Annotated in this window: 35 protein-coding genes; 29 read left to right on the top strand and 6 right to left on the bottom strand. The window is 58.6% G+C overall.

Features of this window, described 5'->3' with window-relative positions; translation table 11 throughout:
• Window positions 1–526, top strand: a 526-nt coding sequence (locus Q1A59_RS14755) for a hypothetical protein (protein ID WP_299645183.1), incomplete at its 5' end; no start/stop codon positions are given.
• 23 nt (window positions 527–549) lie between these two features.
• On the opposite strand, the gene aroB is transcribed toward Q1A59_RS14755, so the two are convergent.
• The 4 genes from aroB to Q1A59_RS14735 all read right to left on the bottom strand — a co-directional run bounded on the left by aroB (window position 550) and on the right by Q1A59_RS14735 (window position 5,721).
• On the bottom strand, window positions 550–1,677 hold the full coding sequence (aroB, locus tag Q1A59_RS14750; protein ID WP_298404336.1) for a 3-dehydroquinate synthase: 1,128 nt from the start codon (window positions 1,675–1,677) through the stop codon (window positions 550–552).
• A 191-nt stretch (window positions 1,678–1,868) separates the two neighbouring features.
• On the bottom strand, window positions 1,869–2,003 hold the full coding sequence (locus Q1A59_RS14745) for a hypothetical protein (RefSeq protein ID WP_298404333.1): 135 nt from the start codon (window positions 2,001–2,003) through the stop codon (window positions 1,869–1,871).
• A 3-nt stretch (window positions 2,004–2,006) separates the two neighbouring features.
• Window positions 2,007–3,233, bottom strand: a complete 1,227-nt coding sequence (gene glp / locus Q1A59_RS14740) for a gephyrin-like molybdotransferase Glp (protein WP_298404663.1) — start codon at window positions 3,231–3,233, stop codon at window positions 2,007–2,009.
• A 175-nt stretch (window positions 3,234–3,408) separates the two neighbouring features.
• Complete coding sequence (locus Q1A59_RS14735) at window positions 3,409–5,721, bottom strand: xanthine dehydrogenase family protein molybdopterin-binding subunit (RefSeq protein WP_299645182.1); 2,313 nt, start codon at window positions 5,719–5,721, stop codon at window positions 3,409–3,411.
• A gap of 305 nt (window positions 5,722–6,026) precedes the next feature.
• On the opposite strand from Q1A59_RS14735, the gene Q1A59_RS14730 reads away from it, so the two are divergent.
• The 18 genes from Q1A59_RS14730 (at window position 6,027) to Q1A59_RS14645 (ending at window position 24,977) form a co-directional block, all read left to right on the top strand.
• Window positions 6,027–6,914 (top strand): ABC transporter permease, encoded by an 888-nt coding sequence (locus tag Q1A59_RS14730; protein WP_298404330.1) that lies wholly within the window; start codon window positions 6,027–6,029, stop codon window positions 6,912–6,914.
• A gap of 4 nt (window positions 6,915–6,918) precedes the next feature.
• Window positions 6,919–8,184, top strand: coding sequence for a polysaccharide ABC transporter ATP-binding protein (locus Q1A59_RS14725; protein ID WP_299645181.1), 1,266 nt, complete (start codon window positions 6,919–6,921; stop codon window positions 8,182–8,184).
• Window positions 8,185–8,275: 91 nt separating this feature from the next.
• The gene (locus Q1A59_RS14720) at window positions 8,276–9,598 is read left to right on the top strand and encodes a nucleotide sugar dehydrogenase (protein WP_299645180.1); all 1,323 of its coding nucleotides are present in this window, start codon (window positions 8,276–8,278) and stop codon (window positions 9,596–9,598) included.
• Between the two features lie 264 nt (window positions 9,599–9,862).
• Complete coding sequence (locus tag Q1A59_RS14715) at window positions 9,863–10,210, top strand: polysaccharide deacetylase family protein (RefSeq protein ID WP_298404322.1); 348 nt, start codon at window positions 9,863–9,865, stop codon at window positions 10,208–10,210.
• A 33-nt stretch (window positions 10,211–10,243) separates the two neighbouring features.
• The gene (locus tag Q1A59_RS14710; RefSeq protein WP_298404320.1) at window positions 10,244–10,513 is read left to right on the top strand and encodes a hypothetical protein; all 270 of its coding nucleotides are present in this window, start codon (window positions 10,244–10,246) and stop codon (window positions 10,511–10,513) included.
• Window positions 10,514–10,522: 9 nt separating this feature from the next.
• Window positions 10,523–12,232, top strand: coding sequence for a bifunctional sulfate adenylyltransferase/adenylylsulfate kinase (locus tag Q1A59_RS14705; RefSeq protein WP_366144879.1), 1,710 nt, complete (start codon window positions 10,523–10,525; stop codon window positions 12,230–12,232).
• Between the two features lie 73 nt (window positions 12,233–12,305).
• Window positions 12,306–13,619, top strand: a complete 1,314-nt coding sequence (locus tag Q1A59_RS14700; protein ID WP_298404315.1) for a glycosyltransferase family 4 protein — start codon at window positions 12,306–12,308, stop codon at window positions 13,617–13,619.
• 346 nt (window positions 13,620–13,965) lie between these two features.
• Entirely contained in the window at window positions 13,966–15,324 is a 1,359-nt protein-coding gene (locus Q1A59_RS14695; RefSeq protein ID WP_299645179.1) for a polysaccharide biosynthesis tyrosine autokinase, read from the top strand.
• 30 nt (window positions 15,325–15,354) lie between these two features.
• Window positions 15,355–16,395 (top strand): NAD(P)-dependent oxidoreductase, encoded by a 1,041-nt coding sequence (locus tag Q1A59_RS14690; protein WP_298404309.1) that lies wholly within the window; start codon window positions 15,355–15,357, stop codon window positions 16,393–16,395.
• A gap of 59 nt (window positions 16,396–16,454) precedes the next feature.
• Window positions 16,455–17,462, top strand: coding sequence for a GDP-L-fucose synthase (locus Q1A59_RS14685; RefSeq protein ID WP_298404306.1), 1,008 nt, complete (start codon window positions 16,455–16,457; stop codon window positions 17,460–17,462).
• Between the two features lies 1 nt (window position 17,463).
• A complete protein-coding gene (locus Q1A59_RS14680; RefSeq protein ID WP_298404304.1) occupies window positions 17,464–18,372 on the top strand; it encodes a glycosyltransferase family 2 protein in 909 nt (302 codons plus the stop codon).
• Window positions 18,373–18,384: 12 nt separating this feature from the next.
• Window positions 18,385–19,740 (top strand): O-antigen ligase, encoded by a 1,356-nt coding sequence (locus Q1A59_RS14675; RefSeq protein ID WP_299645178.1) that lies wholly within the window; start codon window positions 18,385–18,387, stop codon window positions 19,738–19,740.
• A complete protein-coding gene (locus Q1A59_RS14670) occupies window positions 19,737–20,798 on the top strand; it encodes a glycosyltransferase (RefSeq protein ID WP_299645177.1) in 1,062 nt (353 codons plus the stop codon). The genes Q1A59_RS14675 and Q1A59_RS14670 overlap by 4 nt, the downstream gene beginning before the upstream one ends.
• Window positions 20,743–20,931, top strand: coding sequence for a hypothetical protein (locus Q1A59_RS14665; RefSeq protein ID WP_299645176.1), 189 nt, complete (start codon window positions 20,743–20,745; stop codon window positions 20,929–20,931). The genes Q1A59_RS14670 and Q1A59_RS14665 overlap by 56 nt, the downstream gene beginning before the upstream one ends.
• A complete protein-coding gene (locus Q1A59_RS14660) occupies window positions 20,928–21,740 on the top strand; it encodes a glycosyltransferase family 2 protein (protein WP_299645175.1) in 813 nt (270 codons plus the stop codon). The genes Q1A59_RS14665 and Q1A59_RS14660 overlap by 4 nt, the downstream gene beginning before the upstream one ends.
• Window positions 21,741–21,757: 17 nt before the next feature.
• Window positions 21,758–22,888: a glycosyltransferase family 4 protein gene (locus tag Q1A59_RS14655; RefSeq protein WP_299645174.1), complete on the top strand. Its 1,131-nt coding sequence runs from the start codon at window positions 21,758–21,760 to the stop codon at window positions 22,886–22,888.
• Window positions 22,885–23,754, top strand: coding sequence for a carbohydrate deacetylase (locus Q1A59_RS14650; RefSeq protein ID WP_298404292.1), 870 nt, complete (start codon window positions 22,885–22,887; stop codon window positions 23,752–23,754). Before Q1A59_RS14655 ends, Q1A59_RS14650 begins: the two co-directional genes overlap by 4 nt.
• Entirely contained in the window at window positions 23,754–24,977 is a 1,224-nt protein-coding gene (locus Q1A59_RS14645) for a glycosyltransferase family 4 protein (RefSeq protein ID WP_298404290.1), read from the top strand. Before Q1A59_RS14650 ends, Q1A59_RS14645 begins: the two co-directional genes overlap by 1 nt.
• A 271-nt stretch (window positions 24,978–25,248) precedes the next feature.
• Here the strand turns inward: Q1A59_RS14645 and Q1A59_RS14640 are convergent, their stop codons facing one another.
• Both Q1A59_RS14640 and Q1A59_RS14635 read right to left on the bottom strand, forming a co-directional pair.
• Complete coding sequence (locus Q1A59_RS14640; RefSeq protein ID WP_298404288.1) at window positions 25,249–28,344, bottom strand: PAS domain-containing protein; 3,096 nt, start codon at window positions 28,342–28,344, stop codon at window positions 25,249–25,251.
• Between the two features lie 57 nt (window positions 28,345–28,401).
• Window positions 28,402–29,406 carry a small ribosomal subunit Rsm22 family protein gene (locus Q1A59_RS14635; protein WP_298404285.1) on the bottom strand — a complete coding sequence of 335 codons (1,005 nt, stop codon included), beginning with the start codon at window positions 29,404–29,406 and terminating at the stop codon, window positions 28,402–28,404.
• A 352-nt stretch (window positions 29,407–29,758) separates the two neighbouring features.
• On the opposite strand from Q1A59_RS14635, the gene Q1A59_RS14630 reads away from it, so the two are divergent.
• The 10 genes from Q1A59_RS14630 to coxB form a co-directional block, all read left to right on the top strand.
• Window positions 29,759–31,207, top strand: coding sequence for an FAD-binding oxidoreductase (locus tag Q1A59_RS14630; RefSeq protein ID WP_298404282.1), 1,449 nt, complete (start codon window positions 29,759–29,761; stop codon window positions 31,205–31,207).
• 4 nt (window positions 31,208–31,211) lie between these two features.
• Window positions 31,212–32,504, top strand: coding sequence for an FAD-binding oxidoreductase (locus Q1A59_RS14625; RefSeq protein WP_298404279.1), 1,293 nt, complete (start codon window positions 31,212–31,214; stop codon window positions 32,502–32,504).
• A 235-nt stretch (window positions 32,505–32,739) separates the two neighbouring features.
• Complete coding sequence (locus Q1A59_RS14620) at window positions 32,740–35,361, top strand: FAD-binding oxidoreductase (protein WP_299645173.1); 2,622 nt, start codon at window positions 32,740–32,742, stop codon at window positions 35,359–35,361.
• A 23-nt stretch (window positions 35,362–35,384) separates the two neighbouring features.
• Window positions 35,385–36,788, top strand: a complete 1,404-nt coding sequence (locus tag Q1A59_RS14615; RefSeq protein ID WP_298483058.1) for a (Fe-S)-binding protein — start codon at window positions 35,385–35,387, stop codon at window positions 36,786–36,788.
• A gap of 386 nt (window positions 36,789–37,174) precedes the next feature.
• Window positions 37,175–40,285 carry a TAT-variant-translocated molybdopterin oxidoreductase gene (locus tag Q1A59_RS14610; RefSeq protein ID WP_299645172.1) on the top strand — a complete coding sequence of 1,037 codons (3,111 nt, stop codon included), beginning with the start codon at window positions 37,175–37,177 and terminating at the stop codon, window positions 40,283–40,285.
• Between the two features lie 50 nt (window positions 40,286–40,335).
• A complete protein-coding gene (locus Q1A59_RS14605) occupies window positions 40,336–40,941 on the top strand; it encodes a cytochrome c (protein ID WP_298404269.1) in 606 nt (201 codons plus the stop codon).
• Window positions 40,942–40,965: 24 nt separating this feature from the next.
• Window positions 40,966–41,628 (top strand): cytochrome c3 family protein, encoded by a 663-nt coding sequence (locus tag Q1A59_RS14600; protein ID WP_298404267.1) that lies wholly within the window; start codon window positions 40,966–40,968, stop codon window positions 41,626–41,628.
• Between the two features lie 13 nt (window positions 41,629–41,641).
• A complete protein-coding gene (locus Q1A59_RS14595) occupies window positions 41,642–42,046 on the top strand; it encodes a hypothetical protein (RefSeq protein ID WP_298404265.1) in 405 nt (134 codons plus the stop codon).
• Window positions 42,047–42,078: 32 nt separating this feature from the next.
• Window positions 42,079–42,918, top strand: coding sequence for an SCO family protein (locus Q1A59_RS14590; protein ID WP_298404263.1), 840 nt, complete (start codon window positions 42,079–42,081; stop codon window positions 42,916–42,918).
• 45 nt (window positions 42,919–42,963) lie between these two features.
• The coding region (coxB, locus tag Q1A59_RS14585; RefSeq protein ID WP_299645171.1) for a cytochrome c oxidase subunit II at window positions 42,964–44,199 on the top strand (1,236 nt) is incomplete at its 3' end.

Raw genomic sequence — 44,199 nt, 5'->3', positions numbered from 1 at the left:
ACTCCTCGAATGGAACGTTAATGCGTCGCCATTTCGGAATCGATTGATATGGCAACAGCTTGGGATTGCGTTTGGTGTCCCGATCGTGTTGCTAGGGCTATTTCTGGCTGCCATTACCGAGCAGAATCGGTGGCAAGTCGCCTTGCGGGTCATGGCGGTGACCGGCGGCGTGATTCTGGGATTATTGGTAGTGGTAATGCTGGTGTTCACCCTCGTTGGGTACGAGCAGCATTTTCAGCTTAACGAAGAGGGTGTACAGGCGAAAGTCAGCGGGCGCACGAACGCCTTTTTGAAACTGGTGCGAATTGGCTTGCTGTTCAGTGGCCGGCGTTCAGCGATGGGGGCAGGGTTGCTGATGCGCACTGGTGATGCGATTCGCTGGTGCGATGTGGCGAAGGTTGAAGTTGATGAACGGCAGCGCCAAATGACCCTCTACCGCAAGAGTGGGCCGCCATTTCTGCTGGCTTGCACCGCCGAGAATTTTGTGACGGTGCGCGAGATTGTGCAGGCGAAAGCGGTAGCGTAGGGGGATAGAGCAACGCTCTATCCCTACGCCACCGGCGCCGACGATAACACCGCCTCGATCACGTCGATAGGCACATCGCTGCGCACGGTGACTTGCCCGATGGCGGTTGGTAACACCCAGCGCACCTTGCCGGCCTGCACTTTTTTGTCGCGCGTGATGAGAGCCAAGATCGCAGCGCGGTCAATATCTGGCGGCATTGTAGTGGCGAGGCCGTAAGCGGCGAGCAAGGCGCGTTGCCGTTCGACTAGCTCTGGCGCACACATACCGAGCACGACCGCGATCCGCGCCGCTGCATCCATACCAATCGCAACGCATTCACCGTGCAGCAGACGGTAGCCAAGCAGTTGCTCGACCGCGTGGCCGATAGTGTGGCCATAATTGAGCGTCATCCGCTCGCCGCGCTCGAATTCATCGATTGAAACGACCTCAACCTTGACTGCAACAGCACGGGCGATAATGTTGGTCAGGTGCGCTGTCAATTCGGCATCGGCAGCATGCCAGCTAGCGGGGTTGGTGGTGTGCCAGCCGCGCGCGGCAGCGAGGTCTTCGAGGGCGGCAAACAGGTCGGCGTCGCGGATGACACCGTGCTTGATCACCTCGGCCCAGCCGGCACGTAGTTCGCGGGGTGGCAGGGTTGCCAACAGGTTAGTGTCGGCTAGCACCAATCGTGGTTGATGGAACGCACCGATCAGGTTCTTGCCCAAGGGGTGATTAATCCCGGTCTTACCGCCCACTGCCGCATCCACCATTGCCAACAAAGTGCTTGGTAATTGCACCAGTGCGACGCCGCGCAAGACGGTCGCCGCGGCGAAGCCGGCCAGATCGCCGATCACGCCGCCGCCGAGCGCGAGTACCGTATCGCGCCGTTCAATACCGTTCCCGATCATCCAATCGTAGAGCCGGTGTAGTTCGGCGAATGACTTGCTGGTTTCCCCCGACGGAACGGTCATGGTATGCACGCAGTAGCCGGCGGCGCGCAGCGTTGCTGCCGTCTGCTCGGCGACCGCCGCCAGATGCTCGTCGGCGATCAGCCACAACGTACCGCGCAGGCCGAGCGCGGCCAGCCGGTCGGCGAGGGTCGCCAACACTCCTGCGCCGATGACGACCGGGTATTGGGTGGTGCTGGTGGTGACGGTGAGGGTAGTTGTCATGGTGATAGCCTTGGGTACACGTATCTGCATCTTGTCGCTCGTTGCGCTCAGGCGATTAGGCGGGCGTGAGTAAGGCTCAATCATACCATTACTTGGCGAGCACGAGCACCGGGGAGGGGATGCGGCAGTTTCACTGCCGCACGCCAACGTCTAGAACGGTAAGACTGCCGCATGCCATACCAAGGCAATCGTTATTTGCGACGCCGGCTATACAGCGTCATAATGACAGCGACCAGCAACAACGCCAACCCCAGATAGGTCAGCGGACCGGGCCATGGTTCCGGCTCTTGCTGCCATACCCTGAGTAACACGGCATCATATTCCACGGGTTATCCTTCGCTCAGAAGCGGGCCAGTGATCAGCGCCGGCAGCACACTGCCAACCGGGTAGACGGTCTCGCCGGCAGGCACGAGTAGGAGACCATTGGCCCCGCGCAGCGAGAGGATGCGCGAGCTACTTTGGCCGCCAGTGCTGGTAGCGAAGAGCCGGCCTTGGCGGTAGGTGACGATGATACGCTGGTATTCAGGCCGGTCGGAGGCCGGGGTGATCGGGCTTGCCAACGTCACTTCGACGTGCGGGCGGAACGGGTTAGCATCGCCTTGCAGCGCGCGCAGGGCCGGACGGACAAAGACTTCAAACGAGACCAATGACGAGACGGGGAATCCCGGCAGACCAAAGACGAGCTTGCCGTTCACAGTGGCGAAGGTGGTGGGCTTACCCGGTTTGAAGGCGATGCGGCCAAAGTGAACGGTGCCGAGTTCGGCCAGCAGCGGCTTGATAAGGTCGCGGGTACCCATGCTTACGCCGCCACTAGTGATCAAGACATCGGCCTGCTCAAGGCCGCGCAAAATGGCTTGGCGCTGCACGGCAATGTCATCGCGGGCAATGCCGAGCGAGATCGGCTCGCAGCCGGCTTCGCGTACAGCCGCCATCAGCGCGTAGCGATTGCTATCGCGCACTGCGCCGCCCGGTCGGGTTTCACCCGGCTCGACCACCTCATCGCCGGTAGCGAGCACGGCGACTCGTGGTCGGCGGTAAGCAGTGATACGAGTGATGCCGAGGGTAGCGAGGATGCCAATCTCAGCCGCGCCCAGCGTCGTGCCAGTGGTAAGGGCAATCTGACCGCGAGCGACATCTTGCCCGACCACATGCACATAGTCGCCGGGCTTCAGCTCGCGCTTGATATAGAGCATCCTATCACGCTCTTCGGTCAGCTCAACCGGAATCATTGCGTCAGCGCCGGGTGGCATCGGTGCGCCGGTCATAATTCGGGTCGCTTCGCCGGGGCCAAGCGCCACCGTCGTATCGCCGCCGGCGGTCAATTCACCCACCACGCGGCGTGGGGCGAGGCCATCGCCGGCCCGGAGAGCGTAGCCGTCCATGGCCGCTTTGGGCACGTCGGGAATGTCTTCTGGCGCGGCAATATCGGTGGCCAGCACTCGGCCCAGCGCGGTGAGCGCGTCAATCTCTTCGCCGCCCAGTGGTTGGGCGTGCGCCATGATCATCGCCGTGGCATCGGCGATGCTGACCATCGGGTATGGTGATTCACGGAGCATGTTAGACACGGTTGATCTCCTCGATTAGGGGTATACCACAGCGGGCGCGGGGAACGCAGAGGGTTAATAGGCAGGACGCGCTCTTTCCCATTTTCGCAACCTCTGCGCCCTTTGCGCCCTTTGCGTTTGCGTCCTTTGCGTTAAACCTCCTCTGCGCCTCGGCCCGCTTTGCGCCTTACAAAAGATTCATCGCCCGCCACACCTTTTCCGAACGAAGCGGGATGTCGATATGGCGCACGCCGAACGGCGCCAGCGCATCGATCACCGCATTGGCAATAGCCGGCGTCGAGCCAATCGTCGCCGCTTCGCCGATCCCCTTGACCCCCAGCGGGTTCAGCGGAGTCGGCGTTTCGGTCTTGTCAACCGTAAACGGCGGGAAGAGATCGGCCCGCGGCAGCGCGTAATCCATCAGCGTGCCGCTAAGCAACTGGCCGTTGGCATCGTATACTACCTCTTCAAGCAGGGCTTGGGCAATACCTTGGGCCAACCCGCCGTGTACCTGACCGGTGACGATTAGCGGACTAATGCGCGGCCCGCAATCATCAACCGAGTAGTACTCGCGGATACGGATTTGGCCGGTTTCGCGATCAACCTCGACTACGGCGACGTGCGCACCAAAGGGATAAATCAAGTCGGGCGGACGGAAGTAGTCTACCGCTTCGAGGCCGGGGTCGAGTTCGGGCGGCAACTTGTTACTGTACGCCCGACGTGCAATCTCGGTGAGAGTCAATGCGCGATCAGGCACACCACGCACGCGATAGCGGCCCTCGTGCAATTCGATGTCGGCCACACTGGCCTCGAGCATCGCCGCAGCAATCTGACACGCCTTCTCGCGTACTTTGGCCGCAGCCCGCACCAGCGCTGCACCGCCAACGGCCAGCGAGCGCGATCCCATTGTACCAACCCCCATCGGCGTGATTGCGGTGTCGCTGTGTTTGACCACAATCCGCTCGAAATCGGCCCCGATCTGGTCGGCGACGATCTGGGCAAACGTGGTCGCCGTGCCTTGCCCGTGCGGCGAAATGCCAGTCGTGACCGTTACCGTACCGCTCGGTTCAACCTTGATTTGGGCGCTTTCATAGGGGCCGAAGCCGCACATTTCGACATAGCAGGCAATGCCGATACCAAGCAGCATACGGTCGCCGGCGACGCGGCGGGCGGACTGCTCGGCGCGCAACTGCTCGTACTTCGCAAGCGATAGGGCTTTGGTGAGGGCGCGGTCATACTCGCCACTATCATACGTTAGGCCGGTCGGCGTCTTGTAGGGGAAGGCATCGGGCGGAATAAAGTTGCGTCGACGTACTTCCGCTGGGTCTAACCCTAGCTCTGCCGCGACCAGATCCATGAGTCGCTCAATGTAATAGGCAGCTTCAGGCCGGCCTGCACCACGATAGGCGGCCACCGGTGTGGTATTGGTGTAGACACAGATCGCTTCGAGATCGATGACGGGAATCTTGTAAACGCCAACCGCCATTGCGGTAGTCAAATCGGGCAAGCCGGGGGCGAGCGGGTACGCGCCAAGATCGGCCACAATCCGCATCCGCAATGCCGTCACTTCGCCTTTGACAGTAACAGCAGCCTCGATGTCACAAATCTGCCCGCGTCCGTGGGTTGTCGCTTGCACGTTTTCGAGACGATGCTCGATCCAGCGCAACGGGGCATTGAGCTGACGGGCTAGTGCGGCTAAGATAGCTTCTTCGGGGTAAATACCGATCTTAACGCCAAACCCGCCGCCAACATCCGGTGCGATCACGCGCACCCGATTTTCGTCGAGGCCGATCACCTTAGCGATCTCGCCGCGCACCTGATGTGGCGTTTGGGTACTCGTCCATACGGTCACGCCATCGCTTGCCGGATCAGGGGCGGCCACCACTGCGCGCCCCTCCATCGGGAAGCCGAGCAGGCGCTGATTGACCATGCGTTGGCGCACAATGCGATGGGCGGCGGCGAACGCGGCCTCGACATCACCCTTCTGGCGGCGGCGGCGATGATCAATATTGTCGGGCAAGCCATCGAAGATGATCGGCGCGTCGGGGGCAATGGCGGCGAGCGGATCAACCACTGCCGGCAGCGGTTCCCATTCGATGGGCAAGGCCAGTGCCGCATCGAGCGCAGCCTCTGGGGTGCGAGCAATCACGGCGGCGACTGCCTCGCCAACATAGCGTGCGCGTTCAACTGCTAAAGCGTAGCGAGTTCGACCGGTGTAGCGTTGTGGCCCACTGCCCCCCTCCCCTGAACTTGCCAGTGGGAGCGGCTGACAGTAGTCGAGTAGGTCGGCACCGGTGTAGACAGCCACCACTTCAGGCATCGCTAGCGCGGCTGCCTTATCAATGGCCACAATTCGGGCATGGGCATACGGGCTGCGGGTAATGGCGACATACAACATCCCCGGCAGGCGCAAGTCGCTCACATACGTGCCCTGCCCCCGAAGAAGGCGCGGGTCTTCACGGCGCTTGACTTCAGCGCCAATCAGGGCTGCATAAGCCATAGAATAGACTACCTTTCATTTTTGTTAGTAGCGGTGTGATGAAGGTGCTATTGGTATGATACCAGATTTACAGCCCAACTGGTTGCGCCTGATTAATCCTTGCTTGCTGATTGACAGCGTTGGTATGATTGACGAAATTGTAATTGCACAATCGTCTAGAACCGGCTATGCTACGCAAAGAGGCAAGCTACAACGTCTTTATTAGTATCGTTTGGTTGATGTGAACCGACCTGCCAACATCCGCCCCTGCTCACATCGCGATTAGTTGCGGCCCGAATGGACGTGTCGCAAGGATATCATCATATATGGCAGCATTGGAACCGCCGACCACATCGATCACCGGGGTGACAAACTCCACACTGCCATCAGATAGTTCACATACTCCAACGATTATCGAACCGCAGAGGGGCTGGTGGCAGTTTAACTGGCGGGAACTATGGTTCTACCGCGAATTGCTCTTCTTCCTTGTTTGGCGCGACGTGAAGGTGCGTTACAAGCAAACGCTGCTCGGAGCAAGCTGGGCGATTATTCAGCCGGTCTTGCAACTGGTCGTGTTTACCGTGATCTTTGGCCGGCTGGCCGGGATCAGTACCAACGGCATACCCTACCCGCTCTTTAATCTTGCCGGCTTGTTGCCATGGCAGTTCTTTGCGAACACTGTCACGCAGGCGGCGAACAGTCTGGTTATCAATGCCGGGATTGTGCGGAAAGTGTACTTCCCGCGCATCCTCATTCCCACAGCGACTATCGGTTCAGGCTTGGTCGATTTTGGACTAGCCTTTGTCATTCTGCTGGTGTTATTGCTCTGGTTTCAATGGCCGCCAACGCCAGCCATATTCCTCTTGCCGATGTTTTTGGTGTTGGCTATGCTGACGGCGCTCGGCGTCGGTTACTGGTTATCGGCCATTCACGTCAAATACCGTGACGTGCGCCATGCGACGCCGTTTATGATCCAGCTCTGGCTCTTTGCCACGCCAGTCGTTTACCCGACCAGCTTGATCCAAGGGCCGTGGCAGTTGGTGTATGCTCTCAACCCGATGGTTGGCGTAGTGGAAGGGTTTCGCTGGGCATTGCTCGGTACGCAAGCGCCGAGTTTGGCGATGCTGATCTCGGTGACGGTTGCTCTGACCATCTTTATGACCGGATGGCTGTATTTCCAAGCGGCAGAACGCAAATTCGCAGACCTGATCTAACGCTATGAGTTACGCAATTCGCGCTCAACATCTGGCGAAGCAATACCGGATCGGCGCTGTCAAGCATCGGATTACCGGCTACACCACTCTGCGCGATACCATCACGGATTGGTTTCGCAAAGGCCCCGCAAGTGCGTACAAGGAACTGTGGGCGCTCGACGATGTTTCGTTTGAGATTAAACAGGGTGAGCTGGTTGGCATCATTGGCCGCAACGGCGCCGGCAAGAGCACGTTGCTCAAGGTGCTCTCACGTATTACCGAGCCGACGCGCGGACGGGCCGAACTGTACGGTCGGGTAGCCTCGCTGCTCGAAGTTGGCACCGGCTTTCACCCCGAATTGACCGGACGCGAGAATATCTATCTGAATGGCGCGATTCTTGGTATGCGTAAGCGCGAGATCGAACGCAATTTTGATGCTATCGTTGATTTTGCCGAGGTCGAGCAATTTATCGACACGCCGGTCAAGTTCTACTCATCGGGGATGTACGTGCGCTTGGCGTTTGCGGTTGCTGCCCATCTTGAACCAGAAATTCTGATTGTTGACGAGGTGCTGGCGGTTGGCGATGCCCGCTTTCAGAAGAAGTGCCTCAACAAGATGCAAGATGTCGGCCAGCAGGGGCGGACGGTTTTGTTTGTCTCGCACAGTATGCAGTCGATTTTGCGCATGTGCCAGCGTGTGATTTTGCTCAATCAGGGGAAGGTAGCGGCTGATGGACCGGCACAGCAGGTTGTGGGCGTGTATCTTGGCAAAGGCGAGCATTCGATCGCCGAGCGGGTCTGGCCCCACCGTGACAAAGCGCCGGGTCACGATATTGCCCATCTGCGAGCGGTGCGGGTGCGAGATGTTGATGGCGACATCAGCGATACCATTGACATTCGCACACCGGTGACGCTTGAGATGGAGTTTGTTGTCACGATCGGTGGGTACGTGTTGCAGCCCTATTTTCGCCTGTATAACGAAGATAGTGTGGCAGTCTTAACCACGTTTGATCTTGATCCGGCTTGGCGTCGCCGGCCCCGTCCTCCCGGCCATTATTGGGCGCGGGTGACGATCCCCGGCAATTTCTTCGCTGAGGGGTTGTTGTACGTCGAGGCCGGGTTGACGACACTCGACCCGCCGATGGGTCAATTTGCCGAACGCGATGCGGTCGCGTTTCAAGTGATCGATAGTCTTGAAGGCGATTCGGCGCGCGGTGATTGGGGCGGTAACATTGCTGGGGTGGTACGACCGCTCTTGCCATGGCAGACGACCTATACGCCGCTTGGTTGATGCGCAGCGCTAGGCTTGCGTTCGGATTGACCATTTCGTCTATAATGAGCGGCTGTGGAATGAGGCCACTGTCAAACGGAGATTGTCGCTCATGGTTCACGAATTAATGAATCGTATCCACGGTCGTAGCGCAAAAGTTGGCGTGATTGGACTTGGGTATGTCGGTTTGCCGCTGGCTGAACGGGCTGGCCGGGCCGGTTTTGCGGTCTTGGGTTTTGATGTCAGCGCCGAGCGAGTAGCACAGATTAATCGCGGCGAGAGTTATATTGGCGATGTCGCGAGTGACGCATTGGTCGCGCTGCGTGAACGAAACCTGATTGAGGCGACGACTGATGTGCGCCGGATGCGTGAATGTGACATTCTCGTTATCTGTGTGCCTACGCCGCTTAATCCAAACCGCGAGCCTGATATGCGCTATATCGAAGCGGCGAGCGAGAATGTGGCGGCCAGCATTCGGCCCGGCCAATTGGTTATCCTTGAGAGCACCACCTACCCCGGCACAACCCGCGAGCTAATTTTGCCGCGGATTGAACGCAACGGGTTGCGGGTCGGCGAACAGATTTTTCTCGCGTTTTCGCCTGAACGGATTGATCCCGGCCAGACCAGCAGCCAAGGCTTTAGCGTTGAAAATACGCCGAAGGTCGTCGGTGGGGTGACGGCGCATTGCACCGAGCTAGCCAGCGCCTTCTACGGCTACATTACCAGCCGGGTGGTGCCAGTCAGTTCGCCTGATGTGGCCGAACTCACCAAGTTGTTCGAGAATGTCTTTCGCGCGGTCAATATTGCGCTGGTCAACGAGCTGGCGTTGCTGTGCGATCGCATGGGCCTCAATGTGTGGGAGGTGATCGAAGCGGCGGCAACCAAGCCGTATGGCTTTATGAAGTTCACGCCCGGCCCGGGCCTTGGCGGCCATTGCATTCCGATCGACCCCTTCTATCTGACGTGGAAGGCGCGTGCGTATGATCTCACTACGCGGTTTATTGAGCTCGCCGGTGAGATTAATACGCAGATGCCGCGCCACGTGCGTGATCTGGTGGTGCGTGCGCTCAATCGCGCGCGCAAGCCACTCAATGGCAGCGCAATTGTGTTGCTTGGCGTGGCTTATAAGCCCGATGTGGATGATTACCGTGAGTCGCCGGCTTTCAAAGTCTACGATCTCTTGGTGGCTGATGGTGCTACGGTGATTCCGTGCGATCCGCATATTGACGAATTCGAGCTGCACGATGGTCGCCGGATGCGCACGGTGCCGTTAACCGATGATCTCTTGCGCCAATGTGATTGCGCAGTGATTGTCACGAACCATCGCGCGTTTGATTACGAGCGGATCGTGACGTTGGCGCCGGTGGTGGTGGATACGCGCAATGCGACCCGATCGATCCAAGGCCCCTTACGGGCAAAGATTGTCGTGTTGTAGTGCTGGCGAATGCTACTGTGGTATTACGCAACCGGCAGTGAAGCGGTGGCTGATGGGACCGAGAGGCTGGTCAGTTACATTGCCGGAGCACTTCTTGCAAGCACTGCACCTTGAGGAGTAACCGGGTGATGGCTTCCCCACAATCGTCAGGTCAATCCCGCCCAAGGGCGGTCCGGTGTTGGCTAGCGCCGTTGGCGCAACGCCCTTTTGGTGTGCTGGTACGGGGCGAGACGACTGCATCGGTGGTAGCGCTCACGTTTGCTGATGGGGCGCACCTGTTTTACCGCCGCTCATCCTCGATCGGCTAGGTGTGCATCAGGTGCGCGCCACTTTTTTCTGGTCGGGCAACATGCAGTCGAGCGGCGCGATCTGGTGGCCCGAATCGCGGCGGGCGGCTATGCAATTGGCAATTACACCTTTCATCGCGTGCGCATGACCAAGATTTCCTACGCTCAACGTTGGCGTGAGCTGCGCTTAACCCAGCAGGCGGTGGCACCATACGGTGCGTCCCTCTTTCGCCCGCCTGACGGCAGCCATTGGTACAGCTCGTGGCTTGGTACGCGGTTGGTTGGCTGTGATATTGGCGGTTGGACGGCACATATCGAAGATTAGCTGGCCCAACCATCTGAGCGGTGAGCGGAACGGTTGATTACGCACGTTCGTCCGGGCAGCATCGTTTTGCTGTATGACCGGATCGCTACACCAAGCGATCCAGCGGCGGTTGATCACCGTCTGTTGAGCGAAGCATTGGGCATTGCGTTGGCGCAATTGCATGCAATCTATCGCTTTGTAACCGTGCTTGAATTGCTCCGCACTAGCAAGCTGGTGCGCGAGTTGTGGTTGCAGATAGGCGAAACGTCACAATACTTACGTATCGACATGCTGTGCCTTATAGTACAGCCTCAATTAGGATAGACTCACATGATGAACCACGATCCCCTGCTCATCCCGCCTTATGGCGGACGCTTGATCGATCTGGTCGTACCAGTGGAGGAGCGTGCTGCATTGTTGGAAGAAGCGACCCGCTTGCCCTCAATCCAGATTTCGATGCGCAGTCTTTGCGATCTCGAATTGCTCGCTACGGGCGGGTTTTCGCCGCTAACCGGCTTTATGGGTCAAGCCGACTACGAGCGGGTGCTTGAAGAGATGCGCCTAGCTGACGGCACGCTCTGGCCGATCCCGGTGACGTTACCGGTCGAGCAGAGCCATTTTGGTAGCGATCGGATCTTGCTGCGCGATGTGCATAACAATCCGCTGGCGATTATGGAGCTAAGCGAGATTTATCGCTGGGATGCCGAGCGGGAAGCGTTGGCCGTATTAAAAACGACCGACCCACGCCATCCATTGGTGGCCGAAATGGTGCGGTGGGGCAAGTTTTACGCTGCCGGACGATTGCGCGTGTTGAATTTGCCGCGCTACTATGACTTTACCGATCTGCGCCACACCCCAGCCGAAGTGCGCCGGCTTTTGAACGCGATGGGACGGGCCAATGTGGTGGCTTTTCAGACCCGCAACCCGATGCACCGGATCCATGAAGAGCTGACCAAACGGGCCGCCGCGCAGGTTGATGGCAGCCTGCTCATCCATCCGGTAGTCGGGATGACCAAGCCCGGCGATGTCGATCATTTCACCCGCGTGCGCAGCTACCGGCTGCTGGTCGACAAATACTACGACCCATCGCGCACGCTGTTGAGCCTCTTGCCGTTAGCGATGCGCATGGCCGGCCCGCGTGAAGCTGTCTGGCATGCGATCATTCGCCGGAACTATGGTGCTAACCATTTTATTGTTGGCCGCGACCATGCCGGGCCGGGCAACGATAGTTACGGCAAGCCATTCTATGGCCCCTACGAGGCGCAAGAGCTGTTGGCGCGGTATGCCGCTGAGGTAGGGGTAACGATGATCCCGTTCACCGAGCTTGTCTATCTCAAGCGCGAAGGCCGGTATGTCACGTTGGATGAAGCGCCGCCGGGAGCCGAGATTGCCAGCATTTCAGGCACGCAAGTACGTGATGAGTATCTAGCCAAAGGGCGCTTGCTGCCTGAATGGTTCACCCGCCCTGAGACTGCCGAAATTCTGCGTCAAATGTACCCGCCGCGTCACCGGCAGGGCTTCTGTGTCTGGTTTACCGGTTTGAGCGGGGCCGGCAAGTCAACGATTGCCGCGATCCTCAACGTGCTGCTGCTCGAGCGGGGCAGGATGCCGACAGTGCTCGACGGCGATGTAGTGCGAACCCATTTGTCGAAGGGATTAGGCTTTTCGCGTGAGGATCGCGATACCAACATCTTGCGGATCGGCTTTGTCGCCAGTGCAGTAGTTAAGGCTGGTGGCGCAGTGATTTGCGCTGCGGTCAGCCCCTATCGAACAGCGCGGAATGAGTGCCGGGCTATGATCGGCAGCGACCAGTTTATCGAAGTGTTTGTCGATACGCCGATCGAAGTCTGCGAACAACGTGATGTCAAGGGGTTATATGCCAAGGCGCGCCGTGGTGAATTGCGCGGGTTTACCGGCATCGATGATCCGTATGAGCCGCCGCTCAATCCTGAGCTGGTGCTGACAACCACGGATGTGATGCCGGAAGAGAATGCACGCAAGATAATTCGCTATCTCGAAGAGCAGGGATTCCTCGAGGCATAAGCGCGCGCTTGCCATCATAACGCCGGCGTTGCGCGCGAGGCATCGGTTCATTTGCTAGCAAGGCGGTTGGTGCATGCGGGTTGTTCATCTCAGCACGAATGACATCAGCGGCGGCGCAGCGCGGGCGGCCTACCGGCTCCATCGGGCGTTGCTGGCTAGTGGTTGCCAATCAACGATGGTGGTCGCCAACCGACGCAGTGACGACCCGACAGTGCAGGCCATCCCATCGGCGGTGCATTGGTTTAGTCATTGGCTGCGGCGCTGGCGGGGTTGGCAAATCCGGCGCGCGTTTCAACCGTACCACCAGACCCGCCCTGATGGGTTTGAGCAGTTTAGCGATGATCGCAGCCGGTACGGCGGTGAGGTGGTGCGCGCGCTGCCGCCGTGTGAGGTGATCAACCTGCATTGGGTGGCTGGTTTTGTTGACTACACCTCGTTCTTCCGGTTGGCGCCGCGACGTGCGCCGGTGGTGTGGCGGCTCTCGGATCAGCAGCCTTTTAGCGGAGGGTGCCATTACGATGACGGTTGCGGTCGCTATGCAGACGCATGTGGCGCTTGCCCGCAACTCGGTTCGCGTGATGAACACGATCTCTCACGCCAGATCTGGCAGCGAAAGCGAGCTGCGCTGGCGGCGGTGCCTGCTGGGAGGCTGCATATCGTGGCGCTCAACCGGTGGATGGCTGCTGAAGTGCAGCGTAGCTCGCTCTTAAGCCGGTTTCCGGTGCATATCATTCCAAACGGCCTTGATACCGCCGTGTTTGCGCCGAACGACCGCGCAAGCGCGCGCGCTGCGTTGGGTTTACCGCTACACGCGAGGATTGTGTTGTTCGTGGCGGTTTCGGTCAATAATCGCCGGAAAGGGTTCGCCGAACTTGCCGCTGCCCTTGCCGGCCTCGCTGATGAACCCGATCTGCTGTTGGTTTCGATTGGGCGCAACCCGCCGCCGATCGCGGCGCCGATCCGGCACCACGCGCTAGGTGTGATCGCCGATGATCCTCGGTTAGCATTGGCGTATAGCGCCGCTGATCTATTCGTCATCCCTTCTCTGCAAGATAATATGCCTAGCACGGCGCTGGAGGCGTTGGCTTGCGCGACCCCAGTAGTCGGGTTTGATACTGGTGGGATCGGCGAATTGGTGCGTCCCGGCCAGACGGGTTGGTTAGCGCCGGTTGGTGATGTCACCGCGCTGCGCGAAGCGATCCGCCGGCTGTTGCGCAACGAAGATGAGCGTCTGCTGATGAGCCGCATGTGTCGCGAGATTGCGCTTGCCGAATATCGGCAAGAGGTGCAGGCCCAGCGTTATCTTGAGCTGTACCACCGGATTGTGGCAGAGGCGAACGAAAGCGCAGCACGCGCGAACAATCGCTACAATCAGCGACCTTCCTAAGATGGCATTACAGTGTGTTGGCGGCGCGTACCGTAAACAGTTTGATGAAGTTTTTGGAGCGTTTTTCAATTGAGATAATCTCTCAAGGATGTGACGGTTTTGTCATAACCTTCTCTGAGTGATGACATCTTCCTGTCACATGAGATCGTTACAACTAGGATGCGGAACACAAGATTAAATATGCTAGCTTAAGCGGTCTGTTCTCCTTACTGCCAGCAATTCCCCCCTCCTACAGACCGGAGCTTGCTGTATGTTATTGCACCTCACTGTGCCAATAGCAACGCCCACATCGCTTGGAGGGTCGCTTGGAACTCAAACAGTATCTCCTTTTTGTTTGGCGCTGGATATGGCTCATTATCCTATTCGCCGTTATTGGCGCCAGCGTGGGCTTTGTCTTTTCCCAACGACAACCCCCCAATACGTTGCCTCAACGATGCTGATGGTCAATCAGAATCAGGGCAATACCCGTCCGCCAACGTTTGACGAGCTGCGGGGGCGTGAACGCTATTCGCTCACGGTGCGCCAGCTTTTGTTGGTGCGGCCAATGCTCGAACGCGCGGCAGCAATGGTCGGAAACATAACCGCCTCGCAATTGTTGGCGCGGGCCAGTATTACTGAGGTGGGCAAAACAGAGTTGTTTCTGCTGACCGTTCAAGATACTGACCGGCAGCGAGCGGTTGCACTGGCAGACGCCATTGTCACCTCGTTTCAAGCTCTCGAGCGCGATCTGCTTGATGCTGAGTTTGCCGAGCATTCGATCCTCATCGTGGTTGATCCAGCCTATGCTGAACCGCAGCCGGTTGGCCCTAACTATACCCGCAACATCATCCTGAGCGTGGTCATTGCGATCTTGATCGCAATTGCGATCGGGTTTCTGTACGACTATTTCAATACCCGCATCAACGATGAAGACGATCTCGATCGACGGGGCGGCGGGCGGCCACTCTTGACGATCGGTACTATCAAAGGCAATACGCCGGCGGCCCAATTGATTACCTTAAGTAATCCGGCTGCGCTAGAGGCCGAAAGCTACCGGACGTTTCGTCTCTATCTTGATAGGCTGGAGGCTGCTAAACGCCCGCAGGTGATTGCCGTAATTAGCGCGGCGCCCGGTGAAGGGCGGAGTTTGACGGCGGCCAATCTGGCGGTGGCCTTGGCGCAGACGGGACGCCGGGTAGTGTTAGTTGATGCGAATCTCCGCAACCCTACCTTGCATACCTTCTTTAACCTTCCCTATCAGAGCGGCTTGACCAATCTGCTGCGGGTGAGTGTACGGCCCTTGGAGTCATTTTTACAGGTGACGCCGCAACCAAATTTGTATGTGCTAACAGCAGGGATGATGAGTGGGTTGCCGGCTCAACTGTTGGGATGCCCCCAATTGGAAACGGTGCTGGCGACGTTGCGTCAATCTGCCGATGTGGTCATTATCGACACAGCACCGCTGTTCCCCTTCGCCGATACCGCACTCTTGCTGGGTGCAGTTGACGCGACATTGCTCGTCGTGCGCGCGAACCATACCAACGAGGAGGCGTTGCGCCGAACATTCGATATGCTCAGCCAGACCAAGGTGGCATGTTTGGGGGTTGTGCTCAATGGGGTGAAGCGGCGCTGGCGTTGGCCAGCGATGAAGGTTCGTTTCGCCCGGTCAGCGGCGCCAACTGCGCTGGCGCAGCCGGGTGAGATTGCCGGCGAGACTGGCGATTGAACAGATGTTTTCGACAGGGGAAGGTAAGCCGTGAAAACTGATACAACGCCTCACGTACTGATTACTGGCGGCGCGGGGTATATTGGTTCCCTGTTGACCGGCGTATTCTTGCAGCAGGGTTGGTCGGTAACGGTGGTTGACGATCTGCTCTTCGGCGGCGCGTCGCTGCTTGGGTACTGGCATCATCCGCAGTTCCGCTTTGCTAAAGGTGATGTTTGCGATCCGGCTGTTTTGCGGGCGAGCGCTGAGGGTATCGCTGTGGGTGATCTGCCGCCAGCTCACTTTGATGCGGTCGTCCATTTAGCTGCGATTGTCGGCTTTCCGGCCTGCCAGATGGTAGGGCCGCAGGTGGCGTGGCGCTACAACTTCGAGGGCACGAAACGGGTCTTTGCTGCGGCTGACGCCGCGCGGGTCGGACGGTTGATCTTCGCGTCAACCTACAGCAACTATGGGTTGTCGCCAGATGGCACGCCGGTAACGGAAGAGTCGCCGCTCAACCCGCAATCGCTCTACGCCGAGACCAAGGTCGCCGCTGAGCAGTTTCTGCGTGACCAGACTGCCGGCGCGACGACGATCCCGGTCCTCTTCCGGTTTGCGACCCTCTTTGGGATCTCGCCGCGCACCCGGTTTGATCTGATCATCAACCAGTTCGTGCTCGAAGCCATCACGCGCCGCAAGCTGATCATCTACCAGCGCGGGTATGCCCGTTCGTTCGTGCATGTGCGTGATGTCTGCGATGCAATTTTGCTCGGTTTAATGGCGCCGCCAGCGACGATCAATCGCCAGATTTTTAACGTCGGCAGTGACGAGGGGAATTACACCAAAGATGAGATCGTGGCGTTGGTGCAACGCTATGTTACGGGGACGATCGTGGAGTATAAAGACCTCACCTTTGGCGGCGACATGCGTGATATTCGTGTTTCATTCGCCAAGATTCGCGAACAGCTCGGTTTTCGGCCTCGCATCAGCGTCGAGGAGGGGATCCGCGAGGTGGCAGGAGTGTTGTTGAATGGCGTGATCAAAGACGCGCTCGATAGCCAATATCGCAACGCGCAGTTTATCGTCCAGTAGGCGGCCTAGCGCCGCTGCACCCATCCCAGTAAGCAATTATCCATTCAACTGAGGTGCCTATGCAGCTCGATACGCAACGCTGGCCCGATAGTCATCAGTTTTGGCAAGATAAGCGCGTGGTCGTGACCGGTGGTGCCGGTTTCCTTGGTTCATATGTGGTCGAGAAGTTGCACGAGCGTGGCGCCAACAGCGTGTTCGTACCGCGCTCCCACGAGTATGATCTGCGGCAGGTAGAAGCGATCCGGCAGTTGTTGCACGATGCACGTCCCGATATTGTGATTCACATGGCGGCGCGGGTCGGCGGCATTGGCGCTAATCGCGACCATCCCGCCGAGTTTTTCTACGATAACTTGATGATGGGCGTGCAGTTGTTTCACGAGAGCTGGCGCTTTGGGGTGACCAAGTTTGTCACGATTGGCACCGTCTGCGCGTACCCGAAGTATACGCCGGTGCCGTTCCGAGAGGATGATCTCTGGAATGGGTATCCCGAAGAGACGAATGCGCCGTATGGGTTGGCCAAGAAGATGCTGTTGGTACAGGGTGAAGCCTATCGCCAGCAGTACGGCTTTAACTCGATCTTCCTCTTGCCGGTCAATCTGTACGGGCCGCGTGATAACTTCGACCTCGCAACCTCACACGTCATTCCGGCCCTCATCCGCAAATGTATTGAGGCTGATGAACAGGGTGCGAGTGAGATTGTGGTCTGGGGCGATGGTTCGCCGACGCGCGAGTTTATCTATGCGGCTGACGCTGCCGAAGGTATTCTGTTAGCCGCTGAACGGTACAACGACCCCGATCCGGTCAATATTGGCAGCAGCTATGAAATCAGCATCCGCGATCTCGTTATGCTGATTGCAGAATTGACTGGGTTTCGCGGCAACATTGTCTGGGATACGACCAAGCCAAACGGCCAGCCGCGGCGTAAGCTTGACGTGTCGCGGGCATGGGAACGGTTTGGATTCCGGGCGGAAACGACCTTCACCGACGGCTTGCGGGCGACGATCGAGTGGTATCGCGCCAATCGTGAACCAGCGACAGCGATGCGCGTGGTAGGAGAAGCGAGGTGATATGCTTGTCACGACGTATGCTACTCCGTCCCTGAGCGCGCTGCCACTCTCAACGCGGCAAGGCTGGCCGTGGACGGTGGCGACGCCGCCGGCGCCGTCGTTGCTGCCGAATGGCCGGCCATGGCCACGGATCACGATTGTTACCCCGTCGTACCAGCAAGCGCACTACCTCGAAGAGGCAATCCGTTCCGTTCTCTTGCAGGGCTATCCCAATCTTGAATATATCGTGATGGATGGGGGCAGCCATGACGGTAGCGTCGAGATTATCCGGCGCTATGAGCCGTGGCTAACGTATTGGCAATCGCAGCCTGATGGTGGTCAGTCGGCGGCGTTGGCCGATGGTTTTGCCCGTGCCACTGGCGAGATTCTGGCGTGGATCAATTCGGATGATCGCTTGCTGCCGGGAGCCTTGCAACGGGTCGGTCGTTTCTTTGCCGATCGGCCATGGTTGGCGTTTGCGAGTGGTGATGTCAATTTTATCGACGCTCAGGGGCAAGTTATCGAGCGAATTTTTGCTTTGCCGCCCAACCCGACGCTGACCGCGTGGTTAGGGGTGCATCGCTGGCCGCAACAAGGCTGTTTCTGGCGGCGCAGCGTCTACGAACGAGTGGGTGGCGTTGATCGCAGCTTGCGTTTCTGCATGGATCGCGATCTCTTCATTCGCCTGAGCGCCGCCGGTCCGAGTCGGCGTTTGCCGGGGCCGCCATTGGGCGATTTTCGTCTGCACGATGATGCGAAGACTGCGACGCTGCTGACCATCTGGCGGCGCGAGCATGCGCTCTTATTGCGCCGGTATGGGCGACCGTTAAGCGCGCAACAATACGCTGGGCTGCGTGTACTCTGGTGGTTATGGAAAAAGCACGCTGGGGTGCGCAGGCGTCTCTACTTGAGCTATGGACTTGAGTGCTAGCGTGGTGTTGCTATGGTTGTTGACGGATCGATTGCACTAAATCCATTTGCACTCGCGGTGCTCGGCTTGGTCTGCGGCTATGCGATCTGGCGTGGTCGGCCAGAGATTCCGCTGGCACTCTACCTGTCGGTCTCGTTATGGGCGCGTACCGTGTTTGTCGGACCGATCGCAGCCGTCTGGCCGCTGTTGGCGATGATAGTGCTGGCGCTGATCCGGTATATGCACACTACGCAATCGTGGTCGTTGCTACCCCGCCAGTTCGATCGCACGATCGAGCGAATCTTGCCGGCAAGCGATCGGTGGATCGTGCCGTGGATGGGATTGTGGTGGGGGTGGGCGCTCTGTGTCCTCTTCCAGTTTGGGTTGAGCGATAAGATGCAAATTGCCCGTTCGCTCATACTCTACATTATTATCGGTTCGCTGGTTGCGCTCTTGGCGGTGCGCGATGCGGCTGCTGCCCGCCGGTTTGCTCTGACCTATCTGTTGACCAGCGTATACGGGTTGTACGCGGCATTACAGTTTATCAATGTGCCGCTCGACCATCTGCTAACCGATCCCGGCTTGTCGTCATTACCGTACCGCAACCTTGGCATCCGGAATTACCATCACTTTTCGCACCATCTCGGCGTTGCCTTTCTGTGCGGGGTCGGTCTGTTCTTGCAAGCGCGCCGGTTGCTTGCCATAGCGGCGTTTCTAGCGTTAGCCATCGTCTGCGGCTACGGCATTTTCCTCACCGGGGCGCGCCAATCACTCAGCGGTATTGGGATTGCGTCGCTGTTGATCTTTGCTTGGGTCGTGGTGCGCCGGGGCGCACGGCTGCGTCGGGTGTCAGTGGCGCTCGCGACGACGCTGATTGCGGTCATTTGGATCTATCAAGTGGCGCCGCATTTGATTGTCCGGGAGGGCGAGAACGGATTGGGCGATTCGTTCAATGTCTTCGCCGATCGGGGCTGGCTGTGGCAGATCGGCTGGAGTTATTTCCTCGCTTCGCCGGTGTGGGGGTGGGGGTTTGAGCAGAAGCTTTGGTCGCACAATTTGTTTATTGGGACACTGGCCGATCAAGGGCTTGTGGGCATGGTCTTTTTTGTTGGCTATTTGATTTGGGCCGGGCGACGGTTGCCGTCGATTTGGGCGCAGACTGCCGCCGATGATCGTGGCATCTGGCAGGCAACCTTCTTTGCCGTTGTCATCTTTGCCCTCGTGCATGGGCAAGCTTCAGGCAACACCATGTCCACCGCCCATTTGCACTGGCCGATGTGGGCAGTGTGGGCTTTGAGCACCGGCGGGGTGGGGGTGTCAGCGGCGCAACCGCGACCAATCCCGTCGTATGCGCGCCAGCGTGAGCTACAGGCAGGAGTGCAACCGTGAGTCATGAAACGCGTATAACCTTCGGCATGATCGTACTCAATGGCGAGCCGTTTCTGCGCTACAACCTGCGTGCCATCTATCCGTTTGCCCACCAGATTATTGTGGCCGAGGGCGCAAGCCCGCGCGCAACCCACGCCGCTACGCCCGACGGCCATTCGATCGATGGCACCTTGCAAGCGTTGTATCGCTTTAAAGCCGAAGAAGATCCCGACGATAAACTGATCATTGTCACAGCCGAGATGTGCGGCCATCCCAACGGCTTTTGGCCGGGCGAAAAGGATGAGCAGAGCCGGGCCTATGCCGAACGGGCGACCGGCGATTGGCTATGGCAGATCGATGTCGATGAGTTTTACCATCCGGCTGATATCGAGCGGGTCATGGCCTTTCTCCACCAGCATCCCGATACGACCTGCCTCTGCTTTCGCGCCTACAACTTCTGGGGCGGGTTCGATTATGTCGCCGACGGGGGCCTTTTCTGGCATCGCCAATACCAAGGTGAACCGTGGGGCCGATACCGACGGGTGTTCCGCTGGCGTCCGGGTTATGTCTATGATAGCCATCGTCCGCCAACCATCGTTGATGAGCGGGGGCGCAATATTACTCGTCGTCGTATCTATCACGCTGATGCTTTTGGTGTGTGGATGTACCATTACTATTTGGTCTTTCCGCATCAATTCACTCGCAAAGGCGCGTACTATCAGAACCAGCCTTGGCCACGAGAACGAGAACGGCTGCGAAAGAATTTGGATTTGCTGCAAGAGGTCAATATATCGAATGGATTGCGCATCATGGATCAGTATGGCACGCAGAATTGGCTCGTTCGCTTTACCGGCCAGCATCCGCAGCCCATTCTTGATTTGCGCGCCGATCTTGCGGCTGGCAGGATCACGACCGAATTGCGCCGCACCGATGATATCGAGCGTTTACTCGCCGATCCTCGCTATGCGCAGATGGTGCAGGCAGCGGCCCGGCGGGAATGGCTGCGGACATGGCGAGATCATTATGATCTATCTGCTGTGGTGGCGACCGCGCGCGCAGGTGGTGCAATGGGTGCGTGAGCAAACCCCGCCTGCGGTGGTGAAGCGGTTGCCGCCTGCTGTGCAACGCAAGTTTATTCCTGAACATCGCCGGCGCTATCAAGAGCAGCTTGCCCGCTATCAGCGTTCTCTGCGTTCAGGAGATACCGCATGAACCAACCGCTCTTTAGCATTATTACGATTACCCTCAACTGTGCAGACGATGCCGAACAGACGGCGCGCAGCGTGTTAGGACAAGATTTTAGCGATGTTGAGTATTTTGTGAAGGATGGCTGTTCAACCGACGGCACTCCAGAACGGTTGCGGGCGCTCGGCGTGCGTGTGATCGTTGCGCCTGATAGCGGGATTTACGAGGCGATGAATCAGGGCATTGCCCATGCCCGCGGGCGCTACATCTGTTTTATGAATGCCGGTGACAGGTTTGCCGGGCCTGATGCGCTGAGCGCGGTCGCTGCGGCGCTAGCCCTCTATAGCGAACCCGATTTTCTGTACGGCGATGTCCGCTCGTTTGGCCACCATCCCTACCTTGGACGCGGGCGTGCCGGTGAAGGCCGTTTGATCATCTATCCTGATCGGCTTAACCGGTTTTGGCTCTATCGCAAAATGATCTGCCACCAGAGCTGGTTTGTGCGCCGCGAGATTTATGCCGCCCAGCCGTTCGCAACCGATTACCGCATCCTCGCCGATTATGCCTATCTGCTCGATATGATCTTGCGCCGACGGGTGCGCTACGGCCATCTGCCGAAAGAGATTGCGCATTTTGCCGGCGACGGAATCAGTAGCCAACGCTCACCGCGGCGTGATGCCGAACGGGCGCGCGCGTTGGCAACGGTCTATGCACCGTGGGAACGCCAAGCGTATGAGATGATCTTCAGGGGAATGCGATGGCTCAACCGCACTCTTATCTACCCAATGATCCCGCTGTTGCCCGAACGGCTCCGTGCCCGACTGAGCGGTCTCTGACGGCTAGGCGCCGGATTGTGCATATCTCGACTGTTCACCAGCCGTTTGATCAGCGCATTTTTTACCGCGAGTGCGCGAGTTTGGCTGCGGCAGGCTATGAAACGCATTTGCTCGTGCCGTTGCCGGTAACGGAGCTGGAGCGGCAAGGGGTGCAGTTGCACAGCGTGGGCGTGCCGGCTGAGCAACAGTTGGCGTTGGGCCTCAAACGGCGTTGGCGGCGAGTGTGGCAGGCGGCGCAGTTGGCGCGCCAATTGCGGGCCGACCTATATCATCTCCACGATCCTGAACTGATCCCGCTGGGTCTTTGGTTGAAGGCGACCACGCGAGCAAGGGTCGTGTTTGACAGCCACGAAAATAATACGGCCTACCTGCGCCAGAAATATTATCTGCACCCGCTTGTGCGCGGCCCGTTGTTGGTCAGTATGGAGGCGCTTGAGCGGTTGGCGGCGCGCGTTTTTGATACAATCATCACGGCCGATCGCGGGGTGGCCGATCTCTATCTGCGCCGGTTTCGTGCTCGCCGGGTGATCACTATTCACAACTTTCCTCACCTCGATCTCTTTTTGCAACAACCGCCGCCTGCCGATGATGCCCCGTTCGATCTAGTCTTCCACGGCACATTTCCGCGCTACAACCTCGAAGTGACCTTTGCGGTCGCCGAGGCGTTGCGCCGGCGCGGACGGCGGGCGCGGTGGCATTTCTTTGGGAAATGTTTTGAGACTGAGTGGGCGCAGGCAGAGATTGCCCGGCGCGGGTTGCGCGACGATATCGTGATCGATGCCCAGATGGTGCCGCACGATCAAGTGGCAGCACGGGTGCGCCAAGCGAAAATCGGGTTTATTCCGCTGCCTGATTTACCCAAGTTTCAACACAATATCCCGACCAAGCTGTTTGAATTTATGGCGCTGGGCATGCCGGTCGTGCTCAGTGATTTGCCGCCGAGTCGCCCGTTTGCCGGTGATGGCCGCTGCGCGATCATGGTGCCGCCGCACGATTACGATGCGTATGCTGATGCGATCATCCGCTTGCTCGACGACCCGGCTTTGCGCCGGGCAATGGGCGCTGAGGGTCGCCGGCGCGTGATCCATGAGTACAACTGGCAACGGGAAGCGCAGTATCTCTTTGCGTTGTACCACGAATTGTTATGAGCTATCACCGTTATCCGCTGCGCCTCATCATTACGGCTGATGATTACGGCGCTTCACCACGTATCAATGCCGCCATCGAAGCATGTCTGGCCGCCGGCGCACTGCGGGCAACGTGTGTGATGGCGAATATGCCGGGCTATGGCGAGGCGAGCCGCCTGCGACAACAGTTTCCCGATGCCTCGATTGGGTTGCATTGGAATCTGACGGCTGGCAGGCCGGTCGCACCACCCGATCAGGTGGCTAGTCTGATTGATGGGCAGGGGCGTTTCTGGCCGGCAGCCGCCTTTCGCCGGCGTTGGTTGCTGGGTCGAATCGCGCCGGAGCATGTGCTGCGTGAACTGCGCGCGCAGTATGACCGGTTGGCGCTGGTGGCTGGCCAGCCTGATTTCTGGAATACGCATCAGAATATTCATCTCTTGCCGCAGCTCTTTTCATTAACGGTCGCGGTTGCACGCCAACTCGCCATTCCGGCGATGCGCTCGCATCAGCGCCTCTGGCTGCCGCTACGAGGTGCGTCACTGCGAGATCGGCTGATTCAGCCGTTGGCGTGGCTTAAAGGGCAGGTGATCGCAGGATGGGCGGCAGCGGCGGTACGCCAAGGCATGCGGATGCCGGCCGGTCTGATCGGTCTGCCGGAGTCTGAAGCGGGTCTGATAACGCTGGCTCAGATGGTGGCGCAGATGCCGCGTGCGCGCGTGGCACCGGTGGAGCTGGTCGTGCATCCGGCGTTGCAGAGTGCCGCCGAACGTTCTGGCGCGTTGGCAGAGGTGCAGGCGCGTGAATATGCCCTGTTGCGCGATCCGAGCTTGGTTGATCGGTTGGCTGCCGTGGGCGTGCAGACGGTTGGCTTCGAGGCATTGGTATAATGCATATCCTCTACTTGCACCAATATTTCACCACCCGCGCCGGTGTTGGTGGCACCCGCTCGTATGAGTTTGCCCGTTTTTTTATCCAGCAAGGCCATCGGGTGACGCTCATAACCGCAGCCGATCGGCAGACGCCGTGGTCAGGCGGATGGTGGCGGCGGCGCGACGTTGATGGTATTCATGTCATCGAAGTGCGGGCCGGCTATGCCGATTATAGCCGTGGTACGGCGATTGGCTATGGGCAGCGGATTATTGCCTTTATCCTTTTTGCGCTGACCAGCTTGCTGGCTGTGTTGCGGGTCGAGCGGCCCGATGTGGTGTTTGCTACCAGTACGCCGCTGACGATTGGCATTCCCGGTATGGTGGCTAGCCGTTGGCATCGTGCGCCGCTGGTCTTCGAGGTGCGCGATCTGTGGCCGGAAGCACCGATCCAGATGGGAGCGCTGCGCCAACCCTTGCTGATTCTAGCTGCGCGCTGGCTCGAACGCGCCATCTACCGCCGGTCATGTCACATTATCGCGCTCTCGCCCGGCATGCGGCAGGGGATCATCGCTGCCGGCGTTGCGCCGGAAAAGATCAGCGTCATACCTAACGCTGCCGATCTCGATCTCTTCCACCCGCAGCGCGATGGCCGCGCGTGGCGCGTGCGGCTGGGTAATCCGCCCTTTCTCGCTCTCTACTTTGGCACGATGGGAGACGCCAACGATGTGCGGCAGGTGATTGAGGCGGCGCGGGTGTTGCAAGCGCGCGGCTGTGACGATGTGCTGATCGCACTGGCCGGGCAAGGTCGCCAGCGCTCTCAGCTTGAGGCATTAGCGCATGAGTATGGTCTGCGCAATGTGCGCTTTCTCGATCCCTTGCCCAAAGTTGAAGTTGCCGATCTAGTCGCCGCTGCCGATGTCTGCCTGACCATTTTCAAAGCGGTGCCGGTGCTGGCTACCTGTTCGCCTAACAAGTTGTTCGACACCCTAGCCGCCGGGAAGCCGGCTATTGTCAATACACCGGGTTGGTTGCGCCAATTGGTTGAAGAGCATCAATGCGGTCGCTATGCCCGCGCTGGTGATCCCGCTGATCTGGCTGCACAGATCCTCTTCTTGCGCGATCATCCTGATTTCACCCGCCAAGCCGGTTGCAATGCGCGAGCGCTCGCCACACAGCAATTTGATCGCCGGCAACTGGCGGCGGCGGCGTTGGCTGTCTTGCAAACCTGCGCGCTGCGCTAAAGGTTGGTTGCAGGGGCATGAACCCTATGACGGATAGGGGACGCGGAGAGTGTCTTCTAAAGGTTGGGTGATCCTGCCATTGCAAGCGCCACCATCTCCCACTCTCCTGATGTCAGTGCGAGCGGCGCGGTAGGGGCCGAGCAACGCTCGGCCCGCCGCGAGGTGTAGCAATCCCCCGCGAATGCGCGCGGAAGGGGGCGGGGCTGAGGGTTGGGGGCTCTCGCAACGACATCTAGCCCGGTCATTGCGCGCGGCGCGCGGTGAACGCCCATCACTGCTCTAACGCCTGTTGCACCGCCACTTCCAACGAACTAGCCCGAAACGGCTTCTCAATCAGCGGCGCATCGGTAATCTCAATTCCTTGCAATGCGGCAAACCCGCTCATATAAAGCACCTTGATCGCCGGTACTATCTGCCGCGCTTGCTTCACTAAAGCCCGTCCGTTTATCTCTGGCATCACCACATCGGTAAGGAGGAGATCGATCTGCTCGTTGCGCAGGATCTCTAGCGCCGTCTTGCTATCTTGGGCGGCGAAAGCGGTGTAGCCAAGATTGCGTAACGTGGTGACAGTCATACGTAACAGATCCGGATCATCATCCACCACCAATATCTGCGCCTCGCGGCGCGATGTTGGCTCGATCACAACCGGTTCCTCGACTGCCGGCTGGTCGGCGCACGGCAGATATAGCCGCACTGTAGTGCCGATCCCCGGCGTCGAGTAGATTTGCGCCGTGCCACCCGATTGGCGGGTAAAGCCATAGACCATCGCCAACCCGAGCCCGGTGCCGCGCCCGCGCTCTTTGGTGGTGAAGAAGGGTTCAAATGCGCGCGTGGCCACCTCTGGCGGCATACCGGTGCCAGTATCAATCACGTCGATCACGATATAGCAGCCGGTTGCAAGAATGGCAAGCAACATCGTGTCTTCGTTGGTGACGCGCTGCTCTCTGATTTTGATGGTTAAGTTGCCACCGTTTGGCATAGCGTCGCGGCTGTTAATGACCAGATTAAGGATCGCTGCCTCAAGCCCCGCCCGGTCGGCACGGGCCGGCAAGGTGGTTTGCTCGATTAACTCAAGCTTAATCGCCGAACCGACGGTCACTTGGATCAGCGGCAAAAATTCACGCAATACTTGACTGACATCAATAGTGGTCGGCGCTAACGGTTGCCGACGGGCCACCGCCAAGAGACTCTTGGTCAGTTCGGCACCACGGAGCGCCGCGTGCAACGAGGCTTCGATCATCTGCCGCGTCGCTTCATCGCCTTGCCAATCATTGAGCGAAAGATCAAGATTGCCGATGATGATGCCGAGCAGGTTGTTGAAATCGTGGGCTAACCCGCCGGTGAGTAAGCCTAGCGCTTCGAGTTTCTGCGTTTCGCGGATGCGCTCATCGAGCTGTTTGCGCTCGGTAATGTCGCTCAAGGCGCCGACCATGCGCGTCACCTTGCTGTCAGCGTCGCGCAACGCTTCACCCCGCGCCAAGATCCAGCGATAGTTACCATCGCGGTAGCGCATCCGAAATTCTATGTTGAAGGGTTCGCTGCCGGCAATGTGGCGATCGAGCGCCTTTGTCACTTCTGGCCAGTCGTCGGGATGGATGCGCTCGAAGAAGGTAGTGATGGTATTGGGCAGCTCATCCTCGCCAAATCCAAACAGCGCTTTCCACTGCGGCGAGAGATAGGTCACGCCGTTCACAATATCCCAATCCCATACGCCCTCTTGCACCGCGCGTTCAGCCAGCGCGTACCGTTCCTCGCTCAGCCGGAGCCGTTCAGCAATCACATGCTGCTCGATCACTGGCCCGGCGAGATGGCTGATAAATTGGAGGAGCGTGCGATCCTCGCTGGATGGTGACGTAGCCCGCGCCGACCAAACGGTAAAAGCGCCGATCACTGCGCCGCCGGCGCCGAGGATCGGTTCCGCCCAGAGCGTAGACAAGCTGCTCTCTTGCGCAGCGGACGCAAAACGCGCCCAGCCGGAATCAGAGTGCAATTCCGGCACGATCACGCGCTGCTGCGCGAGCAGCGGATACCAGATAGCGTCTTGCCCCGATTGAAGGCTCTGCTCAAGCATCTGGCTGAGCGTAGACGGCAGGTTGGGGGCGATGACGTGGTGTGGCTGGCGGGTGGCGAGATCGAAGAACACAATTGCGCAGCGGGTGTCAGGTTGTTCTTCTTCAAAGGCTTGGATTAACGTGTTCATCAGGGTTTGCAAACTTTCACCTCCTAATAGGTTGGTGAAGAGTTGGACCCGGAGCCGTTCGTGTAATTCGAGTCGTTTCAAGGCGCTGATGTCGGTATGAGTGCCGAGCATGCGCACCGGCTTGCCATCGGTATCGCGCTCAACAATCGCCCCCACCGATAGGATCCATTTCCATCCTCCCTGCCGCATCCGCGAGCGAAATTCGACCCGATATTCGGGAATGCGCCCGCTGATATAATCGAGGTAGGTCTGGTAGACAGCGGTCGCATCGTTGGGGTGCAAGCGGTCGCGCCATTGCTGGTTGGTTTCGGTGAACGCAGCCGGATCGTACCCCAACATCGTTGCATATTCATCATTGACAACGATGTTGCCATCGCGCAGATCGAGATCGTACAACCCTTGATTGGCGGCACGTAACGCTAGTTCGAGCCGGCGTGCATTGATCTGAAGCGTTTGCAAACTTTCGTATTCAGTGGTGACATCGGTGAAAAAAACAAAAAGAAAAGTTTGGCCGTTGCCATAAGTGCCTCCCGGTGCGATATTGCAGTAGAAGATTGTGCCATCGCGCCGCTGACAAATGGTATTGAGTAGTGGTGCGTCATCGCCGGTGCTCATGCGCTGAAAGGCGTCAATGATTGCTGAGCGGGATTCGCTTGGGTGTAACTCTTCGATCAGCAGGGTGGTCATTTCCGCTGCCGAATATCCGAAGAGTACGTGCATAGCGCGGTTGGCCCAACGTACCTGTCGGCTGACCAGCTCGGCTTCGATCACGCCGTGCGGCGCATGTTCGACGACGGTGCGCAACCGGCTCGTTTCGCGGTCGGCCCAGCGCTGCATCCGCTCCTCGCGCTGCGCGATCAATGGCAGGCGCGCCAGATCGCTCTCGATCACGAGATCGACAATTGCCTGCTCGTTGACAAAATGCGTGACATCATATTCTTCCAAGGTGCAGATGAGCACGAGCGCAATGCCTACCGGCAGGCTGTAGCGCGCGGCTGGCCGGCAGGCGATTAGGGCCGATGGTTGAGTTTCGAGATGGGTGATCAGGTCGCTCAGCGTAGGAGCGAAGGAATAGCTAATCTGGGGAAAAGGAACAAACGTCTGGATGAGCGACTCCCGCAGATCATCAACGGCGAAGAAAAGGAGGTGGGTGCGAGTGCCGGCCATGGTGGTATCCTATGCGTACACCGAGGCGACAGATCGCACCGGGTATTTAATATTATATCACTCTGCTTCACTATCGCCTATAGCCTGAGACAGATGCTCGTTTTGCCACCCATCACCCCATGCGCTGTCGCGCGCTCGTCGCCATGCGTCGCCTTGGCTACGAGTGATGGTGATGTGTTGCAGGCCCTGCGCAGTGCAAACTTGGAGTTCGATCCGCCCGCTGCGGGTAACGGGGTGGCGCACGATCCGCCCGTTAGCCGGCGGCACGCCACGGCGTGCCGCAATGAGATAAGCGAACTTTTCGTCTTCAAACGGCGCTGCGGCGCCTTTGAGGCGACGTTGGAAGGCAGGCCGCGCAATCCGTTGCCCAAAATGACACCAATCATTACGGGCGGCGAGCGGGCACTCACCGGTGTGCGGGCACGGCGCTAGTATCTTGGCATCACGTTTGATCAGTTCACTGCGGATACTCAACATAGTTGCATAGCCTGCCGGGGTGCCCGGTTCAACCATCACCAACGCACCGTTTGTTCCTTTCCAGAGCCGGCTGAGCAATAGTATACGCACCGCCGGCTCGATCTCGCCGTAGACATACCCGGCGACCACGAGATCGCTTTCTGGCAGCCGGTCGAGGGCAAGCACATCACTGCGCTGCCACGTGATGGGAGGTAGATCGGCACCGGCGGCCAATTGCTCAGCGAGGCGCGCCATGGCCGGTTGCCGTTCGATCGCGACGATCCGGCGCAGCGACGGCCACTGTTCGGCAGCGGCCCAGATTGCGGCACCGCTGCCCGCGCCAACATCGAGCATGCGGGTCGGAGCAAAATTGGGTTGTGCCTCTGCCAACCGCTTGAACACAGCTCGTAGCGCGGCGTAGGTGGCCGGCATGCGCCATGCCGCATACGCTATTGCCTCAAGCGGCGAAGTGATGACCGGCGTGCTGCCGGTGCTCGCTTCCCGGTAGCGATTCGATAATGCAGTGGCGGTCTGCTCAAGCGTCGCCGCCGGCTGGGTGGCGATCACACGCTCTAGGGCGCGCTGTAGTGAAGGTGGTAATTGCATAGATGATACCCTTAACTCGTGCAGTTCGAGCTATGCTATCGCACGGCGCAGTGGACTCAAGAGCCGAGGCGCAAAGGCTGCAACTGCTACACCGCCCGGTGAGGGCCCCCGCTGCGCGTTTCGCACCTTCTGCGGCACCCTGACCTGCCCAACTGTCTAGCCGCGCTCACAACTCTCTGCGTTCTCTTCACCCGCCGCGGTCAACAAACCCTCACCCCAATGCGATGGCTCATAGCCCTACTTCCACCGTATCCCTACCATATTTCATGGTATACTAAGACATAGCACCCACTTGCAAAAGTTTTTCCTATCAAAAATCAAAGGTGCGGCCCGCTAGCCGCAGGAGTGCGGAATGAACCGTGCTGAACTGATCGCAGAACTTGAGCGCATTCTTGGCCCGCGCGGCGTGGTGGCCACACCCGATGCGTTGCTGACCTACGATGCTGATGGTTGCGTGATGGATACCCACGAGCCGCACGTGGTGGCCTTGCCAACTAGTGCCGAGCAAGTATCAGCGATTGTCCGGCTAGCCGCTCGCGCCGGCATGCCAGTCGTGCCGCGTGGCGCTGGCACCGGCCTTTCGGGTGGCGCAACCCCGATGCAGGGTGGCATTGTCATTTCTACTGCCCGCATGGATAAGATTTTACAGGTTGATACCGCCAATGGCCGTGTGTTGTGCCAGCCCGGTGTGATTAATTGGGAGCTGTCACAGTATCTCAAACCGTTCGGCTACCAATTCGCCCCCGATCCCTCGTCGCAAAAAGCCTGCACTGTCGGCGGCAATATCGCCAACAACTCCGGCGGCCCTCATTGCCTTAAGTATGGCATTACCGCCAGCCATGTGTTGGCCGTACAGGTTGTGTTGCCCGATGGTTCGATTGTGTGGACGGGTGATGGCAGTGCGCATACCCCCGGCTATGATCTGACTGGCGTGATCACTGGCTCGGAAGGGACGATCGGTTTTGTCACGGCGGCATGGTTGCGCCTAACCCGGCTCCCCGAAGCGGTGCGGGTAGTGTTGGCGCTCTTCCCCGATATTGCCGGCGCTTCCAACACGGTATCACAAGTGATCGCGAGCGGCTTGTTGCCGGCGGCGCTAGAGATTATGGATCGGCTAGCGATTAAGGCCGTCAATGACATGTACAAGTTAGGGCTGCCGGAAGCCGCTGGTGCTGCGTTGCTGATCGAGGTTGACGGCGTCGAAGATGGTCTCGACGAGCTGCTGCACGATATTACCGCGATCTGTTGGCGCAACGGCGCGATCGATGTTCGTCCGGCCCGCACGATGGCCGAGCAGAATCAGGTCTGGGCGGCGCGCAAGAATGCGTTTGGCGCGATGGGCCGCCTCGCGCCGACCTACTATCTGGTTGATACAGTGGTGCCGCGCACCAAACTACCGCAGACGATGGATGAAGTGGGCCGGATTTCGCGCGAGTTTCGTCTGCCGATTGCTAATGTCTTCCACGCCGGCGATGGTAACTTGCATCCGATTATCCTCTTTGACCGCCGCGATCGTTCCCAAAATCAGCGCGCGCTTGAAGCAGCCACTAGTGTGATGAAGGTGAGTATTGATTTCGGTGGCGTCATCAGTGGTGAGCATGGCATCGGCGTGGAGAAGCAAGATTATATGACCTTGCTCTTTACGACGGATGATCTAGCGGCGATGGCCGGGTTACACCAGAGTTTCGACCCGCACGATCTGTTTAATCCCGGTAAGGTCTTCCCTAAGGGGCGCGGTTGCGGCGAGCTGGCTGCGCTGCGCCGGTCAGGGGTGGCGTGGAGTGCTTTGAAGTCGAGTTAAGCCCATGAACCTCACACTGTTGCGCGCCGATCTCATAGCAATAAGCGGTGAGCAGTACGTCCGTGAACATCCTGTCGATCGCCGCATCTACGGCCAAACGCCATTGTTGGCGATTGCTCCCGGTTCACTCGAAGAGATGGCCCAGACGGTGGCCCGTCTCGCTGCCGAACCAATGGCGATTGTACCGTGGGGCGGTGGTACCCAGCAGACGTGGGGCCGTCCGCCGGCTCGCCCGTTTGTGATTGTAGAGACCAGTCGCCTAAACCGTATTCTCGACTATACCCCTGACGACCTGACTATTTCGGTCGAGGCTGGTATGACCTTGGGCGCACTGAGCGCCGCTTTGGCTGCCAATGGCCAGATGTTGCCGCTCGATTGCCCGTTGCCGGCGCAGGCAACGATTGGTGGCTTGCTCGCCACCGCAATGGATGGCCCACGCCGGTTGGGGTATGGCTCGGCTCGCGACTTGCTGATCGGCATTCGCGTCGTTGAAGCGACTGGGCGCGTCTCGAAAGCTGGCGGGATGGTGGTCAAGAACGTCAGCGGCTTCGATATGATGAAGCTCTATCTCGGCAGCTTCGGTACGCTGGCAATCATTGCGTCAGCCAATTTCAAGCTGATTCCGCAGCCACGGGCTGCAGCTAGCATCCTCTGCCGCGCCGCGACTCCGGCCCCGCTGTGGAAATTGGTCAATGCGATTGCTGCGAGCCAACTGGTGTCGGTGGCCGTTGAGTATCTTGAGGGGGTTGATCTCGCTGGTGCGCCGTGTGCGGTGGCGGTGCGCAGCGAGGGCTTGCCAGCGGCGGTTGAGCGCCATGTGCGCGATGTCACTGCGTTTGCCCGGCAAGCCGGCGTTAGCGCCGAATCGCTGCGCGACGCCGCCCATGAACAGCTTTGGAACGCGATCAATGATGTACCGCAGACGGCAACGCTCGCCGCTGATGAGCTGGTAGTGCGTGTGACCTGCCTGCCTGCCGATCTGAGCAATATACTGGCAGCGGCGCGCGCGGCTGCCCAGCGCGCCAATCTGCCGATGCAAGGTACGGCGCGCGCACTGAACGGTGTGGCCTATCTGCGTGTGCGCGGCCCGGCGGAAGCGTTGCGTGAGTGGCACGCTGCCCTGCTCAAAGCCGCGCCCCAGACGATGTTGCTCGCCGCGCCGCTGGCATTGATCGCCGAGCTGCCGGCTTTCGGCACGCACATCGCTAACCTTGATCTGATGCGCCGAATCAAGCAGGAGTTCGATCCCGCCGATCTGCTCAATCCGGGCCGGTTTGTGGTTGATCAAGCAGGATAGATGTAACAACCCGGCTCAAGCTCTCGCCCACGCAACGGATCGGGCTGATCCCGTCCTTCTAGGTTGGGCACCCGAGCACGTACACAACGTATCGCACATTCAGCCTGCGTCAGCGGGCTGCATAAGGATAGCCCGGCCCTTTAGGGCCGAACACCCGGCCCGACGATGGCAAACCGAGGGGCAAGACTGTAGCATAGAGGCACAAACGCTGAGCATATCATAAGGAGTATCTATAGTGTCTGTTGCTGTACCGGCAACCTTGATCGATGATCTCCGCGCTGCGCTGGGGGCTGATGCCGTTGTTACTGCCCCCGAAGCGCTGCTGACGTATGACTCCGATGGCAGTATGCTGGTCTCGCATCCGCCGGACGTGGTAGTGCTGCCGGCCACCGCCGAGCAGGCGGCCGAGGCGGTGCGGTTGGCTGCCCGCGCTGGCATGCCGATCGTGGCCCGTGGCGCTGGCACCGGGATTGCCGGCGGCGCAGTGCCGCTGCGTGGCGGCGTGATGATCAGCACTGCGCGTATGGATAAAACTCTGTCGGTCGATCTGCGTTCGCGCTTGGCAGTGGTGCAACCCGGTGTGGTCAACTCTGAACTCAATGCCTATCTCGCTCCTCGTGGCTACCAGTTCGCGCCTGATCCCTCTTCCCAACGGGCCAGCACCATCGGCGGCAATATCGCTACCAACGCTGGCGGCCCCCATTGCCTCAAATATGGCGTGACCAGCAATCATGTGTTAGCGGTCGAGGTGGTTGATCATACCGGCCAACGTTACTGGACGGGCGATGGCGTGCTTGATCCGGTTGGCTATGACTTGACTGGTCTCATTGCTGGGAGCGAAGGCACGCTAGGGGTGGTGACGGCGGCTATTGTGCGCCTGACACCACTGCCTGAATCGGTGCGAGTGGTGTTGGCGCTTTTCCCGTCGGTGGTGGCGGCGGCGGCGGCAGTGAGCGCTGTGATTGCTGCCGGTTCGCTGCCGACCTCGCTCGAATTGATGGATCACAACGCGATCCGGGCCGTCAATCAGGCGTATGAACTGGGTCTGCCCGAAACGACCGGTACGACCGCGCTGATTATCGAAGTTGATGGTGTCAATGATGGCCTTGACGATCAGCTCGATCAGATTATCGCCATCTGCCGCGCGCACGGCGCCTTTGATCTGCGCCCGGCCCGCGATCCGGCAACACAGGCCCGGGTCTGGACAGCGCGGAAGTCGGTAGCCGGCGCGATTGGTCGCCTTGCCCCGGCGTACTATCTGGTTGATACGGTAGTGCCGCGCACCAAATTACCGCTAATGATGGAGCAGGTCGAGCGGTTGCGCGCCGAGTACCGGCTAGAGGTGTGCAATGTCGCCCATGCCGGTGATGGTAATTTGCACCCGCTCGTGCTCTACGATCCGCGTGACCCTGATCAGCGCCGGCGGGCGCATGATCTGGCAGCAAGTGTGCTTGAACTGAGCATTGAACATGGCGGTGTGGTGAGCGGTGAGCACGGCATCGGGTTGGAAAAGTGCGAGTATCTGCCGCGCTTCTTCTCACCGGCTGAGTTGCAGTTGCACGCTACGATTCATCAGGTCTTCAATCCAACCGGCTGTTTTAACCCGGCCAAGATCTTTCCCGCTGACACGACCCCCGCCGAGTTGGCTGCTGCGCGCGCTGCCCGCTTGCAACAGCATGATCCAGCCCGCGCTGCCGCTGCGCCGGCTCCCGGTGCGTTTGTCGCCCCGGACACGCCGGCTGATGCTGCCGAGTTGCTCAATGCTTGCCATCACGCTGGCGTGGCAGTGATTCCGACCGGCGGCGCGACGGCTTGTGCGCCGGATGCAGTAACGGTCTCAACCTTGCGCTGGCACGGGCCACTGCTCTACGAGCCAGACGATCTGACGATCAAGGTGGCCGCCGGTACCTCGTTGGCCGAGTTGCAGGCATTGCTAGCGCCGCATAACCAGATGCTTCCGCTTGATATTGCTGATCCGCAGCGCAGCATCGGCAGTCTGGCGGCGATGGCGACCGATGGCCCGCGCCGTTTGGGTTACGGTTCGTTCCGTGATTGGGTGCTGGCGCTCGATGTGCTCGAACCCGATGGCGAACTGGTGCGGCTCGGCGCACAGGTGGTCAAGAATGTCACTGGCTATGATTTGGTGAAACTCTACGTTGGCAGCGCCGGTACCCTTGGCCTGATCACTGCGGTAGCGCTTAAGGTCTTTCCTCAGCCGCCAGATAGCGCGACCCTGCTTGCGCAGATGCCCGATTCGGCGACGGCATGCGCTCTGCTCGACGCGCTGGCCGCCTCGCGGTTGTTACCCACAGCGGTCGAATATCTGGCCGATAGCAATAGTGTGGTGGTGGCGATGCGGGCCGAAGGCCATCCGGCGGCGGTCGAGCGCCATCTGCGCGAAGCGGCGGCGCTGGCTCAGCAGCGCGGCGGCGCAGTGTCGGTTGTCCGCACTGCCGATGAGGCCGCGTTCTGGCGGCAGACCGTCACTCGCTATGCGCCGGTTGCCGATCTGGCGTTGCTGCGGCTGAGCGTCTGGCCGGCCCGTTTTGCTGCGGCTATTCAGACCATCGAGCAGGCTGCTCAACGCCAGCGGGTGGCGGTTGCCGTCACCGCTCATGCGCTCAACGGCATCATCTACCTTCAAGTGACCGGCGATCCAGCGCAAGTGGCTGCCTATCACACCGAGTTAGTCGTTGCATTTCCGCATACTCGCTTGCTCGTCGCCCCACCTGCGCTCACCCCGCCGGCGCCGGTGTGGGGCCAGCCGCCGGCGGCGCTTGACCGTATGCGTGCGCTCAAAGTTGCGATTGACCCCTATCACCGGATGCATCCGGGCGCATTTTGGTTTGCTGATTAGTGTTCATCAGAGGAGAAACACCTGTGACAGTGACTCAACCTTCGTCGCCTGCATCGCAGCCGGTCATTCCGCTGATGATCGGCTTTAGCGCAAAAGATAAACCCAGCTCTGACATTATCAACACCTGCGTTCACTGTGGGTTATGCCTCTCGTCGTGCCCGACCTACCGCGAGACCGGCCTTGAGATGGCTTCACCGCGTGGCCGGATCTATTTGATGAAGGCGGTAGATGAAGGTCGGATCAGCCTCGCCAGCGAGGTCTTTCAAGAGCAGATGAGCCTCTGTCTTAACTGTCGGGCGTGCGAAGCGGTGTGCCCGTCGGGGGTGCAGTACGGCGCGATCCTTGAAGCGAGCCGGGCTCAAATTGAGCAAGCCCGCGCTGGCAAGGCCGGCCCGCCGGCGACTCCCGGGGCGCCGGAGCCGAAGTTGCCGCCGCGTCCGCTCTGGCAACGCGCGTTGCGTGGCGCCGTCTTTGGGGTGCTGTTTAAGCGGATGGAGGTCTTCCGCCTCTTTTCAGCGATGATGCGCCTCTACCAGCGCAGCGGCGCGCAGTGGCTGGCGCGCAAGAGCGGTCTCCTCAAGCTGCTTGGGTTAGCCGACACTGAGGCAATGTTGCCCCCGATCAGCGACCACTTCAGCGTCCCGCAGGGACAGATATTGCCTGCTGAAGGCGAACGGCGTTACAGCGTCGCTCTACTCACCGGCTGTATTATGAGTACCGCCTTCGCTCACGTTCACGAGGCGACAATTCGTGTATTACGCAAGAACGGTTGTGAGGTAATCGTCCCACCCGATCAAGGTTGCTGCGGTGCGCTGCATACCCACGGCGGCGATCTCGATGGCGGGCGCGAGTTGGCACGGCGTAATATTGCCGCGTTTGAAGGTTTGGGAGTGGATGCCATCATTGTCAATGCTGCCGGTTGCGGCAGCACCCTCAAAGAGTACGGCCATCTCTTGCACGACGATCCGGCGTGGCGCGAGCGGGCAGAACGGTTCAGCGCGAAGGTGAAGGATGTGCATGAATTTCTCGCTGGCATCGACTTCAACCGTGCAGCGTTGGGTCGGCTCGATCTCACCGTTACCTACCAAGAGCCATGCCACCTCGTGCATGCCCAACGAATTAGTGCCCAACCGCGTGCGCTGCTCACGGCTATCCCCGGCCTCACGCTGAAAGAGATGCCTGAGTCGTCGTTGTGTTGCGGCAGTGCCGGTATTTACAATGTCACCCAGCCTGACATGGCGATGAGCCTTGGCGCACGTAAAATCGACAATGCGCTGACAACTGGAGCTGAAATTATTGCGACGGCCAACCCCGGCTGCGCCCTCCAACTGGCTGGTGAGCTGCGTCGGCGTGGTAAGAAGGTGCAGGTGCGATATATTATCGAATTGCTCGATGAAGCGTATCGAAAATCTGCAACGACTGCCTAACAATCTGAGCAAGTGATTTCTAACAGTCCTGTGCAGCCATGCGAGAGTTGCACAGGGCTTGTTCATGTTGCGAAGATAGTTCAACGTATGTTATTATAATTGCATCAATTGGCACAAATATCGCGTCAGTACTGTAATACCGCTACCAAATCTCATCACACAGCAGAAAACAGGATAGGTGACAATCTTAGTAAAACGGTCTAGGATCGAGTGCGACCACACTTGTCAAGCCTAGCCGATGTGACAGCGTGATGTAACAGGAACCGAACGCACAGTGTTGATCAATCCACGGCTTCTGCTATAATGTGGCAGCGATATAATGTGCTTAAATTCACAAGTTTGTGTGCGGATGAAGGATTCGCCCCATATCTAGTCTGGCCACGCCAATGAGTGAGATCAATCTTCACCCTGCTGCGTCCGAAATCGAGGCCGTGCGCGCTCAACTGCAACAGGCGCGCGGCAAACAGTTCTGGCGTTCGCTCGACCAATTGGTCGACACGCCTGCGTTCCGTGAGCTAGTCGCGCGTGAATTTCCGCAAGGTGCGAGCGAGCTAGCCGATCCGGTTTCACGCCGCACCTTCCTCAAGCTGATGGGGGCATCGCTGGCGCTTGCCGGTTTGTCGGGTTGTACCTTTGCAATGAGGCAGCCGCAAGAAAAGGTTGCCCCATTTGCCCGCGCACCACGCGATCAGATGCCGGGCATTCCTAACTATTACGCGACCGCTGTAACGCTTGATGGGTTTGCCCTTGGTGTGACGGTGAAGAGCCGGGAAGGACGTCCGATCAAGATCGAGGGTAATCCGGTCCATCCGGCCAGCCTCGGCGCAACCGATGCTTTTGCGCAGGCAGAACTGCTCGCCCTGTACGATCCCGATCGGCCTGAGACAGTGCGTCGGAGTGGCTTGCTGAGTACGTGGCAAAGCTTCGTCACCGCCATTACCGAGACCTTGCAGGTGCAGCGCGCCTTGCAAGGTCAAGGGATGCGGTTGTTGACGCCGACCATTACCTCGCCGACATTGCGAGCCCAGATTGCTGAATTGCTGACGAATTTCCCGGCGGCGCGTTGGGTGCAACACGATCCGGTTGGTCGTAGCAATACCTATGCCGGCACTGGGTTGGCCTTCGGCAAGCCATACGAACCGCGCTACAACTTTGCCGAGGCCGAGGTTGTCTTGGCGCTCGATGCCGACGTTGTCAGCGAGGGGCCGGGGCGTGTGCGCTACGCTCGCGATCTGATGCAGCGCCGCCGTGTTCGCGCCAATACCGAGGCGATGAGTCGGTTGTACGTTGCCGAGCCGGTCTTTTCGCCCATTGGCGCAATTGCCGATCACCGGCTGGCGGTGAAGGCAAGCCTGATCGGCCAATTGGCCGCTGCGGTTGCGAATCAGTTAGGTGTTTCGGCAGTTGCTCCGCCGACCGGTCTTAGCGAAGCACAGCAGAAGTGGGCTACGGTGGTCGCTGCCGATCTGCGTCGTGCCGGCAATCGAGCGGTCGTTGTGGTTGGTGAAGAACAACCGCCGGTGGTACATGCGATTGCGCATGCGATTAATGTGCAGCTTGGCGCTGTCGGCACGACGGTTGAGTATACCGATCCGGTCGCCCAGCCGTCCGATCCGCAGGATCTCGCGACATTAGTGAACGATTTGCGCGCCGGTAGCGTTGAGTTACTGGTGATTATTGATAGCAATCCAGCCTTTACTGCGCCGGCCGATCTTGGTTTTGCCGAGGCGATGCGGTTGGCCAAGCAGATCGTTGTGCTCAATCCTTACGAAGATGAGACAGCGGCGATGGCGACGTGGTTCATTCCGCTAGCTCATTCGCTCGAGTCGTGGTCGGACGCGCGTAGCTATGACGGCACGGCGAGTATCGTTCAACCGCTGATTATGCCGCTCTACGGTTCGCGCACTGCTCACGAGTTGTTGGCGTTATTGAACGGTTCTGTCGGAACGACTGACTATGATATTGTCCGTAACTACTGGCAGCAGCAGACCGGCCTTGAAGGGGTTGCATTCGATGATTTCTTCAAGCGGGCGCTTAGCACCGGCGTCATTGCCGATTCGCGGTTTGAAGCGCTGTCGGTTGAGTTGGTGCCTGACTTGTCTTTGCAAGCCCCAGCGCCAGCGAGCGAGCTTGAGTTGAATTTCCGTCCTGATCCGGCGATCTGGGATGGTCGCTTCGCAAATAATGGCTGGTTGCAAGAGCTGCCGCGGCCAATGACCAAGCTCACGTGGGATAATGCCGCATTAGTTAGCCCGCGCACTGCCATTCGTTTGTTGCGTCTTCCCTTCGATCCGGCAAATCTCGCTGCCCCCGGTCGCGCGCGTGAGCAGGCGCTCGAGCGTCTCATTCGCGAGAACGGACGGATGATAGATGTGACCACACCGGTCGGCACGCTTCGGCTGCCGATCTGGATTGTGCCCGGCCACGCTGATGATACCATTACCGTAACCCTCGGCTATGGTCGTACTCACGGTGGGCGGGTTGCTGAAGGAGCCGGTTTCAACGTCTACCGCTTGCGGCAGAGTGATAGTCCGTGGTTCGTGACTAACGTCAGCGTGAGCGCAACTCAAGAACGTTATCAATTGGTCAGCACGCAAGATCACTGGACGCTGGAAGGGCGTGATGTAGTGCGGGTTGGTGAGTTTGCCCGCTTTAAGCAAGATCCGAAGTACATTGCCAAAGAGGTCTACACCGAGAAATACGGTTCACCCGAACAAAAACCAAAATACCAATCGCTCTTGCCCGGTTTTGATTACAGCACCGGCAACCAGTGGGGCATGGTGATCGATCTCTCGGCGTGCATTGGCTGTAACGCCTGTGTCGTGGCTTGCCAAGCTGAAAACAATATCCCGATTGTTGGCAAGCAGGAAGTGGCCCGTGGTCGCGAAATGCACTGGATTCGGATTGATCGCTACTACGCTGGCGCAGACCTCGATAATCCAGAAGCCTACATGATGCCAATGACCTGTGCCCACTGCGAGCAAGCGCCGTGCGAATTGGTCTGCCCAGTTGCAGCGACGGTGCATGACGCCGAAGGCATCAACAATATGGTCTATAACCGCTGTGTCGGTACCAAGTACTGCTCGAACAACTGCCCCTTCAAGGTACGCCGGTTTAACTTCTTGCAGTACAGCGATCTCACCAGCGAGAGCTTAAAACTGATGCGCAACCCTGACGTGACGGTGCGGAACCGTGGCGTGATGGAGAAGTGCAGCTTCTGCGTACAACGGATCAGCGCGGCGCGGATTAAGGCCAAAGTTGAGGGTAATCGCCCAATTCGCGATGGCGAGGTCACCACCGCTTGCCAGCAGGTCTGCCCGACCGAAGCGATCATCTTTGGCGATATTAACGATCCAAACAGCCGGGTGGCCCAGATTAAGCAGCAGCCGCATAACTATACCGTCTTCGATGAGCTAAATCTCAAACCGCGCACGAGTTATCTAGCGCGAGTACGGAATCCTGATCAGGCGCTTGATGGCAGTGGTCACGCCGGGTAGAAGTAGGCTGGCCGAAGCAACTGGCCAATGGTAGAAATGAGTTATCGCCTATGATGCACGCTATCCGTAGATCGTTCTTTACCCGAGTAGCGCGGCTCGCGTGGTTGCCGCTCTGTTTGCTGCTGGTCGCTTGTCACGTTGATATGTACGATCAGCCAAAGTATAAGCCGAACGCGGTCAGCAACTTCTTCCCAGACGGACGAGCAATGCAGCCGCCGCCAGCCAATACGGTGCCGATGAACAGCTATAACCCTGAATCGCCGTTGATGACTGGGCGGATCGAGGGGCAATTGGCCGATCAATTGCCGCCAGAGATCAAGCTTGACGCGGCGCTGCTTGCACATGGCCAGTCGCGCTACAACGCCTTCTGCGCGCCATGCCACGGATTGGTCGGCGATGGTAAGGGGGTTATCGCGTATCGTGGCCCAATGACAGTCACAAGTTTGCATAGCGATCGGTTGCGGACAGTACAGGTTGGCTACTTCTTTGACGTCATCACGAACGGGATTGGCAAAATGTATAGCTATGCGTCACGTATTCCACCCGAAGATCGCTGGGCAATTGCCGCGTATGTGCGCGCCTTGCAATTGAGCCAGAATGCCGATATTGCCTTATTGACCGAGGCTGAGTTGCAGCAAGTCAGAGCCGGCCGCTAGGCTAGAGAGCGAGAGACGCAACCTATGTCTGCCCAAATCTTTCCGCGTAATGCCAACGCGATCTTTCTGGCCAGCCTCTTTGGCCTTGTGATGCTGGTGATCGGCATCATTGCCGCCATGGTCGGGTTTTACCTTTCGCCGTGGTACACTGATGTTGGTGTTGCTAAAGCCCAGCCAGTTCCTTTTAGCCACAAGCACCACGTCAGCGAGTTGAAGATCGATTGCCGCTATTGCCATGCGACGGTTGAGAAGGCGGCACACGCCGGTTTTCCGGCCACCGAAACCTGTATGTCGTGCCACTCGCAAGTTTGGACGAACAGCCCGTTGCTAGAGGTGGTGCGCACCAGTTATCAGACCGGCGAGCCGGTCGTGTGGAACCGGATTTACGATCTGCCCGATTTTGTTTACTTCAACCATTCGGTGCATGTGGCTAAAGGTATCGGCTGTAGCTCGTGCCATGGCCGGATTGACCAGCAACAGTTGGCTGCCAAAGCCCAACCGCTCTATATGGGATGGTGCTTAGGTTGCCATCGTGCGCCGGAAGATCACATTCGCCCGCGCGAAGAGGTTTTCAATATGGAGTGGGATGTGAATGCGTTGTCACTGGCCCAACGGCAGCAACTGGTAATTGAGTACCAAATTCCCACCGATGGCCGGTTGACCAACTGTTTCGTGTGCCACCGCTAGAGGGGAGTTGAACATGAGTCACGCTCATGCGCACAGTGAAGGTCCTTCTGCTGAGAGTTTGGCCCTCAATCACGAAATAAGCGACGCGCGTTCGCAACCGGTGATTTGGGGCGTGGTGATGGTGTTTGGCGTTCTGATCCTTGCCTTCGTCTTTATGGGGGGCTTGTTGGCTATCACCGCAGGATCAATTACCGATGCGAGCAATACTCTTTCTGATAGCGAAGTGACCCAATTACAATTGCCGCCGGCGCCACGGCTTGAGCAAAATCCACGGGTTGACGGTGATCGGATCATTGCTGAAGCGACTGCGCGACTCGAAAGTTATGGCTGGGTGAATGAGCAGGCCGAACGGGCTCATATTCCGATCGAGCGTGCAATGGAACTGTTGCTCGAACATGGGTTAGATGCGGTGAAATAGCTTACAGTCATTACGAGATCGAGAGCAGGTATATGAGAGGTTGGGTTGCTCTGACGGTGATCGGTTGGTTGGCAGCCTTCTTGCTTACGCCGGTAGTGGCGTTGGCACAAGGTACTAAGCCCAATCCGACTGATGGCGTTGCCTTCGAGCAGCGCATGGGCGAGCAGGTGCCGCTCGATGCTATCTTCATAGACGAGCAAGGGGTTGAGGTGCGGCTTGGTCAATTCTTTGCTGCTGGTCAGCCGGTCATTCTCGTCATGAGTTACTACGAGTGCCCCATGCTCTGCTCGTTTGTGCGCGAAGGAGTGCTGGCTGCGCTACAACAAGTCCCCCTCACAGCGGGACGTGATTTTCAGGTAGTCAATATCAGCATCGATCCGCTCGAGACGCCAATGATGGCAGCAGGCGTTAAGACATTGACCGTCCAGCGCTATGCTCGTGCCGGCAGTGAAAATGGTTGGCATTTTCTCACTGGTAGCGAAGAACAGATTCGGCGAGTGGCTGATGCGATTGGGTTCAAGTATTTCTACGACGAGACGATCAAGCAGTATGCGCACGCTGCCGGTATGGTGGTATTGACGCCAGCAGGAAAAACTGCGCGGTACTTTTTTGGGATCGAGTTTAATGTGTCTGATGTCCGGCTCGGTATTGTCGAGGCATCAGCCGGCAAGGTGGGCAATCCAATCGATCAGATATTGCTCCTCTGCTATCAGTATAATCCGATCACCGGCAAATATACGCCGACCATTATGACCATTGTGCGAATCGCCGGTATTCTGACCGTCATCGGGATTGTTACGCTAATCGTAGTGTTAAGCCGTTCGACTCCTGGCGGCAATCTGCCGCCGCCGCGTGAAGCGGCGCCGGCCTAGTGGTAGGAGCGACCGGGGCCGCTGTGCCCCCAGATAGGAAGAGGTATGCGCGATTTTCCGTTATTTCCCGATCAGGCGTCAACCTTTGCATCGCAGGTTGACCAACTCTACTTCTTTCTGGTGGCCCTAAGCCTGATCTTCGCTGGGGTGTTGCCGTTCGTTATTCTCTACCTGATCGTTCGCTATCATCGGAGCCAGAAGGTTGATCGCAGCAATCCGGTTGACTCTAACCTGAAACTTGAGCTGACGTGGACATTGATTCCACTGGCTTTAGTCATGCTAGTCTTCTTCTGGGGCGCATTTTTGTACGTGCAGATGCGCACATCGCCTGCGCGCACGCTTGATATCTATGTGATCGGCAAGCAGTGGATGTGGCACGTACAGCATCCGAATGGCAAGCGCGAAAATAACGAATTGCACGTCCCGATTGGTCAGCCGGTGAAGTTGATCATGACATCACAAGATGTCATTCACAGCTTCTACATCCCAGCATTTCGGGTAAAGCAAGATGTCTTGCCCGGTCGCTACACAGTGATGTGGTTTGAAGCAACGAAACCCGGCGAATATCATCTCTTCTGTGCCGAGTATTGCGGTACCGAGCATTCACTGATGATAGGGCGGGTTGTTGCGTTGCCATTGGCCGATTATGAGCGCTGGTTGGCTACTCCCGGTCTTGTCGTGTTACCCGATGGCACCATAGACACCGGTAAACCGGTTGTGGCGCCGGCCTCGTCAGGTGATCCGATGGCAGCCGCTGGTGGCCAGCTCTTCGCTAGTCTTGGGTGTGTCAGTTGTCATCCGGCTGGCGGCGGTGTAGGCCCAAGCTTGCACGGCCTGTTCGGTACAACTCGGCCGTTAGCTGATGGTTCGACGGTTGCGGTTGATGAAAATTACCTGCGCGAGTCGATCCTTAATCCGACGGCTAAAGTTGCGGCTGGCTACGGGCCGGTAATGCCTTCGTATGATGGACAGGTAAGTAATGATCAACTAAACCAGTTAGTTGCCTATATTAAGTCGCTTGGTGATGGGCAGTCCACCTCCGCCGCACCAACGTCAAGTAGTACAACGACAACCGACGGATCATCATCGGGAAGTTCGGCAACAAATGACGGGTCGGTAGTGAGGGATCTAGCGTCATCGGCTGGCGGTCAGCTCTTCGCTAATCTTGGGTGTATGAGTTGTCACCCGGCTGGTGGTGGCGTAGGCCCGGATCTGCACGGTCTGTATGGTATGACCAGACCGTTAGCTGATGGCTCAACGGTTGCGGCTGATGAGGAATAT

It is taken from the genome of uncultured Chloroflexus sp. (assembly GCF_937951745.1).
Classification (GTDB): domain Bacteria; phylum Chloroflexota; class Chloroflexia; order Chloroflexales; family Chloroflexaceae; genus Chloroflexus.
The sequence above is the reverse complement of the archived record's forward strand: the minus strand, read 5'-3'. Positions and strand labels throughout refer to the sequence as shown.

Coding starts and splice junctions, on each gene's coding strand:
- Q1A59_RS14665 (WP_299645176.1), top strand. CDS start 20,743: ATGATCTATCTGCTGTGGTGGCGACCGCGCGCGCAGGTGGTGCAATGG.
- Q1A59_RS14700 (WP_298404315.1), top strand. CDS start 12,306: ATGCGGGTTGTTCATCTCAGCACGAATGACATCAGCGGCGGCGCAGCG.
- Q1A59_RS14605 (WP_298404269.1), top strand. CDS start 40,336: ATGATGCACGCTATCCGTAGATCGTTCTTTACCCGAGTAGCGCGGCTC.
- Q1A59_RS14635 (WP_298404285.1), bottom strand. CDS start 29,406: ATGCAATTACCACCTTCACTACAGCGCGCCCTAGAGCGTGTGATCGCC.
- Q1A59_RS14695 (WP_299645179.1), top strand. CDS start 13,966: ATGGCTCATTATCCTATTCGCCGTTATTGGCGCCAGCGTGGGCTTTGT.
- Q1A59_RS14595 (WP_298404265.1), top strand. CDS start 41,642: ATGAGTCACGCTCATGCGCACAGTGAAGGTCCTTCTGCTGAGAGTTTG.
- Q1A59_RS14630 (WP_298404282.1), top strand. CDS start 29,759: ATGAACCGTGCTGAACTGATCGCAGAACTTGAGCGCATTCTTGGCCCG.
- Q1A59_RS14650 (WP_298404292.1), top strand. CDS start 22,885: ATGAGCTATCACCGTTATCCGCTGCGCCTCATCATTACGGCTGATGAT.
- Q1A59_RS14610 (WP_299645172.1), top strand. CDS start 37,175: ATGAGTGAGATCAATCTTCACCCTGCTGCGTCCGAAATCGAGGCCGTG.
- Q1A59_RS14685 (WP_298404306.1), top strand. CDS start 16,455: ATGCAGCTCGATACGCAACGCTGGCCCGATAGTCATCAGTTTTGGCAA.
- Q1A59_RS14640 (WP_298404288.1), bottom strand. CDS start 28,344: ATGGCCGGCACTCGCACCCACCTCCTTTTCTTCGCCGTTGATGATCTG.
- aroB (WP_298404336.1), bottom strand. CDS start 1,677: ATGACAACTACCCTCACCGTCACCACCAGCACCACCCAATACCCGGTC.
- Q1A59_RS14720 (WP_299645180.1), top strand. CDS start 8,276: ATGGTTCACGAATTAATGAATCGTATCCACGGTCGTAGCGCAAAAGTT.
- Q1A59_RS14600 (WP_298404267.1), top strand. CDS start 40,966: ATGTCTGCCCAAATCTTTCCGCGTAATGCCAACGCGATCTTTCTGGCC.
- Q1A59_RS14660 (WP_299645175.1), top strand. CDS start 20,928: ATGAACCAACCGCTCTTTAGCATTATTACGATTACCCTCAACTGTGCA.
- Q1A59_RS14680 (WP_298404304.1), top strand. CDS start 17,464: ATGCTTGTCACGACGTATGCTACTCCGTCCCTGAGCGCGCTGCCACTC.
- Q1A59_RS14705 (WP_366144879.1), top strand. CDS start 10,523: ATGAACCACGATCCCCTGCTCATCCCGCCTTATGGCGGACGCTTGATC.
- Q1A59_RS14730 (WP_298404330.1), top strand. CDS start 6,027: ATGGCAGCATTGGAACCGCCGACCACATCGATCACCGGGGTGACAAAC.
- Q1A59_RS14590 (WP_298404263.1), top strand. CDS start 42,079: ATGAGAGGTTGGGTTGCTCTGACGGTGATCGGTTGGTTGGCAGCCTTC.
- Q1A59_RS14625 (WP_298404279.1), top strand. CDS start 31,212: ATGAACCTCACACTGTTGCGCGCCGATCTCATAGCAATAAGCGGTGAG.
- Q1A59_RS14715 (WP_298404322.1), top strand. CDS start 9,863: ATGGGGCGCACCTGTTTTACCGCCGCTCATCCTCGATCGGCTAGGTGT.
- Q1A59_RS14725 (WP_299645181.1), top strand. CDS start 6,919: ATGAGTTACGCAATTCGCGCTCAACATCTGGCGAAGCAATACCGGATC.
- Q1A59_RS14645 (WP_298404290.1), top strand. CDS start 23,754: ATGCATATCCTCTACTTGCACCAATATTTCACCACCCGCGCCGGTGTT.
- Q1A59_RS14675 (WP_299645178.1), top strand. CDS start 18,385: ATGGTTGTTGACGGATCGATTGCACTAAATCCATTTGCACTCGCGGTG.
- Q1A59_RS14735 (WP_299645182.1), bottom strand. CDS start 5,721: ATGGCTTATGCAGCCCTGATTGGCGCTGAAGTCAAGCGCCGTGAAGAC.
- glp (WP_298404663.1), bottom strand. CDS start 3,233: ATGCTCCGTGAATCACCATACCCGATGGTCAGCATCGCCGATGCCACG.